Here is a 45624-nt window from a genome sequence, read left to right as displayed (position 1 = left end):
GCGTGGGGGTCGGGGTGGGTGTCGGGCACGGCCACGTCTTCTTGCTGCCCGCGTACGCCACCGCCTCGGTGCCGTGCGGCCCCGTCGAGGCGTACGCGCAGGCGTCGGCCTCCGCGACCCCGGCCGGTGCGCCGACGAGCGCCCAGGTCAGCGTCGCCGCCGCCAAGGCCCGCGTCACAAGGGCGGATTGAGTCGAGAGGGGTCCATACACGACGAAGATCATGAGCCCTGCGCCGGCCCGACGGGCCGGGGTGCACAGGGATTGCCCCGAATGAGGGAATCCCGGGCGTCACCGGTTTGATTCGTGGTCGCCCGCAAGTGGCTCGAAGTGCACTCGCGTGCGACGACTCGCGAGGCTCGGCGCAGGTTCCGGAAAGAAATTTGGCCGACGGTTGAACACAATCGCCGCCCCCATGCGTACTCATGACCGTGCGGCGGCGCAGCAGGGCGCTGCAACACCCTTGCGATAATGGGGAGTTGACGATGAAGACCTCCTGGCGGAGCGCCTCACTCGTGGCGAGCGCCGCGGCGGTCCTGGCGCTGACGACGGCGTGCGGTCAGGACAGCCCACCGGCGGCCAGCCAGAACGTGGGCGCCACGGCCGCGCCCGGGGACTACGGAAACATCGGCTCGGGCACCGCCGGCGCGGCGGGCACCGCGACGGGCCAGCCGGCGGCACCGAGCGCCTCCAGCCCTTCCAACCCCGCCGGCAAGCTGTCCGTCTCCACCGCCGAGAAGGTCGGCAAGGTGGTCACCGACAGTCTCGGCCTCACCCTGTACCGGTTCGACCAGGACACCGAGCAGCCGCCCAAGTCGAACTGCGACGGTGACTGCGCCAAGACCTGGCCGCCGGTTCCGGCCGACGACGCCGAGGCCGGCGAGGGCATCGACAAGGCGCTGCTCGGGTCGGTCACCCGGGCCGACGGCACCAAGCAGCTCACGGTCGGCGGCTGGCCCGCCTACCGCTACGCCAAGGACGTCAACGCCGGTGACGTCAAGGGCCAGGGTGTGGGCGGCAAGTGGTACGCGCTCGCCCCCGACGGCAAGAAGGCGCAGGGGGGTGCCGGGGCCGGTGCGGAGGGCGGCGGCGAAGCGGCCCAGGCCGGGCTGTCCACGCGCAACGACCCCAAGCTCGGCGAGATCGTCGTCGACAAGAACGGCATGACCGTCTACCGGTTCAAGAAGGACGAGGCCTGGCCCAAGCCGGTCTCCAACTGCAGCGGTGCGTGCCTGGAGAAGTGGCCGCTCGTGGAGCCCGTCGACTTCGCCGACACCAAGGGCATCCAGAAGAAGGGCTACATGATCTTCGACCGCACCGACGGCAAGGGCAAGCAGCAGACGATCAACTGCTCGCCCATCTACACCTTCGCCGGTGACAAGGCTCCCGGTGACACCAACGGGCAGGGCGTGGGCGGCACCTGGTACGCCGTCCGGCCCGACGGGAAGCTGGTCGGCGCCTCGGAATAGAAGCGAAACCTCCCCAGGGTCGACCAGCTCGTCCACCCGAAGCGCAGACCCGGTCCACCCCTCCGTGCCCCACGGAGGGGTGGACCGTTGTGCCGTGCTTCACCAGAACTCATCGAATCCCTGACATTCCCCCCTCCTGAACCGGAACTCTCCGGAATGCCCCGGACACTGTTCGTCATGTGTTCGAGAGGCGTGCGCAGGGGTATCAATGCGGCACGTGCCGCAGGCAGTGACCGGGAACGGATGGTCAATTTCCGTTTCGGGTCGCTCCATTGGCGGGCGATCAGTAGCCTCTGCTCGAACACCGGATCGCCTACGCCTTGGAGAGCTAGATGGAGCGTCCCGCCTGGGCCCCACGGAGCATCGACATCTCGGTGCCCAGCGTTTCCCGGATGTACGACTACTACCTGGGCGGATCGCACAACTTCGAGGTCGACCGGGAAGCGGCCCGCAGGGCCATGGAGTTCATGCCGGGACTTCCCAAGGTCATGCAGGCGAACCGTGCGTTCATGCGCCGCGCCGTGCGTCACGCGACCGACGCGGGCATCTCTCAGTTCCTCGACATCGGCTCCGGCATCCCCACCTTCGGCAACGTGCACGAGGAGGCGCAGGCCGCCCGCCCCGGTGCCCGCGTGGTGTACGTCGACCACGACCCGGTGGCCGTGGCGCACAGCCAGGCGGTCCTGGAGGGCAACGAGGAAACGGGCGTGGTCGCCGCGGACCTGCGCAAGCCCCAGGAGATCCTGCGCAGCCCCGAAGTGGAGCGGCTGATCGACCTGAATCAGCCAGTGGCGCTGCTCCTCGTTGCCATACTGCACTTCGTGGAAGACGAGGACGACCCGTACGGAGCGGTGGCCGAACTGGGCGAGGCGCTCGCACCGGGCAGTCTGCTCGTGCTCACCCACGCCTCCTACGAGGGGATCCCGCTGCCGCCGGAGCGGGCCGGGGGTGCGGTGGACGTGTACAGGGACATCCGCAACCCGCTGATCATGCGCTCGCGCGACGAGATCGCGCGGTTCTTCGAGGGGTACGACATGGTGGAACCCGGACTGGTGCCGCCGCCGCTCTGGCGGCCCGACACCGCGCCGGAGGACGAGGATCCGTATGCGTTCTCCGGGTTCGCGGGCGTGGGGCGTACGGCGTGACCGCGGAACCGGACGGGCCGGAGGACAGACTGCGCCGGTTCGCGACGATCTGGAGCCGGGCCGTCTTCCCGGTGACCTCGACGTCGTCGACCCGGCCCGAGTTCGAGGCACAACTGCTGCCCCAGGCGCGGCGGCTGAGCGAGGCACTGGTGGCCCGGACCTTCGACTCCGAGGCGGGCAGGGCGGTCGGAGCAGCCCTGGTGAACGCGCACTGCACCGACCCGGAGGCGCTCAGCCGCACCCTGGACTGCGTCGACGCCTATCTGGTCCTGTACTGCGGGGGCGGCGGCGACCGGGAGGACCTGCGGGCCCGGTGCGCGCGGCTCCAGCACGCCATGGCGGCGGGTTTCGCCCGGGCGCTGCGCGAGCGGACCCTGGCCGAGCAGGAGGCCATCGCGCAGGCCGCCCTCCAGGCGCAGGGCGTGGTGGCACAGGCCCTGCACGCGAGCGAGGCGCGTTTCCGTGCCGTGTTCGAGGGGGCCGCCATAGGAATCGGCATGGCCGACCTCGAAGGCAACATACTGCAGGTCAACGGCGCGCTCCTGCGCATGTTCGGTGTCTCCGAGCAGACGCTGCGCAGCCGTAACGTGCGGGAGTGGACCCATCCCGACGACGCTCCGCAGACCTGGCGGCTCTACGACGAACTCGTACGGGGCGAACGGGAGCACTACCACCTGGAGAAGGCGTTCTACCGCCCCGACGGAACCGTCCTGTGGACCAATCTGACGGTCTCCCTGCTGCGCGACGCCGACGGCGAACCGCAGTACCAGCTCGCCCTCATGGAGGACACCACCGAGCGGCGGCTGCTCAACCTGCGGCTGCGCTACGAGGCCACGCACGACGCGCTGACGGGGCTGCCGAACCGTACGTTCTTCTTCGAACGCCTGGAGAAGGCCCTGGGCGCCGGGGAAGGCCAGCGGTTCGGGCTGTGCTACCTGGACCTCGACGGGTTCAAGACCATCAACGACAGCCTCGGCCACGCGGCCGGCGACCGGCTGCTGGTGGAGGTCGCCGACCGGTTGCAGTCCTGCGCCACGGCACCGGGCGAGATGGTCGCGCGGCTCGGAGGCGACGAGTTCGTGGCGCTGACCACCGGACCCGACACCCAGCACGCGGTCGACGAACTCGCCGGCCGCATCATGAACGCGCTGCTCGCGCCGATCAGCGTCGACGGCCGGGAGCTGACCGTGCGCGGCAGCATCGGCATCGTCGAGGGCCCGGCCGGGGAGCGCAGCCCGGCCGAGGTGCTGCGCAGCGCGGACATCACCATGTACCGGGCCAAGTCGGCGGGCGGCAACCGCTTCGAACTCGCCGACCCGGAGGCCGACGCCCGGGCCATCACGCGGCACGGACTGACCACGGCGCTGCCGACGGCGCTGGAGCGAGGCGAGTTCTTCATCGAGTACCAGCCGCTGGTGCACCTCGGCGACGGCAGTGTCCGGGGCGCCGAGGCCCTGGTGCGCTGGCTGCACCCGCAGCACGGGGTGCTCGGGCCGGACCGGTTCATCCCGCTCGCCGAGCACACCGGCCTGATCGTGCCGCTGGGCCGGTGGGTGCTGGAGCAGTCGGTGCGCCAGGCGCGCGAGTGGCAGGAACTGCAGGGCGGTGCCGAGGCGGTGGGGCCGCTGCGGATCAACGTGAACCTGTCGCCGTGCCAGTTGACGCATCCCGGACTGGTGCAGGACACGGTCGACATCCTGGAGCGCGCGGGCGTCGAGCCGGACGCGCTGTGCCTGGAGGTCACGGAGTCGGCGCTGATCGGGGCGGACGACGATCTGCTCAAGCCGCTGCGGCGGCTGGCGGAGATGGGTGTCGACATCGCCCTGGACGACTTCGGGACGGGTTACTCCAACCTCGCCAACCTGCGCCGGCTTCCGGTCAGCGTCCTGAAGCTGGACCGGTCCTTCACCCAGAGCATGCAGCAGTTCCCGGCGGACCCCGTCGACCTGAAGATCGTCGAGGGGATCGTCTCCCTGGCCCACAGCCTGGACCTGGCGGTGACGGTGGAGGGCGTGGAGACGGGAGCCCAGGCCGACCAGCTGCGCATCCTCGGCTGCGACACGGCCCAGGGCTGGTACTACGCGCGGCCGGGCCCGCCGGAGCGGCTGCACGAACTGGCACTGGTGGACGCCACGGGGTGACGCCCCGGGCCGCTGCGCGGAGCCGGGTCAGGCGCCCAGCCCGCGCAGCAGCAGTGCGAGACCGCCCGTGAACTCCTGGTCGGCGCTGACCTTCCGGGCCTGACGGGCGGTCTCGGCCATGCGGGGGAAAGCGTCGGGCGGCAGTTCGGCGATGGCGACCGTGCCCTGGCCGGACAGCGGCCCGAGGTGCTCCAGCTGGATGGCGCCGATGAGGTACCCGAGCAGGCCCCGCAGCGCGATCACCCGTCGATCGCCGTCGAACCCCGCCTCCGTGAGCACGCCGAGCACGGACTCCGACCAGCGCAGCCCGGCAAGGGACCGGTGCCGGTGGGCGACGGTCAGGGGAACGACCTCCGGGTGGGCGGCCATGGCGTCGCGCAGCCGCCCCATCAGCACCTCGACGCGCTGCTGCCAGGGCGTTTCGGGTCCGGGCGGCTCGGTGTCCACGGCGGTGAGCACGAGGTCGACGATGAGCCTTTCCAGCTCCTCGCGGTCGTCCACGTAGCGGTAGAGCGCCATGGTGCTCATGCCCAGTTCCTTCGCGACGGAGCGCATGGACAGCCCGGCGAGCCCGTCGCGGTCGATCACGGCGAGGGCGGCCGAGGCCAGCCGGGCGTGGCTGAGTGAGCGGGGACGTGGCATGACGACGATCAGCGTACGTCATACGCCTACCTTGTTAGGGCGTACGGCATACGCCTACACTCCGTAAGAGTACGCCGTACTCCTACGAGGGAGCGCCCATGCTCATGCGTATGCCCGCACGGCCGTTACGGCCCGGCTCCGCCGTCGCCGTACATCACATCGCCACGGTCTCCGGGGGTCCCGTCGCCGTCCCCGACCCCGAGCGCCTGGTGCATCTGCAGTTCCGGCGGTTCGCCGGGTGCCCGGTGTGCCATCTGCATCTGCGGTCGGTGGTCCGCCGGCACGCGGAGATCGAGGCCGCCGGGGTGCGCGAGGTCGTGGTCTTCCACTCGCCCGCCGAGGAGTTGCGCCGGCACACCGGCGACCTGCCCTTCGCGGTCGTCGCCGACCCCGAGAAGCGGCTGTACGCCGAGTTCGGTGTGGAGTCGGCTCCTCGCGCGCTGCTCAGCCCGCGTGCCTGGGGGCCGGTGATCGGGGCGGTGCTGCGCGGTGGGTGGGAGGTCGTCCGTGGCCGGGAGCGGCTCCCCGCGGCCGACCAGCCCGGTGGCAGGCTCGGGCTGCCCGCCGACTTCCTGATCGGCACCGACGGCAGAGTCCTCGCGGCCAAGTACGGCGAGCACGCCTACGACCAGTGGCCCGTCGACGAACTCCTGCACCTGGCCTCCTCCCATCGGCCGGCCGGCCGCCCCCCGGTGCGGTAGCCGCGGCCCTACGGCGAGCCGGGCCTCCCGGTGCCGGGAAGCCCGGGGAGGATCACTGCTCCAGCAGCATCCGCTGCAACTCCCGCGCGGCCCTGGGCGGCGCCACGTCGCTGCGGTGGGCCAGCGCGATCGTCCGGTGCAGGCCGGGCCGGGCCAGTGGCGTCACCCGCAGGCCACGCCCCGACCTCGCCGCGACCATCCGGGGCACCACCGCGACGCCCAGCCCGGCCCGCACGAAACCGAGCACCGCGTCCATCTCCCCGCCCTCGACGGCGAAGTCGGGTTCGAACCCCTCGGCCCGGCACGCCGCCACGGTCAGCTCGCGCAGGTCGTAGCCGTGCCGGAACATCACCAGCGGTTCGCTCTCCAGGTCGGAGACGCGGACCGTGCGGCGACCGAGGCCGGGACGCGGGGCGTCCGGCGAGGAGACCACGACCAGATCCTCACGCAGTAGTTCCACCGTCGTGAGCGCGGGCGACGGGGTCGGCAACGGGAGCACCACCAGTGCCAGGTCCAGTGCGCCGCGCGCGAGTTCCCTGACCAGGTCGTGCGAGCCGCCCTCCTCGATCAGCAGCCGGATGCCGGGGTAGCGGTCGTGGAAGGCCCGCAGGACGTCAGGCAGCAACCCCGTACACAGACTCGGTGTCGCCCCCAGCCGCACCCGGCCGCTCCGCAACTGCACCAGCTCCTGCACCTCGTGCCGGGCCGTGTCCGCGTCGGCCAGGATGCGCCGGGCCAGCGGCAGGAGCGCCTCACCGGCGTCCGTGAGCGTGATGTTGCCCCGGGCACGCAGGAACAGATCCGCGCCCAGCTCCCGCTCCAGCGCCTTGATCTGCTGCGACAGCGACGGCTGCGCGACATGGACCAGATCGGCGGCCCGGGTGAAGTGCCGGGTCTCGGCGACGGCCACGAAGTACTGGAGCTGCTGGAACTGCATCCTCGTACGATAGCCGTTCCCTATGGAATCAAGCCGGACCATGTCTTGGACCGATCGCTTGCCCGTCCGTAGCGTGCTGTCCATGGCTCTGGCAACGCGGACGGACCGGCGGCCGTCCTTCGCACGCACCGTGTGGGACTCCACCGTCGGCAAGAAGACCGTGATGGCGGTCAGTGGTCTGATCATGCTGCTGTACCTGATCGTCCACATGATCGGAAACCTGAAGATCTTCTTCGGGGCGGGCGAGTTCAACCACTACGCCCACTGGCTGCGCACCGTCGGCGAGCCGTTCATGCACTACGAGTGGACGCTCTGGCTCGTGCGGATCGTGCTGGTCGTCGCCGTCGTCGCGCACGCCACCTCGGCGTACCAGCTCAGCCGTCGCGACATCAGGGCCCGGCCCGGAAAGTACGTGCACAAGAAGGCACGGTCGAGCTACGCGACGCGCACCATGCGCTGGGGCGGCATCATCCTCGGCCTGTTCATCGTGTGGCACATCCTCGACCTGACGACCGGCACCGTGCACCCCGGCGGCTTCCAGGAGGGCCACCCGTACCAGAACGTGGTGGACACCTTCTCCACCTGGTACGGCAACGTCGTCTACATCGTCGCGATGCTCGCGCTCGGCCTGCACATACGGCACGGCTTCTGGAGCGCGGCGCAGACCCTCGGCGTGGGCAGCCGCACCCGCGACCGCGCCCTGAAGACCATCGCGAACGTCCTCGCACTGCTGCTCACGGCCGGCTTCGTCGCCGTACCCGTGGCCGTCATGACCGGAGTGGTGAGCTGACATGACCTCTTACGCGGACTACGTGACCGGCGAGCCGGTCGTCGACTCCAAGGCACCCTCCGGCCCGGTCCACGAGCGGTGGGACACACGCCGCTTCGAGGCCAAGCTGGTCAACCCCGCCAACCGGCGCAAGCACACGGTGATCGTCGTGGGCACCGGCCTGGCCGGCGGCTCCGCCGGGGCCACCCTCGCCGAACAGGGCTACCACGTCGTCCAGTTCTGCTACCAGGACTCGCCGCGCCGCGCCCACTCCATCGCCGCGCAGGGCGGCATCAACGCCGCGAAGAACTACCGCAACGACGGCGACTCCGTCCACCGGCTGTTCTACGACACCGTCAAGGGCGGCGACTTCCGGGCCCGCGAGTCCAACGTCCACCGGCTCGCGCAGATCTCCGTCGAGATCATCGACCAGTGCGTCGCCCAGGGCGTGCCCTTCGCCCGCGAGTACGGCGGGCTGCTCGACACCCGCTCGTTCGGCGGCGTGCAGGTGTCGCGCACCTTCTACGCCCGGGGCCAGACGGGTCAGCAGCTCCTCCTCGGCGCCTACCAGGCGCTCAGCCGGCAGATCGCCGCCGGGAACGTCGAGATGCACCCGCGCACCGAGATGCTCGACCTGATCGTCGTCGACGGACGGGCGCGCGGGATCGTGGCCCGTGACCTGGTCACGGGGAAGATCGACACGTACTTCGCGGACGCCGTCGTGCTCGCCTCCGGCGGCTACGGCAACGTCTTCTACCTGTCGACGAACGCCATGAACTCCAACGCCACCGCGATCTGGCGGGCCCACCGGCGCGGCGCGTACTTCGCCAACCCGTGCTTCACCCAGATCCACCCCACCTGCATCCCGCGCACCGGCGACCACCAGTCCAAGCTCACGCTGATGAGCGAGTCGCTGCGCAACGACGGGCGCATCTGGGTGCCGAAGGCGAAGGGCGACCGGCGGCCCCCGAACGAGATCCCCGAGGACGAGCGCGACTACTACCTGGAACGCATCTACCCCTCCTTCGGCAACCTCGTCCCGCGCGACATCGCCTCCCGCGCCGCGAAGAACGTCTGCGACGAGGGCAGGGGAGTGGGCCCCGGCGGCCAGGGCGTGTACCTGGACTTCGCCGACGCCATCGCGCGAATGGGGCGCACGGCCGTCGAGGCCAAGTACGGCAACCTCTTCGACATGTACCAGCGGATCACCGACGAGGATCCGTACGAGGTGCCGATGCGGATCTACCCCGCCGTGCACTACACGATGGGCGGCCTGTGGGTCGACTACGACCTCCAGACCACCGTCCCCGGCCTGTTCGCGATCGGCGAGGCCAACTTCTCCGACCACGGCGCCAACCGGCTCGGCGCCTCCGCGCTGATGCAGGGACTCGCCGACGGCTACTTCGTCCTCCCCTCCACCATCAACGACTACCTCGCTCGCCACCCGCACCACGAGGCGGTGACCGACGAACACCCGGTCGTCCAGGAGGTGCTGGCCGAGACCCAGGACCGGCTCAACCTGCTGCTGTCGGTGGACGGCGACCGCACCCCCGACTCCTTCCACCGCGAAGTCGGCGAACTCATGTGGGAGTTCTGCGGCATGGCCCGCACCGACTCGGGGCTGCGCAAGGCGCTGGAGCGCATTCCGCAGATCCGCGAGGAGTTCTGGCGGCGCATCAAGGTGCCCGGTACCGGTGAGGAGTTCAACCAGTCGCTGGAGAAGGCCAACCGCGTCGTCGACTACCTGGAGCTCGCCGAGCTGATGTGCCTCGACGCGCTGCACCGCGAGGAGTCCTGCGGCGGCCACTTCCGCGAGGAGTCCCAGACGCCCGACGGCGAGGCCGCCCGCAAGGACGAGGAGTTCGCCTACGCCGCCGCCTGGGAGTTCACCGGCACCGGCGAGGCCCCCGTCCTGCATCGCGAAGACCTGGTCTTCGAGTACGTCCACCCCACCCAGCGGAGCTACGCATGAAGCTCACCCTGCGCGTCTGGCGGCAGAAGAACGCCGACGCCGACGGCACGATGTCCACGTACGAGGTGGACGGCATCTCGCCCGACATGTCGTTCCTGGAGATGCTCGACACGCTCAACGAGGAGCTCATCGTCAAGGGCGAGGACCCCGTCGCCTTCGACCACGACTGCCGTGAGGGGATCTGCGGTGCGTGTTCGCTCGTGATCAACGGCGACGCGCACGGGCCCGAGCGGACCACCACCTGTCAGTTGCACATGCGCTCGTTCGACGACGGCGACACGATCGACGTGGAGCCGTGGCGGGCGTCGGCGTTCCCGGTGATCAAGGACCTGGTCGTGGACCGGTCGGCGTTCGACCGGATCATCCAGGCCGGCGGGTACATCACCGCGCCGACCGGGGCGGCCCCCGAGGCGCACGCCACGCCGGTGCCGAAGCCGGACGCCGACCTCGCCTTCGAGCACGCCGAGTGCATCGGCTGCGGAGCGTGTGTGGCGGCCTGTCCCAACGGGGCGGCGATGCTGTTCACGTCCGCCAAGATCAACCATCTGAACGTGCTGCCGCAAGGGGCGCCCGAGCGGGAGACGCGGGTGCTGGACATGGTGGAGCAGATGGACGAGGAGGGGTTCGGAGGGTGCACGCTCGCGGGTGAGTGCGCCACCGCCTGTCCGAAGGGCATCCCGTTGATGTCCATCACGAGCATGAACAAGGAGTGGCTCCGGGCGGCGCGGAAGGTGAAGCGGTAGCGCCTTGCGGGGACGGTCGTCGGGCGGCCGCGGTGGGGTGTGGCCGGTCGCGCCGTTCCCCGTGCCCACGTGAGTTGCAGTGAACGTTCGCCGGAAGGTGCGGACGGGCGGGGCCGGGAGTGGTGCTCATCCCGGCCCCGTCTCGCGTTGTGCCGCACGACAGGCGCGAGCCGTTCAACAACCTCACACCCGCTCTCTCTGCACATGACACGCGACGGTCAGGCGGTCTCGGGAGAACAGAGGCGAAGGCCCCGCACGACACCGCTCAGCGCCCCGCCTCACCGCTCCGGCCCGTGACCAGGAGAGAGCCATGACCGGCGTACTGACCGTCGACCGCCCCGCGCAGCCCGCGGCACCCACCCGCTACACCGTCGCCCTCGCCCGGAACGAGGAGGACGTGCGGGCCGCCCAGCGGCTGCGGCACGACGTCTTCGCCGGGGAGCTGGGCGCCCTGCTGGCCGGCCCGCAGCCGGGTCTCGACGCCGACGCCTTCGACGCGTACTGCGACCACCTGCTCGTACGGGAGGAGACGACCGGCCAGGTCGTGGGTACCTACCGGCTGCTGCCGCCGGAGCGCGCGGCGGTGGCCGGGCGGCTGTACTCCGAGGGCGAGTTCGACCTGAGCGCGCTCGACGGGATCCGGCCGCAGCTCGTCGAGGTCGGCCGCTCCTGCGTGCACCCCGACCACCGTGACGGCGCCGTCATCAGCCTCATCTGGGCCGGCATCGCCCGCTACATGGCCGACCGCGGTCACGAGTGGCTGGCCGGCTGCTGCTCCGTTCCGCTCACGGACGGCGGCGCCCTCGCGTCCGCCACCTGGGACCGGGTGAGCGCCCGGCACCTCTCCCCGGAGGAGTTCCGGGTCCGGCCGCTGCTGCCGTGGACGCCGGGCGCCGTGCCCGCGACCCGGGTCGAACTGCCCGCCCTGCTCCGGGGATACCTGCGTCTCGGCGCCTGGGTGTGCGGCGAACCGGCCCACGACCCGGACTTCGGCGTCGCCGACCTGTACGTGCTGCTGCCGATGAGCCGCGTCAACGCGCGCTACCTGCGCCACTTCCTCTCCCTCGTACCGGCCTGATGAGCGCCTGGCTGCCCACCGCGCCCTGCACGCCCGGGGCCTGTGTCCAGGCACCGGCGCCCGTGCGGGCGCGGGACGTACCGCGTGCCGTACTGCGGCTCGGCGCGGTGGTGCTGCTCCTGATCGCGGGGATCGCGCTGACCCCCTTCGGCGCCCGGATACCCGCGTCGCTGGTCCGGCGCTGGTGCCGGTGGATCGTACGGGCCGCCGGCGTCCGGGTCCGGATCTCCGGCGCCGCCGCCCCCACCGGGGGACTGCTGCTGGTCGCCAACCACATCTCCTGGCTGGACATCCCGCTGCTCGCCGCCGTACGCCCCGCCCGGATGCTGGCCAAGACGGAGGTGCGGCACTGGCCCGTCGCCGGTGCGCTCGCCGCGCGCGGCGGAACACTGTTCATCGACCGCGACCGGCTGCGGGCCCTCCCGGACACCGTCGCCCGGATCGCCGCGGTCCTGCGCGAGGGCACCGCGGTCGCGGCCTTCCCCGAGGGCAGCACTTGGTGCGGCCGGGCCCAGGGAACCTTCCGCCGGGCCGTCTTCCAGGCGGCCCTGGACGCGGGCGTGCCGGTCCAGCCGGTGCGCCTCGGCTATCGGCTGGGTGACGGCGGGGCCACCGCCACGGCCCCCGCGTACGTCGGCGATGACACCCTGCTGGCCTCCTTGTGGCGGGTGACGACCGCACGCGGCCTCATCGCGGAGGTCGAGGTACGCGAGGCCCTCGTGCCGGGCAGCAGCCCCGACCGCCGCACGCTCGCCCGAGCGGCACAGCCGCAGGAGACGGCCGCGCCGGCCTGGACGCACACGGTGCTGGTGGCGTAAAGGCACCCATGCCGGCGACATGGGTGGTGCGCGCCGCCGGATCTCGGCGGGCCCCCGGCGTGGGTGCGCGCCGCCGCACCTCAGCCGCCCCCGGACAGCGCACGGGCCAGATACGGTGCCGTCCGGCTGTCCGCCGAGCGGGCGACCTCCGCGGGCGGGCCCGCCGCCACGATCCGGCCCCCTTCGTCACCGCCGCCCGGCCCGAGATCGATCACCCAGTCCGCGCCCGCGACGACCGACATGTCGTGCTCGACGACGACCACCGTGTGCCCGGTGTCGACGAGGCCGTGCAACTGGCGCATCAGGACATCCACGTCCGCCGGGTGCAGCCCGGTCGTGGGCTCGTCGAGGAGGTACAGCGTGTGGCCGCGCCGGCCGCGCTGCAGTTCGCTCGCCAGCTTGATGCGCTGGGCCTCGCCGCCGGAGAGCTCGGTCGCCGGCTGGCCCAGGCGGAGGTATCCCAGGCCGACGTCGAGCAGGGTGCCGAGGCTGCGGGCCACGGCCGGGGTGTCCGCGAAGAACTCCGCCGCGCTCTCCACCGTCAGATCCAGCACCTGCGCGATGTTCCGCCCCCGGTACGTCACCGCCAGCGTCTCCGGGTGGTAGCGCGCCCCGCCGCAGTCCGGGCAGGGCGCGTACGTGCTCGGCAGGAAGAGCAGCTCGACGCTGACGAATCCTTCGCCCTGGCAGGTCTCACAGCGCCCGCCCGCCACGTTGAACGAGAACCGCCCGACGCCGAAACCGCGTTCGCGCGCCCCCTCGGTGGCCGCGAACACCTTGCGTACGACGTCGAAGAGGCCGGTGTAGGTGGCGAGGTTGGAACGCGGGGTGCGGCCGATCGGCTTCTGGTCGACCGACACCAGCCGGCCCACGCCCGCCGAGTCCTCCGTGATCTCGCCGATGAGCGTGGACTTGCCCGAGCCGGACACGCCCGTGACCGCGGTGAACACGCCGAGCGGGAACTGTGCCGTCACGCCGCGCAGGTTGTGGCGGCTGATCGGGCCGGTCGTCAGCCACCCGGTCGCCTCGCGCACCTCGCGGGCCGGGGCGGGGGAGCGGCCGGACAGGTAACGGGCGGTCGCCGACTCCTCGACGCCCGCCAGCCCGGCCACCGGGCCGCTGTGCAGCACGCGCCCGCCGTGCTCACCCGCGTCCGGACCCACGTCGACCAGCCAGTCGGCGGCGCGCACCACGTCCAGGTGGTGTTCCACCACGAACACCGAGTTCCCGGACGCCTTCAGCCGCGCCAGCACCGTGAGCAGCGCCTCGGTGTCCGCCGGGTGCAGTCCGGCCGACGGTTCGTCGAGGACGTAGACGACCCCGAACAGGCCGGAGCGCAGCTGGGTGGCCAGGCGCAGGCGCTGCAGTTCGCCCGCGGAGAGGGTGGGGGTGGGCCGGTTGAGACTGAGGTAGCCGAGCCCCAGCTCCAGGACCGGCGCGATACGGGAGCGCAGGTCGTCGGTGAGCACCCGGGCGGCCTCCGAGGTCCCTTCGAGACTCTCGGCCAGCTCGACCAGCGGCAGTGCCGCCAGCTCGGCGATGGTCCGCCCGCCGAACGTCACCGCCAGGGCCTCGGGACGCAGCCGGCTGCCGCCGCACGCCGGGCAGGGCGCACTGGTGAGGTACCGCTCGGCCTTCGCCCGCAGGGTCGGGCTCTTGGAGTCCGAGAACGTCTTCATCACGTACCGGTGGGCGCTCATGTACGTGCCCTGGTACGGCCGCTGGATGCGGTCGGCGTCCCGCACGGGGTGCACCGTGACGACCGGCTGCTCCTCCGTGAACAGGATCCACTCCCGCTCGTCCGCCGGCAGCTCCCGCCACGGCCGGTCCACGTCGTGGCCCAGCGCGTCGAGAATGTCCCGAAGGTTCTTGCCCTGCCAGGCGCCCGGCCACGCGGCGATCGCCCCGTCGCGGACCGACAGCGACGGGTCGGGGACCAGCAGCTCCTCGCTCGTGCGGTGCACCCGCCCGAGCCCGTGGCACTGCGGGCAGGCCCCCACCGCCGTGTTCGGCGAGAAGGCGTCGCCGCTCGGCGCCGGGCGGGTAGGTGCCGGCCCGGGAGAACAGCATCCGCAGGGAGTTCGAGAGATTGGTGACGGTGCCGACGGAGGAGCGGGAGGTGGGCGCCGCCCGGCGCTGCTGGAGCGAGACCGCCGGGGGCAGACCCGTGATCTCCCCGACCTTCGGCGCGCCGACCTGGTGGATCAGCCGGCGCGCGTACGGCGCCACCGACTCGAAGTAACGCCGCTGCGCCTCCGCGTAGATCGTGCCGAACGCCAGCGACGACTTTCCCGAGCCGGACACGCCGGTGAACACGGCCAGCACGTCCCGGGGGATGTCGACATCGACGCCCCGGAGGTTGTGCTCACGGGCTCCGCGGACACGGACGTACGGGTCATGGGGGTCGCGGTCGTGCATGGGAGACGACTCTAACCGGCTCCGACCGAGGTGATCGCGGCCAGCCGCCGGTAGGAGTCCAGCAGGGCTTCACGGTCGTAGGTGCTGGTCGTGACGAGGACCTCCTGGGCGCCCGTCTCCTTCAGCAGCGTCTCCAGCTCGTGCGCCACCTGCGCCTCGGTGCCGGTGATGTGGCCGGTCAGGCCGGACTCGTAGAAACCGCGCTCCTTGGCGGTCATCGAGCGCGTCTCCACGAGCTCGGCGGGCGGCAGCGGCGGGAAGGTGCCGTGAGTGCGGGAGTGCGCCATGGACCAGGCCTCGGGGATCAGCAGCCGCCGGGCCTCCTCGGGCGTGCCGGCCACGGCGATCGTGCCCGAGACGACGACGTAGGGCTCGGCGGCCCAGACGGAGGGGCGGAAGTGGTCACGGTAGTGGTCGATGCCGCGCCGCATCCTGTCCCGGTTCCTGAGGTCCCCGATGACCATCGGCAGGCCCGCCCGGGCGGCGATGCCGGCACCCTCGCCCATGGCCAGGACGAACGGCGGCACACTCAGGCCCTCGGCGGGACGGGCGTGGACCCCGGTGGGGGAGGTGCCCCGGAACCAGCCGAGCAGCTCCGCGAGCTGGGCCTCGAAGTCGTCGGCGTCGCCCTTGTCACGGCCCAGGGCCCGCCGTACCCCGTCCGTGAAGCCGACGGAGCGGCCGAGGCCCATGTCGATCCGTCCGGGGAACAGCGACTCCAGCACGCCGAACTGCTCGGCCACGACCAGCGGCCGGTGGTTGGGCAGCATCACCCCGCCGGTGCCGACCCGGATCGTCCGGGTCGCGCCCGCGACGGCCGCGGCCAGCACCGTCGGAGCGGAACCGGCGACCCCCGGCACGCCGTGGTGCTCGGAGACCCAGAAGCGGTGGTAACCGAGCCGCTCCAGCTCCCGCGCCAGTCGCACGGTGTCGCGCAGCGCCTCGGGGTGGGTGTGCCCCTCGCGGGTGCGGGAGCGGTCGAGGACGGACAGGCGCACGGGATCCATACCGGGTTCTACGCCGGGTGGCCCCGCCGGTATTCCGCCGGACCGCGCGGACCGTCACCGGAAAACCGGGTGACCGCGTCCGGGCACGCCAGGACAATGTTCCGGTACCTCGTAGCGAAAGGCGGCCGACCATGACCGTCCCCAACGTCCTGCTCTGCGGTGTCGTCGGATCGACCGCCTACGGCCTGGCCCGCCCGGGCTCGGACATCGACCGCCTCGGCCTGTTCGCCGCGCCGACCGAGGAGCTGCACGGTCTGCGCCGGCCGAAGGAGTCCCACGTCAGTACGGCCCCGGACCGGACGCTGCACGAGGCCGCCAAGTGGTGCCGGCTGGCCCTGGGCGGCAACCCGACCGCGATGGAGCTGGTGTGGCTCCCGGACGACCTGTACGAGGTGCGCACCCCGCTCGGCGAGGAACTCATCGGCATCCGTTCGGCGTTCCTGAGCGCCAAGCGCGTCCGGGACGCCTATCTCGGGTACGCCACCCAGCAGTTCCGGCGGCTGGAGACGCGCGGTGACGGTTCGTTCTCCGCCGACACCCGCAAGCGCACGTCCAAGCACGCCCGGCATCTCAAGCGGCTGTGCGCGCAGGGCCTGGAGCTGTACACCACCGGGCGGTTGACGATCCGCGTCGAGGACCCGGAGGAGTACCACGCCTTCGGCGAGCGCGTCGCCGCCGACCCCGCGGCCGCCCTGCCCCTGCTCCGGCACCACGAGGCGGCCTTCGACGAGGGCCCCTCGGCACTGCCGGACGAGCCCGACGAGGCGCCGGTCGAGGCCTGGCTGCGCCGGGTCCGGGCGCACTTCTGGGCCGGGGCGGAGTGCTCAGCCGTCGGGGCGTAGCAGGCCACGCTCGTAGGCCTTGACGAGGTTCTGGGGTACCAGGTGCCGGACGCCGTCCACGGTGACCGGGACCAGGGTGGGTGTGGCCGCCTTCCACTGGGCGCGGCGGTGACGGGTGTTGCTGCGGGACATCTTCCGCTTGGGGACAGCCATGGGATTCCTCCTCGGTGGTCGGGCACCGAGACGCTACATGAAAATGGATCCCATTAACAATGCGCGTTCGGGTCCCGGCCGCGACCCGGGTGGGCCTGGTGAAGGAACCCCTTAGGCTGGGCGGCGTGAGCGACGACCGCAGCGAGACCCCGCTGGCCGTGTTCGACCTGGACAACACCCTCTCCGACGCCTCGCACCGGCAGGGGTTCCTGGAGCGCAGGCCGAAGGACTGGGACGGTTTCTTCGCGGCGGCGCCGCAGGATCCGCCCGTCCCGGAGGGCATCGCGCTGGTCCGGGAGCACGCGCGGGAGTGCGAGATCCTCTACCTCACGGGGCGGCCCGAGCGCTGCCGGCGCGACACGCTCGACTGGCTCGCCGCCCAGGGACTGCCCGAGGGGCGCGTGTACATGCGGCGGGACGCCGACAGGCGGCCCGCCCGGTTCACCAAGCTGGAGATCCTGCGGCGGCTGGCCCGCACCCGCGAGGTCCGCGTCCTCGTCGACGACGACGAACTGGTCTGCGCCGACGCCCGGCGCGCGGGCTTCACCGTCGTCCGGGCCGACTGGGTGACCCGGTCCGCCGAGATGAAGGCGGCTCAGGAGCGCGAAGGGCGCACCTGAGCGTGCCCGCCGGGCAGAGCCCGGGCCCCTGAACTACTCGGACTCGTCCAGCCGGAAGCCCACCTTCAGCCCCACCTGCCAGTGCGCGATCCGCCCGTCCTCGAGCTGGCCGCGCACCTGCGTCACCTCGAACCAGTCCAGGTTGCGCAGCGTCTGCGAGGCCCGGTCGATGCCGTTGCGGATGGCCTGGTCGACGCCGTCCGGTGAGGTGCCGACGATCTCCGTGACCCGGTAGGTGTGGTTCGACATCCGCTGCTCCTCTTCCCTGACGTGCCAGTGACGGGAGTGTCACGCGTCATTCCACCGTGCCCCAGGCGGCGGCGATGCGCGAGACGTCGTCTCCCGCCGTCGCCGCCGCCCGGGCTTCACGGGGTCAGCGCGCCACGCTCAGCGACAGCGCGAACCGGCCCGGGCCGTCCGTCCACCAGTGCGTCAGGTCCAGGTCCGCCGCCGACAGTTCGGCGCGCACGCCCTCCTGCCGGAACTTCGCCGACACCTCGGTCCGCATCTCCTCACCGGCCGCGAAGTCGACGGCGAGGTCGAGCGCCGGCACCTTCACCGTCTGTGCCCTGCGCGAGCGCAGCCGCATCTCGATCCACTCGTGCCCGGCGTCCCACAACGCCACGTGGTCGAACGCGGCGGGCTCGAAGTCGCCGCCCAGCTCGCGGTTGATCACGGACAGGACGTTCTTGTTGAACGCGGCCGTCACCCCGGCTCCGTCGTCGTACGCCCGGACCAGCACCTCCTCGTCCTTGACCAGGTCCGTGCCCAGCAGCAGGGCATCGCCGGGGGTGAGCAGGGCGCGTACGGACGACAGGAACGCGGCGCGTTCGGCGGGCAGCAGATTGCCGACCGTGCCGCCGAGGAACGCCACCAGCCGGGGCCCCGGCGTGTCCGGCAGGGTCAGTTCCGCGGTGAAGTCGGCGATCAGCGCGTGAACGTCCAGGCCCGGCCGTTCGGCGGCGAGCGCCTGGCCGGCCTGGGCGAGGGCACTCTCGCTGACGTCGACCGGCACGTAGGTGTGCAGGTCCGTGAGGGCGTCGAGCAGATGCCGGGTCTTCTCCGAGGAGCCGGAGCCCAGCTCGACGAGGGTGCGCGCCCTGGTGGCCGCGGCGATGTCGCCGGAGCGCGCGAGGAGGATCTCCCGTTCCGCGCGCGTGGGGTAGTACTCCGGGAGTTCCGTGATCTTCTCGAACAGGTCGCTGCCGTGGGCGTCGTAGAACCACTTCGGCGGGAGCGACTTGGGGCGGCCGGTCAGACCACGGTGGACATCGGCGCGCAGTGCGGCGTCCGTGGCGTCCTCGGGCAGGGTGCGGGTGAGACGGAACGGGCTCACGTACGGGGCTCCTTCGCGGGTGCGGGCACGGCGGCGTCGGCCGGCTCCTTCAGCGGCGTGAGCAGCACGTCGGTGCGGCTCGCCACGAGCAGGGTGCGGTCGGGGACCTCCTGCCAGTGCGGATCGTCGTCGTAGGGCTCGGAGGCCACGACGGTGCCGCCGCCGGGCCGGGTGAGGTACCAGAGGGTGTCGCCCCAGGCGGTCGCGGTGATCGTGCCGCCGTTGGTGAGGAGGAGGTTGAGCCGGGAACCGGGGGCCGCGGCGGCGACCTCCAGGACCGTGTCCGCCATCGCCTGGCCCTCCTCGTCGCCGCCGCGCAGCCGGGCCAGCACCAGCGCCCACACGAGCGCCGAGTCGTTGCGGGCCTCCAGGGACAGCAGGTCCTCGTGCGGCAGCGTCCGGGAGACGGCGGCCAGCGAGCCGGGCCAGCCCTTCACCGCCCCGTTGTGGCTGAACAGCCAGGTCCCCGCGGCGAACGGGGCCGCCGCGGCCTCCGCGTCCGCGCCCGACAGCGTCGCGTCCCGCACCGCGGCGAGCAGCCCCGTGGACCGTACGACCCGGGCGAGATCGGCGAAGGAGAGGTCCGCCCAGACCGGCCCCGCCCGGCGGTAGCGGGCCGGCACCGGGTCGCCCTCGGCGTACCAGCCCACGCCGAAACCGTCGGCGTTGACGGTGCCGTACTTCTGGCGCCGGGGCGCCCACGACTGCCGGTACAGCCCGTGCGGGGGCTCCACCAGGAGCCGGCCCAGCCCCTCCGGTGGTCCCACGTACGCCACATGACGGCACATCAGACGTCCTCCGACCGGGCCGTGCGGAACCCGGAGAAGATCTGCCGCCGGATCGGGTAGTCCCAGTTGCGGAAGGTGCCCCGGCAGGCCACCGCGTCCACGGCGAACGAACCGCCGCGCAGCACCTTGTACTCGGGCCCGAAGAAGACCTCCGAGTACTCCTTGTACGGGAACGGCCTGAATCCCGGGTACGGCAGGAAGTCGCTCGCCGTCCACTCCCACACGTCGCCGATCAGCTGCCGCACGCCGAGCGGCGACTCACCCGCCGGGTAGCTCCCGGCGGGCGCCGGACGCAGGTGCCGCTGGCCGAGGTTGGCGTGCTCGGGCCGCGGGTCGGCGTCGCCCCAGGGGTAGCGCATCGTGCGGTCGGCGGCCGGGTCGTGCCGGGCGGCCTTCTCCCACTCGGCCTCGGTGGGCAGCCGGCGTCCGGCCCAGCGGGCGTAGGCGTCGGCCTCGTACCAGGACACGTGCACCACCGGCTCGTCGGCCGGTACGACCTCGGTGACACCGAACCGGCGCCTGAGGAACTGCTTCCCTTCGCGCCGCCAGAACAGTGGCGCGTGGATCCCGTACTCGCGGATGTGCGCCCAGCCGTCGGCCGACCACCACCGCCGGTTGTCGTAGCCGCCGTCCTCGATGAACGCCTGGAAGGCGCCGTTGGTCACCGGGGTGGTGTCGATGTGGAAGGGTGCCACCTCGCGCCGGTGCGCGGGGCGCTCGTTGTCCAGGGCCCACGGCTCACCGGAGGTTCCCATCGTGAACGGGCCGCCGGGCACGAGGACTTCGGACGGGCCGGTGAACAGCGGCGCCGGATCCGGGTCGGGTGCCGTCAGGGCCGGGGGGCCGGTGCGGAGCTGATGGGTGATCAACATGGTCTCGTCGTGCTGCTGTTCGTGCTGCGCGATCATCCCGAAGGCGAACCCGGCCTCCGTCAGCCGCGTCCCGTGGAACGCGGCCTTCTCCAGCACGTCCAGTGCCCGGCCCCGCACGTCGGCCGCGTAGGTGCGGGCCTCGGCCGGTGAGAGCAGGGGCAGCTTCGGCCGCTCGGCGCGGGGGTGCTCGAAGGCGTCGTAGAGGCCGTCGATCTCGGGGCGTATCGCCTCGTGCCCGGCGACGGCCCGCAGCAGCCACTGCTCCTCCTGGTTGCCGATGTGCGCGAGGTCCCACACCAGCGGCGACATCAGCGGCGAGTGCTGCGCGGTCAGATCGGGATCCTCCACACAGCTCGTCAGCAGGGTGGTGCGGTCGCGGGCGACGACGAGGGAGGCGACCGCCCGCTCACGGAGCACCTCGGGGTCGGCGGCCTGGGCGTCGACAGCGGATTCGGTGTCGGTCATGGGCGCGAGTCCTTCCCGTGGGCGCGACCGTCCGCGCCGCGCTGTCGGTCGAGCAGGTCGTCGGCGGGGCAGCGGCCCAGGACGACGTAGCGGTCCAGAAAGGCCGTGACGGCCTCGACGACCTCGGGGCCGGCGCCGAGCCGGGGCAGGGCGTCCAGCGCGGTCGTGAAGCACGTGACGGCCACCTCGCGCAGTTCCGCGTCGGCCAGACCGCCGCGGGCCGCGTCGAGCCACAGCGGGTTGTGCGGCGCGGGCAGCCCCAGGGTCCGCTCGGTCAGCGGCTTCACAGCCCGGTAGGCGGTCTCGGCGGCCTCCGGGTCGTCGAACAGCGCCGCCGTCACGGCCAGCGGCACGATCCAGCCGTCGTCCCCGGGCTGCGCGTCGATCATGCGCAGTTCGAGATGGCCGCGCGGCCTGACCGGCGGGAACAGCGTCGTGACGTGGTAGTCGAGATCCTCCCGGGTGGGCGGCCGGGGCGCGCCGGTGCGGATCCAGTCCCGGAAGGTGAGCCCCTCGGGGACGTCCCAGGGCCCGCCGTCCCGCCGTACGCACATCACGGGGGAGTCCAGCACGTGCTGGGCCCAGGCGCCGCGCGGGTCGGTGTCCAGCCGCGGTCCGCCCGCCCGGCCGGCGCCGATCCGGGTCCACGTCAGCTGCCGGGTGGACAGCCAGCCGGTCGGCCGGTTGGCGGCGAGCGGGGAGTTGGCGAACGCGGCCACCAGGACGGCGCCCAGATGGTGGGCCAGCCACCAGCGCCGCACCAGACCGAGCGGACCGGGTTCCTCGTGGCCGGCGTCCAGGCACACCTGCACCGAGGCGGAGGCGCACATCATGGCGCGGCCGGCGGGGCCCGCGCGGTCCAGACACGCCTCCATGGCGTCGTAGCGCGGTTCGCGCAGGAACCGGCGGGGTTCGTGCCAGGGATCCTGGCCGAGGCCGACGAGGGCGAGGCCGTCCTCGCGCAGCACCGCGCGAACGGCGTCGAGGTCGGCGGAGACGTCGGCGATGACGTCCGTCAGCGAGGCGGCGGGGAGCGAGCTCAGCTCCAGCTGGCCGCCGGGTTCCACCGTGAGTGCCGACTTCAGGGGAACGGTACGCAGTGCGGCGTAGGCGGCTTCGAGCCGTTCGGGTGTGACAGGGAGCTGCGGTGCGCGCAGCTCGTGGACGAGCCATTCCACCTCGACACCGAGGCGGCGCGGCGGGCCGGTCTTGAAACAGATGCCGCGGACGAGAGCCTCGACCTCGGCTTCGGACAACGACGTGCGTGGCCGGGTACAGCCACTTACCGAATCGGACATGTCGGGATCCTCCTGAGATTCCACCATGCCACCGGTCCGGGCTCTTCGGCGGCCCGGGCCGGGATCACCGTCTCACCCAAGACCTTCATGCCGCTCCGCACAAGGGGGCGAAGCGGGGCGTTCCCGGGCGGTCATGCCTCGCGGCCCGGCGTTTCCAGGGACTTTCCCCGGCGTTCTCCCACAGCGAAAACCCCGTTGCGGCCGGGATCGGGCATCACGCACGATGCCTGCGTGAGCACGACAAGACGAACCGCGCGGGGCGCGCTCACGGCGTGCACGGGGGTCACGCCGTGAGCGCGCGTCTGCGCGGTGTCGCGCGGGAGACCGAGCAGATCGTCGCGGCCGGGTCCTACCGCGCGCCGGACGGTCGTGACATCTCGATCGCCGAGGAGTTGCGGGCGGCGCGGGGAGGGACCCGTGTGCACGGACCGGAACCGGTGCCGGTACCCGCCGATCGGGTGACGGGCGGGCGGACGACGCTGATCGAGGTCACGGGCGAGAGCAGCCTGGAGGCGGCCCGCCGGCTGGGCGGCCGTGCGGCCGTGCTGAACTTCGCCTCCGCCCGGAACCCCGGCGGCGGCTACCTGAACGGTGCCCAGGCCCAGGAGGAGGCCCTGTGCCGGGCCTCCGCGCTGTACACCTGCCTCCTTCAGGCCCGCGCCTTCTACGACCACCACCGGGCCCACCGCGACCCGTTCTACACCGACCGCGTCATCCACTCACCGGCCGTGCCCGTCTTCCGCGACGACCGGGGCGGCCTGCTGGCCGAGCCGTACACCGCCGGTTTCCTGACCTCGCCCGCGCCCAACGCGGGCGTGGTGCTCCGCACGGCGCCCGAACGCGCCCACGAGCTGCCGCGGGTGCTCGCGGCCCGGGCGGAACGCGTGCTGGAGACGGCCGCCGCCCACGGCTACCCCAGGCTCGTCCTGGGTGCCTGGGGCTGCGGGGTGTTCCGCAACGACCCCGCGCAGGTGGCGGAGGCCTTCCGGGCCCTGCTGGGATCCGGCGGCCGGTTCGCACAGAGCTTCGAGCACGTGGTGTTCGGGATCCTGGACCGGACGCGGGACCGTACGGTGCTCGGCGCCTTCGAGACGACCTTCAGCTCCAGCCGTAGCGCTCCTGCAGGCGGCGTCTGACCAGGTTGAAGCGCATGCGGTCCAGGGCGCACGCCTCCCGGCGCATGCCGTCCTCGTGCAGGCGCAGCACCCGGTCCACGTCGACCCACGAGTCCCGGCCCGTACGGTCCCACGGCCCGCTGCCGATCGGCACCCACTCCCGGTCGCCGTCGTGCCGCTTGCTGGACAACCGCACGGCGAGGAACGTGCCGCCCGGTTCGCGGGCCACCACCAGCACCGGGCGGTCCTTGCCGCGCCCGTCGTTCTCCTCGTAGGGGACCCACGTCCAGACGATCTCCCCGGGGTCCGGGTCGCCGTCGTGGGCGGGGGAGTACTCCGTGCGGACCCGGCCCACCTCGCGCGGGTCGGCCTGGACGGTGGCGGAGGGGCCGTGACGGCCGGGAACGTTCTCGTCGGCAAACGTGCTCACGGGGGCACCTTAGAGGCTGCCCCCGCGAGTACGGCGTCCGGGTCACTTGCCGTCCATCGGCACCTTCTGGGCGTGCCCGTTGAGGGCGGAGGCGTCCTGTGGCGCCTGCCCGCCCCGGTCCATCGACGCGAGCAGCTGACGGGCCAGGCCCAGCCCGGTGCCGCCCATGGTGAGCGCCTTGGCGAACAGGTCCGCCATACCGTCGGCGCCGTTCAGCAGCACCATGTTGTCGACGTTGCCGAACGCGGACGCGCCCGCCTTCACGATCTCCGGCCAGTTCTCGGCGAGTTGCTGGGCGACGACGGCCTCCTGGTTCTCCGCCAGGGCGGTGGCCCGGGCCTTGATGGCCTCCGCCTCCGCGAGGCCCTTGGCCTTGGCCGCCTCGGCCTCGGCCAGACCCCTGGCCCGGGACGCCGCGGCCTCCGCCTCACCGGTGGCCCGGGTCGCCTGCGCCGCCGCCTCGCCGCGCGCCTTGGTGGCCTCCGCGTCGGCGCCTGCGGCCGTCTTGACCCGGGTGGCCTCGGCGGCGGCCGCCAGTTCCGTCTCCTTCGCCTGCGCCTGGGCCGAGGAGATGCGCGCGTCGCGGTCGGCCTCGGCCCGAGTGCGCGTCTCGTAGGCAGCCGCGTCGGCGGGTTTGCGGACGTCCGCCTGGAGTTGTTGCTCGCGCCGGTGCGCCTCCAGCTCCGCCACCCGCGTCTCCTGGACGACGACCTCCTGCCGGGCGCCGGCCTCCGCGAGCGGTCCCGCCTGCCGGGCCTTGGCGGCCGCCTTGTCCCGCTCGGCCTGATAACCGGCCTGGAGGATCTCGCTGTCCCGGGTCGCCTCCGCCATCCGGGCGAACGACTGCTGCTCGGCCTCGGTGGCCAGCCGGTTCGCCTCCGCCTGCGCGATGCGCGCGTCGCGCTGTACGGCCGCCGCGTGCGGCATGGCGAGGTTCTGGATGTACCCCGTCGGGTCCTCGATCTCGTGGATCTGCAGCGAGTCCACGATCAGGCCCAGCTTCTCCATCTCGGTGCCGCACGCGGCACGCGTCTGCCCGGTGAGCTTCTCCCGGTCGCGGATCATGTCCTCGACCGTCAACCCGCCCACGATGGACCGAAGATGACCGGCGAACACGTTATGCACCCGTTCCGACATCAGCTTCTGCTGGTCGAGGAACCGGCGGGCCGCGTTCGCGATCGACACGAAGTCGTCGCCCACCTTGAAGATGACCACGCCCCGCACCTTCAGCGGGATGCCCTGGTGGGTCACGCAGTCCACCTGCAACTCGGTCTCGTTCAGGTCGAGCGAGAGCTTGCGCACCGCCTGCACCCCGGGCAGCACGAGCGTGCCGCGGCCGGTGACGATGCGGAACCCCAGGCCCTCCTCGATGCCCTCCGTACGGTGCTTGGACCCCGAGATGATCAGTGCCTCGTTGGGTTCGGCGACCCGCCACATGAGCTTGAACAGACCGATCAGAACGAGGACGGCGGCAACCGCCACCCCCGCAACGACGCCGACGACCATCGGCATTCGCCCCCTTGGCATGGTGCCCTCTCGGCACCGAACGAAGGGGAGTGTGCTCCTCGGCGGAGCCCGGGTACAGCCACCGGCGCATCCTTGGCACAAGCTTGACGCGTACGGCTCTCACCTGCGTCGCGTCGGGCTCAACTGTCGTACGCCGCCGTGACGTAGACGGTCCTGGGGGCCAGGTACTCGACCACCATCACGACCGTCCCCGTCTCGATGCGGTCCGTCGCAATGGCCGGGTGGGCGAGGAAGTGCTCGGCGCCGCCGCGCACCCTGACGATCACCTCGCCGACCAGCCCGGGACCGATCGTCCCGGTGACCCGCCCCATGAGCCCGACCATCGACGCGTCCGCCATGACCTCAGCGTACGGTCGCTCAGGCGGCGGCGGAACGCTCCGGGAGCGGCGGCGACGGCCACTTCTCGGCCCAGCGCAGCTCCGCCTCCAACTGCGCGGCCACCTGCACCAGCAGCGGCTCGCTGTTCGCCGGGCCCAGCAGCTGCGCACCGACCGGCAGCCCGTCCGGCGTGAAGCCGGCGGGCACGTTGACGCCCGGCCACCCCAGCACGTTCCACGGCCAGGCGTACGGGCACGCGGCGATCATCGCCCGGTCGGTGGCGAACCCGCTGAGTTCCAGCAGGGCCCCGATCCGGGGCGGGGGAGCGGCGGTCGTGGGCGCGAGGACGACGTCGTACGAGGTGAAGAAGGCGCCGATACGCCGGTGCAGCACGCTCTCCGCGCGCCGGGCCGCCCGCAGCGGGGCGCCGCCCAGCAGCCGGCCCAGCCGGGCCGCGCCCCGGGTGCGCCGGTCCAGCAAGGCAGGGAAGGGCGCCTCGCTCACGCGCTCGGCGATGCCGGCCGTGGCGCGCGGCACGAAGGTCAGCCCGATCTGCCCGTAGGGCGGATCCGCCTCCTCGACGACGTGCCCCAACGCGGCGAGCCGTTCGGCCAGTTCGACCACCCGGGTGCGGACCTCGGGCAGGAGCCGGGCGGGCACGGCGGTGAAGGGCGGTGTGAGGGAGAGCGCGATGCGCAGCCGTCCGGGGTCGCGGCCGACGGCCCGGGCCACCTCCAGGGCCGGGGGCCGGTGCGGGTCCTGCGGGTGGTTGCCGCTCGCCGCGTCGAGCAGCAGGGCCGCGTCGGCGACCGTGCGGGCCAGGGTGCCGTTGACGGTGATGCCCTGGAAGGACTCCCCGCGCGGCCAGGTCGAGATGCGGCCGCGCTGCGGCTTGATCCCCACCAGATGGGTCCAGGCGGCCGGGATCCGCACCGAGCCGGCACCGTCCGAGCCGAGCGCGGCGGGCACCAGACCGGCGGCGACCGCGGCGGCCGACCCGCCCGAGGAACCGCCGGGCGTGTGGTCCGTGCTCCAGGGATTGCGGGTCGCGCCGAAGGCGGGCCCCTCGGTGAACGGCCACTGGCCGAACTCGCAGGTGTTGGTCTTGCCGACGATCACGGCTCCGGCGGCGCGCAGCCGGCGCACCGCCTCACCGTCCTCGGCGACCGGTGGGAACTCGCCGCAGCAGCCGAACGCGGTCGGCTCACCGGCCACGTCCATGTCGTCCTTCACCGCGACCGGCACCCCGAGCAGTGGCTTGTGCGAGCTCTTCGAGGCCAGTTCGCGGTCTGCGGCGTCGGCCTCCGCGAGCGCGGCCTCGGCCCGGACGATCCGGAAGGCGTTCAGGCCTGTCTGGGTCGCCTCGATCCGGGCCAGGGTCCGCTCGACCAGCGCTCGCGCCGTCACCTCGCCCACGGCCAGCGCACGGGCGGATTCCACCAGGCCTTCACAACGGTCGAGCGTCATACGGACACCTCCGGAGGCTGCTCCTCTACCGAACGGTAACGTCCGGCGGCCGGTGGCGTCATGCCGACGGCGGGAGTGGATGTTCACCCACCGGCCGCTTCCGCCGCGCCGGGTGCGTCGGCTCCGGTCCAAACCATTGACCACCCGCCGGGCCACCCCTACCTTCTGAGCCCCCACGTCTGAGTTGCCGAACTGGGTTCGATATCTCGAACGCCAGTCAAGGGAGAGCCGCCCGTGACCCCTCACCCCGCAGTCCCGTCCCGCCGTATACTGCTGCGCGCCCTGACCGCCCTGCCCGCCTCGGCGGTCCTGCTCGGCGAATCACCCGGGCTGCTCGGCAGCGCACTGGCCGCCGCACCCCCGAACGGCTCGGCCACCCGCTACACCATCGTGCCGTTCCTCGACAGCGACGACGGCACGGTCGACGTCTACCAGTCGGACGACGCCACCGACTTCCGGTTGCTGCGCTCCGCCGCGTACACCCCGCCCGCGAACCGGATCCGCGACGCCAGCGTCATCAGACACACCGACGGGTTCTACTACCTCACCTACACGACACACACCTGGCAGGACCCCAGCACGACCATCGGCTTCGCCCGCAGCTCCGACCGCCTCGACTGGACGTTCCTCTACGACTACACCGTGCCGGTCGCGCGCCTTTCCCGCGCCTGGGCGCCGGAGTGGTTCGTCGACGGCGACGGCAGCGTGAGCGTCATCGTGTCCTGCTCCACCACGAACGACGAGTGGATCTTCACGCCGTACCTGCTGAGGGCGACGAACTCGGCGCTCACGGCTTGGAGCGCGCCGGTCGCCCTCTCGGGTATCGGCGCCAACCACATCGACACGTTCATCGTCAGGATCGGCTCGACGTATCACGCCTTCCCGAAGAACGAGACGACGAAGTACATCGAGTACGCCACCGCCGCCAGCCTCGCGGGCCCGTACACGATCCGCCGGACGGGTGACTGGGCGGGCTGGGGCAGCTACCGCGAGGGACCGGCCCTGGTCCGGCTCGACAACGGCGGCTGGCGGATGTTCTTCGACGGCTACGGCGACGGGAACTACTACTACAGCGACAGTTACGACACCTTCGCCACCTGGTCGGCCCCGGCGGCCCTGCCCGCGATCTCCGGTAGGGCACGGCACTTCACGGTGGTCAAGGAGACGGTCACCGGCGGCCCTGCCCTGGCCCGGAACGGCACACGCTCCTTCCGCTCGGTCAACTACCCGGACCGCTACTGGCAGCAGCGGTCCTCGCTGCTCGACCTGCCCGTGGTCGGCTCCTCCAGCACCGCCACGCAGAAGCAGGCGGCCACCTTCACGGTCGTCGCCGGCCTCGCCGACGGCAGCGGCTGCTCCTTCCGGGACGCGAGCGGTGCCTACCTGCGCCACTGGGACTTCCGCGCCCGCTTCGACCCGAACGACGGCACCAGCACCTTCGCCAAGGACGCCACGTTCGTCCTGCGGGCCGGCACGGCCTCGGGCTCCGTGCGCTTCGAGTCGTACAACTACCCGGGCCGCTACCTGCGCCACTACGCCTACGAGCTCCGTGTGGACCGCTCCGACGGATCGGACGGGTTCCGCCAGGACAGCTCTTTCCTGCCCGTGACGGCCTGGGCCTAGGCGGGCACGGAGAAGCCGGGCCCCACGGTCGCCCGTGGAGCCCGGCCGGAGGGGGTCAGCGGGTGAAGGTGACCCGGTGCTCCTTCAGGGAGCCGCAGTTGGAGCCGTACACCTGCACGTACGTGTTGGCGATGCCGCCGCCCCAGTCCACGCAGTGGCCCTTGCCGTAGGCGTAGGTCGGTCCGGCGTAGGACGTGAACAGGCCGTCGTCGTAGTCGCTCTGCTCGGTGTCCGGGACGGAGACCCAGGCGGACATGCTCACCTTCGTGCCCGGGTTGTTGCGGATGGTCGTGACGCAGTTCTTGCCGTTGGAGGCGTTGTAGGTCAGGTAGACGGTCCCCAACGAGCCGACGGTCGCCGAGTTGACCGTCTTGTAGCCACTGCCGCAGACCTTCTGCGGAGTGGTGTTGGGCGCGGCCGAGGCCGGCGACGCCAGGGCGGTCATGGATCCCACGGACAGCGCCGCGACGGCGGACGCAGCCAGGATGGAACGGGTGAATCGCATATTTCCCCCATGCAACTCTTCGAGGTGGTTGCTCCTGCATGGTGTGACCGACCGGGTGTTCAAAGGGTTGTGCCCCGATTGCCGGAAAATTTCGGGGAGTTGAGGGACAGTGCGAGCGGAGGGGCCGGCTCCGTCACGGAGGGGGCTCGAGCTTTCCCATGGTGCGATTCTTTTACTCACGAGTCACTTGGGGCGCACGCGAGATCCAGAGGATCTGTGCAGGGATGTCACACGGACTGCACACCGCCCTTTCAAAGTCTCGTTAGCGTTACGGCTCGATCCCACGTGCGAACGTGACCAGGCAGCGGCCGGCGAGCCGCCGGAACAGCCAGATCGGGAACACCACACATGGACTACTGCTCGTCGTGCCGTCGGCACCTCAACGGCGCCTTGGTCTGCCCGGGGTGCGGCGCCTACGCCCCGGACATCGCCCCCTCCGTCCTCGGCAGCCGCCCCGGACCGGACCGCGGGCCCGCCACGGACCCGGACGGACCGGCTTCCCGGGAGTACCCGGCAGGCCTCGGCACCTGGCACGACGGCACCGTGTGGGACCAGACCCCCGCGCGCGCCCAGGACGGCCCCGGCTCGGCCGCCGCCCACGACTCCGCGGCCGCCCTCGACTTTTCCGACGCCCCCGACGCTTCGGGCGACGAGGTTGCCGAGGGGTACGAAGCCCGGCCGGCGGGGCGGGCGGCCCGGCGGCGCCAGCTGGCCCGCTGGAAGAAGAACCAGCGGCGGGCCGTGGTGGCGACGGCCGTCGCGCTCGTCGGAGGCGGTCTGACCGTCGCGACGATGAACGGCAACGCGAAGCCCGGCGTGCAGGCGTCCGCGACGCCGGAGGACACCACGATGGGCGGCGCCCTGGGAGAGGCGCCGACGGTCACCGAACCGACGTCGAGCCGGCAGGACACCCCGCGTTCCGCCTCCACCGCCCCGTCGCACACCGACCGCGCCTCACGCCACCAGCAGTCCCGGTCCGCCGACCCCCGCACCACGCCGACGGACACGCGGACGGACGCAGCCGCGGCACCCCGCGAACTCCCGCTGACGACCGCACCCGGCAAGACCGTCAGGGACACCGTCGGCGCGGCCACCGGCAGCATCGGTTCATCGGGCTCATCGGGCTCATCGGGGTCGTCCGGCTCTTCCGGTTCCACGGCCACCGAACCGACAGCACCCCCGGCCGCCGCGTCCGGCTCGGACGCACAGCAGCCGGATTCTTCCTCGACACCCCCGCCCGCGGCGACGACTCCGCCCGAGACGTCCCCCTCCGACCCGAAGTCCAAGGAGCTCTGCCTGCTCGTCATCTGCCTCGGCGGCTGAACGGGCACGGGTGGCCGTGCGCGGTCGCCCCTTCGTATCGTCGGGGCCGTGGCCGACGAGTGCTTCCGGCATCCGCGACTCGCCGCGGTGTACGACCCGCTCGACCCCGACCGTCGCGATCTCGACCCCTATCTGCGCATGGCGGCGGACACCGGGGCGCGCCGGGTCCTCGACATCGGCTGCGGCACAGGGGTGTTCGCCCTGCTGCCGGCCGAACGCGGCATCGATGTCGTCGGCGTCGACCCCGCCGAGGCGTCCCTGGAGGTGGCACGCGGCAGGCCGGGCGGCGAGGGGGTGCGATGGATCCACGGCGACGCGACGGCCCTGCCGCCGCTCGCCGCCGACCTCGCGACGACGACGGGCGACGTCGCCCAGGAGATCACCGGCCCGGAGGACTGGCAGCGGACCGGACCCTGCGGGGGATCCGGACCGCGCTGCGACCCGGCGGGCGTTTGATGTTCGAGACGCGGATACCGGCCCCCGCCGCCTGGGAGCGGTGGAACCGCGAGGCCACGTACGGCGTGACAGAGATCGCGGGTCTCGGCGCCGTCGAGTCCTGGGTCGACCTGCTCGACGTGAGCGGACCGCTGGTGACGTTCCGCTGGACCCATGTGTTAGCCGCGGACGGGCAGGTGCTGACGTCGCAGTCGACGCCGCGCTTTCGCGAGCGGCGGGAGATCGAGGCGGAACTCGCCGCGCAGGGCTATGTGGTGGAGGACATACGTGACGCACCGGACCGGCCGGGCCGGGAGTTCGTGTTCCTCGCGCGACGGCCGGAAAGCGTCCGCTGACGCGGCCCCGCCGCCTCCGCGGCACGCGGACACCGCCCGTACAATCCTCGCGACCAAATCGGGGGGCGACATCAGCGGGGGAGTCCGCGTGGAAACGATCATCGTGCAGTTGCCCGGCACCGCCCAGGGGGGCGGGGACGAGACGGGCAGTCCCGAGCTGATCCACCTGGGGCCGGGGGACATCGCGGACTTCGGGCGCGGCGGGGCGGGGGTGCGCATCGTCCTGGCCGACCCCGGTATCTCCCGCCGCGCCGGGCAGCTGGAGGCCGCGGGGGACTACTGGCGGCTGTCCAACTTCAGTCGCAGCGTGTCGTACGTCGTGGAGAACCTGGAGGGGGCCGGCGAGTACCTCACCGTCGCGCCCGGGCGGCTCGGGGCGCCCGTGCCGTTCGAGTTCTCCCGCGTCGTGCTGCCCGCCCTGTCCGGCACCGCCACGTTCAAGGTGTTCGCACCCCAGCACGCCTACCTCGGTGAGCAGTCCGTGCCGGGCGGCGGCGAACAGACCGTCCACCCCTTCGCCCTGGACCCGACGTCGAAGTACTTCCTCGTCCTGGTGGCCCTGTGCGAGCCCCGGCTGCGCGACCCCTCCGACTCGGCGCTGCCCGGTGTCGGCCAGATCGTGGAGCGGCTGCGGCCACTGGAGTCCTGCCGGGACCTGACGCGCTCCGCCGTCAACTACCACATCGACTACCTCGCCTTCGCCAAACTGCGTCTGGAACTCGGCGAGGAGGTCACGGCCGGGGCCGAGGGCGGCCGCACCGGCGCCAAACGCACCCGGCTCGCCTCCGTCGCCCTGCGCTTCGGCCTGGTCCGCGAGGAGCACCTCGGTCTGCTGCCGCCCCGAGGCGCGGCCCGCCTCACCGGTCCGCTGGAGGCAGACGCATGACCAGGCCGGAGCAAGAGGACGACGAGCTGGAGGCGCCCCGCCCGGCCGGCCTCCCGGAGGGCTTCCGCATCGACGGCTGGGAGCTGGGCGCGGTCATCGGTTCCGGTGGCTGGGGAACGGTGTACGAGGCCCGTACGGTCGCGGACGGCACGCCCGTCGCGGTGAAGGTGCTCCCGACCGGTGCCCTCGGCCCCGGGCAGCGTGCGGCACTCGGTGAACTCGTCGCGCGCGAGGTCCGGTTCAGTGCGGAAGCCGACCACCCCCATCTCGTCCGCACCCATGCCGTGCGCACCCTCGAAGCACCGGAACTGCCCGCTCTGGACGGCGCGATCGCGCTGGTCATGGACCGAGCCGAGGCCAGCCTGCGGGACGTCCTGGACGCCGCGGACACCGGCGGGCCGATCGCGGAAGCCTTCCGCGTCCTGCGCGGAGTGGCCGCGGGACTCGCCCACATGCACGACGCCGGCTGGGTGCACGGTGACCTCAAACCCGCCAACGTCCTGCTGGGCCCGGGCGGCCGGGTGTGGCTCGCGGACTTCGGCCTGACCGCCGAACTCGACGGCACCCACGCCCACTTGCCGCCGCTCGGCACCCTCGACCACCTGCCGCCCGAGTGGTGGTCGCAGCGCACCGGCACCCAGGGCGCCGTCGTCCGGCCCACCGCCGACATCTGGGCCTTCGGCGTCCTCGCCCACCAGGTCCTCACCGGCGGACTCCACCCCTTCCCGGGCGCGACGGCCCGCGCCCGCTCGCTCGCGGCCCAGTCCTACGCACGCGGCACCGCACCCCTGCGGCTCGACGCCGGCCTCGACGAGGAGATGCGCCGGCTCATCGCCGACTGCCTCGCCCCGGACCACGCCGCCCGCCTCCCGCACACGGCCGCCGCTGTCGCCTCCCGGATCGAGGCCATCGCGGGCGGTCCCCACCGCCGCCGAAGACGCCGGGCACCCGCCGTCGCGGCGGGGCTCGTCGCTCTGGCCGCCGCCGCGGTCGCCGGAGCGGCCCTGCTCGGGGGAGGCGGCGGCACCCAGGACGACGACCGCGACCGCGACACCCACACCGTCTCCGGAACCCCCGACCCGCCGGCCGGTGAGATACCCGACGACTCCGACGTACCCGAGGCGCTGCGCCCCGTCATCGCCCGCGCGGCCCACCGCTGCACCGACGAGGAGATCACACCCGCCCTGCTCGCCGCGCTGATCAAGGCGGAGAGCAATTTCGACCCGAAGGCCTCCCGCCCGCAAAGCGAGGAGTACGGCATCGCCATGTGGACGCCGTCGGTGTTCCGCGCCTGGGCGGTGGACGGGGACGGCGACGGCGACAAGGACCACATGTCGCCACCGGACGCGATCTCCACCATGAGCCTGTACGTGTGCTGGCTCGACCAGCGCTTCAAGCAGGCGGGTCTGCCGAAGAAGGACCTTCCCGCGCTCGTCGCGGCCGGCTACCGCACCAGTGACCGCACGGTCATCGAGGAGCGCGGCGTACCGGAGCGGGTGAAACCGCACGTCGACAAGGTGATGCGCTACCTCGCCGAGTACGAGCGCTGAGCCGCGTGAACGCGAGCGGTGGGCGAGGCCGCAGCCCCGCCCACCGCTCGTCCCCCGATCCCGTGCCGGCCGCGGTCAGCCGCACTCCGGGACGTTCGGCAGCCGGTTGTCCGGCGAGCTGATGTAGATGCTGGAGATGTAGCCGCCGTACTGGGGCAGATAGGCCCACCAGTCGTTGGTGTAGGGCGGCACACTGACCGTCTCTCCCCGGGTCTGGCAGCCCACCAGCACGTCGACCCCGGCGGGGAGCTGCGTCAACCGGTCCCCGCCCGTGGCCGGACCCCTGCGCACGTTCACGAACTCACCCCATGTGCCGAACCAGGTGCCGGCGGGCCGTACCCCGCCCGGCACGTTCAGCGAACGGGTCAGCCGGCCGATGTCGTTGTACGCCTTGCCGTACGACGTGCCGGCCTGGTGCAGCGTCAGCACGGCCACGATCGTGCGGTCGTCCGCGCCCACCGTGCCGGTGGTGTGCAGCGCGGGCGAGGCGAGGTCGACGGCCGCGGCGGCGCGGGGAGCTGGGGCGGCTGACTCCGCCGGTGTTCCCGAAGCGGTGGCCTGGGGGCCGCAGGTGCCCTTCGCGTACTTCCCGGACCAGCCCTGTTTCACCGCCCAGGGCTTGTCGAACGACCCCGCGATGCCGAAGTGCTGGTCGAAGTGGTCGGTGGCGGAGCAGCGGGTGGAGCGGCGCAGGTTGTCCATGATGAAGTCACGGACGGGCGCGGGGGCCTTCTCCAGGATGTACCGGTAGATCGCAACAGTGTCCCGCGCGGAGATGGCCGTGTAGCCCCAGAAACCCTCGTAGCCGGGGGGCGGTGGCGCCGTGTCGCGCAGGCCGAGCGCCGGCTCGGCGGTCATCCGGTCGATGATCGCCGAACCGCCGTACGTCGACCAGTAGTGGTTCGCGGCGTCGTCGTCGCTGCCGCGCAGCATCGGCTCCAGCCGGGCGCGGTCGGCCGCGGGGATGGTGTAGTCGGGCCCGCGGTCCCAGAGGAAGTCCAGCACCAGCAGCAGCTTGACGACCGAGGCGGAGCGGAACTGCTTGCTCACCTCGACCTGTTCGGTGAAGGTGCCGGTCCGGCGGTCGAAGACGGCCACGCCGGCGGTGACGCCGGGCGGGATCTGCGCGGCTGCCGCGGACCGGACGGTCCCGGCGCCCTCCACCGCCCTGCCCGTCCGGGGCTGTGCCGACGCACCGCTCGTGAGTGAAGCGGCCGTGACGACGGCCGCGAGCGCGGCGGCGCCACGCAGAAGCATGCGCATGGGTGCCCTTCCTGGATCGCCCGGTGGTCCGATGGGACTCGGACCGCGCAGTCACGATAGGAGCGGGGGCGGGACGGGCGGTCCTGACGGATGTCAGGGCTCCGACGGAGCGTGGCGGCCTCGGGCGCCGACCCTGACAAGTGTCAGGTGCCGGTGGTGCGGTGACGCCCCGTACGGTCACGACCAGCGGGCGAGGCGGCCGGGGGCCGGCCGTCGCGCACGACCGTTCCACCCGCCGACACACGAAAGAGGGCTCATGAGCCGCCGATCACTCACGACACTGCTGGCCGCGGGGGGCGCCGCCGCGGTGATGGCGCTCCTTCCGGCGACCGCTCAGGCACAGCCGTACTCGGGCGGCAACTACGGGATCTACGGCCAGGAGGGCCAGTACCCCACCACCACGTTCTGCTCGGGCACGTTCCGGCAGATCGGAGCCACCAAGTACTTCGAGGGCATGGCCCTGAAGTACTTCTACTCCGACAAGTGCGGCTCGTTCGCCCGGATCGAGAACTCCCGGCCCGGCTGCGAGGCCGTACTGCATCGCTCCGACAACGGCACGGGCCGCAACGACGGCTGGGTCTCCGAGACCGTCGACACCGGTATCAACTACGCCTACACGCAGATGGGCAACAACCTCAACGGCCGCGTCTCGCGGGCCCTGCTCGCCTGCGACGGCCACGACCTGATCAACACCGGCTGGTACTGAGCCGCACCGCACGCCGCACGGGGGCGGCCGGCACTCCGGCCCGCCGCCCCTTCGGGCGCACCACCCGCACACGCCGTTCCGCGAGACGTTCACCGGAAGTCCGCCACGGCCGGAAAAACAGCTCGACGCCCCCGGCCGCCGCTGTCTACGATCCAGCGCGCGGCATCGCGTGCCGGTCACCGTCCGGGTGAGGCATGGAGGCGCCGCGGAGATGCCCGTGGAGGCATTCAACCGTGTCAGTCGAGTTCAACCACACCATCGTCCTGTCCCGTGACCGGGAGAAGTCCGCTCGTTTCCTCGCCGGGATCCTGGGGCTGGAGGTCGGGGCACCGACCGGGGTCTTCCTGCCGGTGACCACCGCCAACGGCGTCACGCTGGACTTCGTCACCATCGACGCCGACATCCCCCTGCAGCACTACGCGTTCCTCGTCTCCGAGGAGGAGTTCGACCAGGCTCTGGCCCGCCTGGTCGAGGCCCGCATCCCCATCCAGGCCGATCCGCACGGCAACCACCCCCGCCGCATCAACCGCAACGACGGCGGCCGGGGTGTCTACTTCCCCGACCCGGCGGGCCACGGCCTGGAGATCCTCACCCGCCCCTACGGCACGGCTCCGGCCTCCGAGCTGAACGGCGTCACGGAGGAGGTGCCCGGGGCGGTCTGAGCCGGGCCGACCGGTCCGGGGCGGGGCGCGCCGCCGCGTCCGTCCCGGGCCCACCGGGCGAGCGGGGCACGACGGTCAGCCGCTGTCCGACTCCACCGCGACGGCCGCCCGTTCGGCGCCGGCCCCCGTCCTGTGATCCCGGCGGGGCAGCAGCAGCGGCGTCAGCAGGAGCAGGGCACCGGCCAGTGCGATGGCCGCCCGGGGACCGGTCCAGGCGGCCAGTACGCCCCACAGGGCGGTGACCGTCGCGGTGGCGGCCTTGCCGGTGGCCGACCAGGCGGCGAGGGTGCGGGTGACCCGGCCGGTGGGGGTGCGCTCGAGTCGGTGGGTGGCGAGGACCGGGTTGAACACGGCGCAGCAGGTGATCAGGCCGAACTCGACCAGCATGACCGAGACCAGGCCGGGCGCGCCGGGGCCGGTGAAGGCCAGCCCGACCGGCCAGCAGGCCCGCAGCACCCCGGCGGTGAGCAGCACCCGGCACCGGCCGTGGCGCGCGACCAGCCGCGGGGCCAGGCGGGAACCGAGCAGGCCGCCGGTGCAGGGCACCGCGAAGGCCAGGGCGTACTGCCAGGGGGCGAAGCGCAGGTCGTCCACCATCAGGATCAGCAGCGGCGGGGATGCCGCCATGATCAGCGAGTTCACCGCGAGCGAGTTGAGGAAGAGCGGGCGCAGTACCGGATCGGCCAGGATGTGGCGCCAGCCCTCCAGCAGGCCCCCGGGGCGGCGGCTTTCCGCGGGGTCCGGTCGCACAGGGGGCTTCTCGGCGTCGCCGATCGCCCGCAGGCCGCACGCCGAGAGCAGATAGCTCACCGCGTCGGCCACGACCGTCGTCACGGGCCCGAAGAGGCTGATCGCCGCGCCGCCCAGAGGCGGGCCGACCATGCTGGCGGTCCAGGTCGTCGCCTCGAACCGCCCGTTCGCCACCAGCAGGTCCTGCCGCGGCAACAGGTCCTTCAGGAATGCCCCCGCGGCCGCGTTGAAGGTGATGTCGGCCGCCGCGACGGCCACCGACGCCAGCAGCAACTGGCCGAAGGTGAGCCGGCCGAGCGCGAACGCCACGGGGATGCTCAGCAGGACCGCGCACCGGACCAGGTCCGCCGCCATCATCACCGGCCGCTTGCGGCGGATCTCCACCCACGGCCCGAGAGGCACGGACACCACGGCGCCGACCGCCGGTCCCACCGCGGCCAGCAACGACACCTGCGCCGGTCCGGCATCCAGCGCCAGGACCGCGATCAGGGCGAACGCGTCGAACGCGAGCCATGTCCCGGCCGTGCTGACCGCGTAGGCGCCCCACAGCCACCCGAACCGCCGCCCCAGCGACCGTCTGCCCGCCATACCCGGCGCACTCCCCGCTCCCGTGGACAACCCGGCGTTGTCCGGGAGTCATCCAACCGAGAGAGGGCGGGCCGGGCAAACAACCGACCAGCACCCGCGTCACAACCAACCGTTGTGACGCGGTGCAGGTATGCGGCTCAGCGCTGGTACAGCCCCACCAGCGTCCCGTCCGCCATGCGGCGCTTGTCGACCTCCTCGTGCACCTGGTCCGCGCGCGGCGCGTCGGGCAGGACACACGGCTCGGACAGCGCGTAGAGCCGGAAGACGTAGTGGTGGGCGTCGTCCCCGGGCGGGGGGTGCGGGCCGCCCCAGCCGTGCTGGCCGTAGCCGTTGACCAGCTCCGTGCCGCCCGGTGGGACCTGCCCGGCCTCGACGCCGCCGCTGTGCGGGTCGATACCCACCACGACCCAGTGCGCGAAGGTGCCCGACGGCGCGTCGGGGTCCTCGCACAGCAGGACCAGCTCCGCCGCGTCGTCCGGTACGCCGCTCCAGGACAGCGGCGGAGAGACGTTGGGCCCCTCGTACGCGTACCGGCGCGCGATGAAGGAATGGTCGTTGAACGCGTCGCTGCTCAGTTCGATGCCGGTCATGTGCCCCGGGGTACCCCAGAGGGCTCCGGGGCACACGGTTCGGGGCCGATTCGCCCGGGTACCCGCCAGGGCGAGCCGGAACGAGACGGGAGAGGGAGGAACCCGACGATGTCTCCCCTGGCAGAAGACCCCGCCACGGACGCCCGCGAGGACCGGCGCGGCCCCGCCCGCACCGCCCGGCTGCGCAGCCGCATCCCCGAGCCCGACGAGGAGCCGGACCTCCTCGGCCAGTACCTCGCGCAGATCTCGGCGACGGCGCTGCTCACCGCGGAGGACGAGGTACGCCTGGCCCGGCGGATGGAGACCGGCGTGAAGGCACTGGAGGAGCTGGAACAGGCCGACGCCGGCGAACACGACCTCGCGGCGCGGCGGCGCAGCGAACTGGAGGAGGCCGTCCGCGACGGGCAGGCTGCCAAGGACCACATGGTCCGGGCCAACCTCCGGCTCGTGGTGTCCATGGCCAAACGGCACGCCCACCGCGGCCTGCCTCTGCTGGACGTCATCCAGGAGGGCAACCTGGGGCTGATCCGTGCCGTGGAGAAGTTCGACCACACCAAGGGCTTCAAGTTCTCCACGTACGCCACCTGGTGGATCCGGCAGGCGATCGAGCGGGGCCTGGCCGCGCACGCGCGCTCCGTCCGGCTGCCGATGCACGTCGTGGAGCAGCTGCAGAAGATCGCCAAGATCGAGCGACGGCTGCGGCTCGACCTGGAACGTGAGCCGAGCATCGAGGAGGTGGCCCGGGAGAGCGGCCTCACCGAGGACAGGATCGGCTGGCTGCGCCACGTCGGACGGGACGCGGTCAGCCTGGACACCCCGGTCGACGAGAAGGGCGAGACCGTCGTCGGCGACCTCATCGCCGACACCGAGGTCCTCCAGGCTCCGGAGGTGGCCGAGTTCCGGGCGCTCGCCGAGGAGCTGCGTGAGGCCGTCGGCACGCTCGCGCCCCGCGAGGCCATGATCCTCAGCCTGCGCTACGGACTGCACGACGGGCACACCCGCACGCTGAAGGAGGTCGCCGGACGGGTCGGCCTCACCCGGGAGCGCGTGCGCCAGCTGGAGAAGGAGTCGCTCGCCCGGCTGCGGGAGCCGGAAAGCCGCGAACGGCTGGTGGCGTGGGCGGGCTGACCTCCCACTTCGGCCTCGGACGTGGGCCTGGCACGTCGGCCTCCCTTGTCGACGTCCCTCGTCGACGTTCCTCGTACGTCGAGGTCACGCGGACGGCGCCGCGAGCACCAGCGATCCGTCCGCCGCCTGTCGCACCCCTGCCCCGCCGCTGATCCGGTCCAGTGTGGCGCGCAGCCAGGCACGGTCCTTCCCGGACGCGGGCTCCAGCCGCATCCGCCGGACCCGCAGCGGCACCATGCGCAGCCCCGCCAGCCGCCCGCTGTCCGCCTCGACCGACACGAGGAAGGCCAGACGCAGATCGTCGCGGTACTCCTCGTGGCCGGAGATGCCCTCGTAGTCGTCGACGAAGTCGCCGCAGCCGTAGAGGATCAGCCGGTCCCGGTACACCTCCAGCGGGCGGGGATGGTGCGAGGAGTGCCCGTGGACGACGTCGGCTCCGCCGTCGATCAGCGCGTGCGCGAAGCGGACCTGTTCCCGGGGGACGCGATACCCCCAGTTCGAGCCCCAGTGCACGGACACCACGGTGAGGTCACCGGACCGGACCGGCCGCCGCACCACGGCCTCGGCCGCGGCCGGCGAGAGATCGGGCAGATACGCGACGCCCGGCCGGTCCGCCGTCGCCGCCCAGCCGGACGGGATGCCGCTGGAGTGCGCCCCGAGGGCGAACACCCGCAGGCGGCGGCCGCCGGCGAGCGGAACGACGGCGGGCGTGTACGCCTCGCCGGCGTCGCGTCCCGCTCCCGCCGTCCGCAGGCCCGCCCCGGCCAGGGCGTCCAAGGTCTCCAGCAGTCCCCGCCGGCCGAAGTCGAGGACGTGGTTGTTGGCGAGAACGGTCACGTCCGGCCGGACCACCGCCAGGGCCGGCAGGTTCGCCGGGTGCATGCGGTAGTGGATCTCCTTGTCGGCCGCGAACGTACCGGCGCGCGTCACCGAGGTCTCCAGATTCACGATCCGGGCGTCCGGGGCGGCCTCGTCGAGCACCCGCAGCGCCGCGCCCCACGGCCACGACGCGGCCACCGGCACGGGCACCGGGCCGTGCGCCGACTCCGCCAGCCGGACGTAGGACCGGGCGTCCTCGACGTACGCCTCCCGCAGTGCCGGGTCACCGGGGTGCGCGAGGATCTGGTCGACGCCGCGCCCGAGCATCACGTCACCGCACAGGAACAGCGTCACGACTGCGCCGCCCACCCCTCCACGGTAGGCGCACCCCGGCCGCCGGGGTCAGGCGTCGACCCTCACCGCACACGACCACCCGTACGGATCCGGCCCGATCCGCAGCGTGTTCCACGCCACCGCCGTCGGGATCGCGCCCGTGATCTCCACGTCGGCCAGGCCAGTGACCGCCAGCCGTACGTCCAGGCCGCCGTCGGCCTCGTCTGCCTCGACGTCCACGGGCACCCGGCCGTACTCCTCCAGCCGGAAGATGACCTCGTCCAGCAGCGCGGCGAGCAGGTCGTCGTCGCTGGCCTCGGGCAGACGGACCCGGTCCACGGCGGTGGGCCGCACCCGGGAGACGTCCGCGAAGCACTCCACCATCGCCAGGACGGCCTCCGCCAGACAGTGCTCTCTGCACGCCGCCCACGCCTCGATCCGGATGTCGCCGGGATGCGGCACCGCCCGGTGCCCGCACTCGCCGGGCTGCCGCCCTTGTCCTCCGTCGCCCGTGTCACCGCCCATGAACATCACCTGCCCGAGGCTCGCCCACCCATGCGGCCCCACACCGCGCGGGTGGATCAGACCGGCTCGTCCGCGAGGTACGGCGGCGCCGGGTCGTACTGGATGTACCGCCGCACGGCCCGCGCGTGCTCCCGCCCGTGCAACCGCCCGACCAGCCACAACGCGCTGTCGATACCGGCCGAGACACCCTGGCTGGTGACCAGGTTGCCGTCGACGACGTAGCGGGCGTCCCGGACGACGGTCACGTCGCCCCGCGCCTGAAGGGTGTCCTCCCGGCTCCAGTGCGTGGCCACCCGGCGTCCCCGGGCGGGTCCGGCGGCGTGCAGCAGGAACGCGCCGGTGCACACGCCGTGCACCCACGCGGCCCGCCTCGCGGTCCTGGCGATCCAGTCGGTGACCACCGGGTTGTGCAGCTGGGTCTCCCGGGCGCCCAGCCCACCCGGCACGTGCAGCACGTCCAGCGGCGGATGGTCGTCGAGCGTGTGGTCGGGCATGACACGCAGTCCCTTGTTGCAGCGCACGGGCCCGGCATGCTCGCAGACCAGTACGGCCGTGTCGGCGCCGTCCCGGAGCCGGGCGGAGACGGTGAAGACCTCCCAGGGCCCCACGAAGTCGAGTTCCTCCGCGTCCTCGAAGACCAGCAGGCCGTAGGTGGTCATGCGGTACGTCCTTCCTCTGCGGAATCTGCCCGGGGCCCCGAAGGTCCTGTGGTGGAGCGGAACCGGGCGCGGTAGTCCGACGGCGCGACACCGAGCCGGCGGTGGAACGTGCGGCGCAGGGTCTCGGCGGTCACGAAGCCGCAGCGGCGGGCGATGGCGTCCACCGGCTCGTCCCCGTCCGTGAGCGCCCGCTGGGCCGCCTCGACGCGCACCCGCTCGACGTACGCCGCCGGAGGCACACCGAGTTCGGCGGTGAAGCGGCGCTGCAGGTGACGGGGACTCAGCCCGGCGTGCGCGGCGAGGGCGGCGATGTCGTGCCGGGCGCCGGGGTCGGCGTGGATCGCGGTGACGGCGGCCCGCACCGGGTCCGTCGCCGGCTGCCGCGACCACAGCGCCACGCTGAACTGCGACTGGCCGCCCGGACGGCGCAGGAACAGCACCAGCCGCCGGGCCACCTCGTGCGCGGCGTCCCGGCCGAGGTCGTCCTCCACCAGGGCGAGCGCCAGATCCATCCCCGCCGTCACTCCCGCCGAGGTCCACACCCGCCCGTCCCGGACGAAGATCGGGTCGCAGTCCACCCGCACCTCCGGATGCTCCCGGGTCAGCTGCTCCTCGCGCGCCCAGTGCGTGGTGACCCGTCGTGCGTCCAGCAGCCCCGCCGCAGCCAGCAGGAAGACCCCGCTGCACACCGAGGCCACTCGCCGGGCACCGGCCGCGGCGGCGGCGATCCAGGCGACCAGCTCCGCGTCCCGCCGGGCCCGGTCGACGCCGTGGCCGCCGACCACCACCAGGGTGTCCGTGCCGGCCGGATCGCGGGCGTCCACGCCGTGCGCGGCCTCCATGACCAGCCCGCTGGCCGACCGGACCGGCCCCGCCCTCGGCCCCACGACCTCGCAGGCGTACCCGCCCGCGCTGTGGAACACCTCGTGCGGTCCGGTGAGGTCGAGCGGCTGGAACCCGTCGAAGACGACGAAGACGATGCGGCGATCGGTCACCCCTTCACGCTCCACCGGGGCGGGCGACGGCGTCAACGACACGCATCCCACGGATCGCGCCATGGGACATCCGGCCGGGTGTGGGTACCACGGGGAGCGGGGGAGAGGAGGCTGACGATGATCTCCCGGACGGTCACCCTGCCCGCCGGCGGTGCCGGTCTCACCGGCGACCTGACCGTGCCGCCGGACGCCCGCGGGGTCGTGCTCTTCGCGCACGGCAGCGGCAGTTCCCGGCACAGCCCCCGCAACCGTGAGGTCGCCGCCGGCCTGCGCACCGCCGGGCTTGCCACTCTGCTCGTCGACCTGCTGACCGAGGACGAGGAACGCCGGGACGCCGTCACCGCCGAACTCCGCTTCGACATCCCCCTGCTGGGCCGCCGGCTGGTGGCCGCCCTCGACTGGCTGGCGAGGGATCCGGGCACCTCGGGCCTGCCCGTCGTCCTGTTCGGCGCCAGCACCGGCGCGGGCGCGGCCCTGGTCGCGGCCGCGCAACGTCCCGACCGGGTGAGGGCGGTCGTCTCACGCGGTGGGCGGCCCGACCTGGCCGGCGATGCTCTGGACGCCGTGCACGTTCCGGTGCTGCTCATCGTGGGCGGCCGGGACACCCACGTGCTGCGGCTCAACGAGGGGGCGGCGCGGCGGCTGCCCGCCCCGCACACCCTCCACGTGGTGCCCGGCGCGACGCACCTGTTCGAGGAGCCCGGCGCACTCGACCAGGTCACCGGCGCCGCCCGGCAGTGGTGCGACGAGCAGCTGAGGACGGCCACGGGCCGATGACCGCCGGGCGCGGAGGAAGCGCATCGTCCGGCGGGCACGGGGGTACGCGGGAGCCGGACAGGCAGCGGGCAGCCGGACCGGCCGGGGAGAGGTGACCGTCATGAGGTTCCGTGATCGCCGGCAGGCCGGTGGGGAACTGGCCGCGACGCTGCGCACCCGGCAGCGCGCGGGAGACCTGCCCGACCCCCTCGTCCTCGCCCTGCCCCGCGGCGGGGTCGCCGTGGCGCGCGAGGTGGCCGCCGCGCTGGACGCCCCGCTCGACGTGCTCGTCGTACGGAAGATCGGGGCGCCCCACCAGGAGGAACTCGGCGTCGGCGCGATGGCCGGGGACGAGGTGCCGCTCCTCGACGAGGACGCGCTGCGGTATCTCGGTATCGGCGAGGCCGCCCTCGCCCCCGTCATCGAGCGGGAGCGCGCCGAACTGCGGCGCCGCGAACGGCTGTACCGGCAGGGCCGGCCGGCCCCGGACCTGCGCGGACGGACGGTGATCGTCGTCGACGACGGCCTGGCGACCGGTTCCACGGCCCGCGCCGCGCTGCGCTTCGTACGCTGCCAGGCGCCCGCGCGGGTGCTGCTGGCCGCGCCCGTCTGCTCCCCGGAAGGCGCCGAGGCGATGCGCACCGAGGCCGACGAGGTGATCTGCCTGCACCGGCCGGCCGCGTTCATGGCCGTGGGTCTCTGGTACGAGGACTTCGACCAGCTGACGGACGAGGACGTGATGGAAGCGCTGCACGTGCAGCTTTGACCCGTTGTTCACCTGACAGGGGTGGCGGAAACCAGCCACAGCGGACCAGGATGTCCGCTCCCCACACCTGCATCAGGAGTGACAAGTGAACGTCTCGCCGGCCGTGTGGCTGCTGACCGTGGCCGCCCTGTGCGTACTCGTCGCCGTCGACTTCTTCATCGGACGCAAACCGCACGACGTGTCCCTCAGGGAAGCCGGGACGTGGACGGTGGTGTGGATCCTCCTGGCCGTGCTGTTCGGCGCGGGGCTGTGGTTCGCCGGTGGGAGCGGGCCCGCGGGCGAGTTCTTCGCCGGGTACATCACCGAGAAGTCGCTCAGCGTCGACAACCTCTTCGTGTTCGTCCTGATCATGGGGAAGTTCGCGGTGCCGTCGCAGTACCAGCAGCGGGTGCTGATGATCGGCGTGCTGGTGGCCCTGGTGCTGCGGGCGGTGTTCATCGCGGCCGGGGCGGCGATCATCTCGGCCTTCTCCTGGGTGTTCTACCTCTTCGGTGCCTTCCTGATCTGGACCGCCTGGAAGCTGGTCCAGGACGCCCGCAAGCAGGACCACGACGAGGAGTACCAGGAGAACAAGCTGCTGAAGCTGGCCGAACAGCGCTTCGGCGTGGCCGACCGCTATCACGGCACGAAGCTGTTCATCACCGAGAACGGCAAGCGGATCATGACCCCCATGCTGGTCGTGATGCTCGCGATCGGCTCCACCGACGTGCTGTTCGCCCTGGACTCCATCCCGGCGATCTACGGCCTGACGCAGGACCCGTACATCGTGTTCACCGCGAACGCCTTCGCCCTGATGGGACTGCGCCAGCTGTACTTCCTCATCGGCGGCCTGCTGAAGAGGCTGGTCCACCTCTCCTACGGCCTGTCGATCATCCTCGGCTTCATCGGCGTGAAGCTGCTGCTGCACGCGCTGCACGAGTCCGGCGTCCACGTACCCGAGATCGGCATCCCCTTCTCGCTGGGCTTCATCGTGCTGGTCCTGGCGGTCACGACGTTCACCAGCCTGCGCGCGTCGAGGCGGCAGGAGGCCGAGGCGGCGGCAGACCCTGCCGCGGAGCCGCGCTAGGCGGCGGGGAAGGATCCGCCGTCAGACGACCCCGTCCGCGCGCAGGGCCGCCACCTCCTCCTCGGTGCGGTGCAGTTCGGCGAGGATCGCCGCGGTGTGCTCGCCCACCTCCGGCACGGGGTCCATGCGTGTGTGCAGACCCGCCAGGTCGGCGGGCGGGAGCAGCGCCTCCACGGTGGCGCCCGGCACCTCGACCTCGCTCCAGCGGCCCCGGGCGGCCAGCACGGGGTGGTCCAGGAACGCGGCCACGTCGTTGACCCCGGCGCAGGCG

The 45624-nt window shown here is 72.5% G+C and carries 45 protein-coding genes and 2 pseudogenes (1 of these 47 only partly in view); 24 read left to right on the top strand and 23 right to left on the bottom strand.

Annotated elements, in window-relative coordinates; all coding sequences use genetic code 11:
• From ADK65_RS28085 to ADK65_RS28070, 4 genes are all read left to right on the top strand, one after another.
• Positions 1-191: hypothetical protein (locus tag ADK65_RS28085; RefSeq protein WP_199825713.1), on the top strand; the 191-nt coding region annotated here is incomplete at its 5' end.
• Between the two features lie 292 nt (positions 192-483).
• The gene (locus tag ADK65_RS28080; RefSeq protein WP_053673745.1) at positions 484-1467 is read left to right on the top strand and encodes an SCO0930 family lipoprotein; all 984 of its coding nucleotides are present in this window, start codon (positions 484-486) and stop codon (positions 1465-1467) included.
• Positions 1468-1799: 332 nt separating this feature from the next.
• The gene (locus ADK65_RS28075; RefSeq protein ID WP_053673744.1) at positions 1800-2612 is read left to right on the top strand and encodes an SAM-dependent methyltransferase; all 813 of its coding nucleotides are present in this window, start codon (positions 1800-1802) and stop codon (positions 2610-2612) included.
• Positions 2609-4753, top strand: coding sequence for a putative bifunctional diguanylate cyclase/phosphodiesterase (locus ADK65_RS28070; protein WP_053673743.1), 2145 nt, complete (start codon positions 2609-2611; stop codon positions 4751-4753). Before ADK65_RS28075 ends, ADK65_RS28070 begins: the two co-directional genes overlap by 4 nt.
• Positions 4754-4780: 27 nt before the next feature.
• On the opposite strand, the gene ADK65_RS28065 is transcribed toward ADK65_RS28070, so the two are convergent.
• Complete coding sequence (locus ADK65_RS28065; RefSeq protein WP_053673742.1) at positions 4781-5395, bottom strand: TetR/AcrR family transcriptional regulator; 615 nt, start codon at positions 5393-5395, stop codon at positions 4781-4783.
• 104 nt (positions 5396-5499) lie between these two features.
• Between ADK65_RS28065 and ADK65_RS28060 the strand changes: the two genes are divergently transcribed.
• Positions 5500-6096, top strand: a complete 597-nt coding sequence (locus ADK65_RS28060; protein WP_053673785.1) for a peroxiredoxin-like family protein — start codon at positions 5500-5502, stop codon at positions 6094-6096.
• 52 nt (positions 6097-6148) lie between these two features.
• Here the strand turns inward: ADK65_RS28060 and ADK65_RS28055 are convergent, their stop codons facing one another.
• Positions 6149-7033: a LysR family transcriptional regulator gene (locus ADK65_RS28055; protein WP_053673741.1), complete on the bottom strand. Its 885-nt coding sequence runs from the start codon at positions 7031-7033 to the stop codon at positions 6149-6151.
• Positions 7034-7115: 82 nt separating this feature from the next.
• Between ADK65_RS28055 and ADK65_RS28050 the strand changes: the two genes are divergently transcribed.
• From ADK65_RS28050 to ADK65_RS28030, 5 genes are all read left to right on the top strand, one after another.
• Positions 7116-7823, top strand: a complete 708-nt coding sequence (locus tag ADK65_RS28050; protein WP_053673784.1) for a succinate dehydrogenase — start codon at positions 7116-7118, stop codon at positions 7821-7823.
• A gap of 1 nt (position 7824) precedes the next feature.
• Positions 7825-9774 (top strand): fumarate reductase/succinate dehydrogenase flavoprotein subunit, encoded by a 1950-nt coding sequence (locus tag ADK65_RS28045; protein WP_053673740.1) that lies wholly within the window; start codon positions 7825-7827, stop codon positions 9772-9774.
• Positions 9771-10517 carry a succinate dehydrogenase/fumarate reductase iron-sulfur subunit gene (locus ADK65_RS28040; protein WP_053673739.1) on the top strand — a complete coding sequence of 249 codons (747 nt, stop codon included), beginning with the start codon at positions 9771-9773 and terminating at the stop codon, positions 10515-10517. The genes ADK65_RS28045 and ADK65_RS28040 overlap by 4 nt, the downstream gene beginning before the upstream one ends.
• A gap of 310 nt (positions 10518-10827) precedes the next feature.
• Entirely contained in the window at positions 10828-11595 is a 768-nt protein-coding gene (locus ADK65_RS28035; protein WP_053673738.1) for a GNAT family N-acetyltransferase, read from the top strand.
• Positions 11595-12413 carry a lysophospholipid acyltransferase family protein gene (locus ADK65_RS28030; protein WP_053673737.1) on the top strand — a complete coding sequence of 273 codons (819 nt, stop codon included), beginning with the start codon at positions 11595-11597 and terminating at the stop codon, positions 12411-12413. The genes ADK65_RS28035 and ADK65_RS28030 overlap by 1 nt, the downstream gene beginning before the upstream one ends.
• Positions 12414-12493: 80 nt before the next feature.
• On the opposite strand, the pseudogene ADK65_RS28025 reads toward ADK65_RS28030, so the two are convergent.
• Both ADK65_RS28025 and ADK65_RS28020 read right to left on the bottom strand, forming a co-directional pair.
• Positions 12494-14831, bottom strand: a pseudogene (locus ADK65_RS28025) (ATP-binding cassette domain-containing protein).
• Between the two features lie 11 nt (positions 14832-14842).
• Positions 14843-15838 (bottom strand): LLM class flavin-dependent oxidoreductase, encoded by a 996-nt coding sequence (locus ADK65_RS28020; RefSeq protein ID WP_053673736.1) that lies wholly within the window; start codon positions 15836-15838, stop codon positions 14843-14845.
• Between the two features lie 131 nt (positions 15839-15969).
• On the opposite strand from ADK65_RS28020, the gene ADK65_RS28015 reads away from it, so the two are divergent.
• Positions 15970-16680 (top strand): DNA polymerase beta superfamily protein, encoded by a 711-nt coding sequence (locus ADK65_RS28015; protein ID WP_053673735.1) that lies wholly within the window; start codon positions 15970-15972, stop codon positions 16678-16680.
• Here the strand turns inward: ADK65_RS28015 and rpmF are convergent.
• Positions 16663-16833: a 50S ribosomal protein L32 gene (gene rpmF / locus ADK65_RS28010; protein ID WP_053673734.1), complete on the bottom strand. Its 171-nt coding sequence runs from the start codon at positions 16831-16833 to the stop codon at positions 16663-16665. The two genes, ADK65_RS28015 and rpmF, sit on opposite strands and share 18 nt — an antisense overlap.
• 125 nt (positions 16834-16958) lie before the next feature.
• Here rpmF and ADK65_RS28005 point away from each other — a divergent pair, with 125 nt between their 5' ends.
• Positions 16959-17453 carry a nucleotidase gene (locus ADK65_RS28005; RefSeq protein WP_053673733.1) on the top strand — a complete coding sequence of 165 codons (495 nt, stop codon included), beginning with the start codon at positions 16959-16961 and terminating at the stop codon, positions 17451-17453.
• Positions 17454-17486: 33 nt separating this feature from the next.
• On the opposite strand, the gene ADK65_RS28000 is transcribed toward ADK65_RS28005, so the two are convergent.
• The 5 genes from ADK65_RS28000 to egtA form a co-directional block, all read right to left on the bottom strand.
• Positions 17487-17702: a dodecin gene (locus ADK65_RS28000; RefSeq protein WP_053673732.1), complete on the bottom strand. Its 216-nt coding sequence runs from the start codon at positions 17700-17702 to the stop codon at positions 17487-17489.
• Between the two features lie 124 nt (positions 17703-17826).
• A complete protein-coding gene (egtD, locus tag ADK65_RS27995; protein ID WP_053673731.1) occupies positions 17827-18789 on the bottom strand; it encodes an L-histidine N(alpha)-methyltransferase in 963 nt (320 codons plus the stop codon).
• Complete coding sequence (egtC, locus tag ADK65_RS27990) at positions 18786-19577, bottom strand: ergothioneine biosynthesis protein EgtC (RefSeq protein WP_053673730.1); 792 nt, start codon at positions 19575-19577, stop codon at positions 18786-18788. The genes egtD and egtC overlap by 4 nt, the downstream gene beginning before the upstream one ends.
• Positions 19577-20914 (bottom strand): ergothioneine biosynthesis protein EgtB, encoded by a 1338-nt coding sequence (egtB, locus tag ADK65_RS27985; protein WP_053673729.1) that lies wholly within the window; start codon positions 20912-20914, stop codon positions 19577-19579. The genes egtC and egtB overlap by 1 nt, the downstream gene beginning before the upstream one ends.
• Positions 20911-22212, bottom strand: coding sequence for an ergothioneine biosynthesis glutamate--cysteine ligase EgtA (gene egtA, locus ADK65_RS27980; RefSeq protein ID WP_053673728.1), 1302 nt, complete (start codon positions 22210-22212; stop codon positions 20911-20913). The genes egtB and egtA overlap by 4 nt, the downstream gene beginning before the upstream one ends.
• A 290-nt stretch (positions 22213-22502) precedes the next feature.
• Between egtA and ADK65_RS27975 the strand changes: the two genes are divergently transcribed.
• Entirely contained in the window at positions 22503-23348 is an 846-nt protein-coding gene (locus tag ADK65_RS27975; RefSeq protein ID WP_053673783.1) for a TIGR02452 family protein, read from the top strand.
• On the opposite strand, the gene ADK65_RS27970 is transcribed toward ADK65_RS27975, so the two are convergent.
• From ADK65_RS27970 to ADK65_RS27955, 4 genes are all read right to left on the bottom strand, one after another.
• Positions 23311-23757, bottom strand: coding sequence for a type II toxin-antitoxin system PemK/MazF family toxin (locus ADK65_RS27970; RefSeq protein ID WP_053673727.1), 447 nt, complete (start codon positions 23755-23757; stop codon positions 23311-23313). The two genes, ADK65_RS27975 and ADK65_RS27970, sit on opposite strands and share 38 nt — an antisense overlap.
• A 42-nt stretch (positions 23758-23799) precedes the next feature.
• The gene (locus ADK65_RS27965; RefSeq protein ID WP_053673726.1) at positions 23800-25269 is read right to left on the bottom strand and encodes a flotillin family protein; all 1470 of its coding nucleotides are present in this window, start codon (positions 25267-25269) and stop codon (positions 23800-23802) included.
• A gap of 134 nt (positions 25270-25403) precedes the next feature.
• Positions 25404-25622: a hypothetical protein gene (locus ADK65_RS27960; RefSeq protein WP_234352977.1), complete on the bottom strand. Its 219-nt coding sequence runs from the start codon at positions 25620-25622 to the stop codon at positions 25404-25406.
• Positions 25623-25641: 19 nt separating this feature from the next.
• A complete protein-coding gene (locus ADK65_RS27955; RefSeq protein ID WP_053673725.1) occupies positions 25642-27069 on the bottom strand; it encodes an amidase in 1428 nt (475 codons plus the stop codon).
• 234 nt (positions 27070-27303) lie between these two features.
• On the opposite strand from ADK65_RS27955, the gene ADK65_RS27950 reads away from it, so the two are divergent.
• Positions 27304-28692, top strand: coding sequence for a glycoside hydrolase family 43 protein (locus ADK65_RS27950; RefSeq protein ID WP_053673724.1), 1389 nt, complete (start codon positions 27304-27306; stop codon positions 28690-28692).
• Positions 28693-28747: 55 nt separating this feature from the next.
• Here the strand turns inward: ADK65_RS27950 and ADK65_RS27945 are convergent, their stop codons facing one another.
• Positions 28748-29197 (bottom strand): hypothetical protein, encoded by a 450-nt coding sequence (locus ADK65_RS27945; RefSeq protein WP_053673723.1) that lies wholly within the window; start codon positions 29195-29197, stop codon positions 28748-28750.
• Positions 29198-29545: 348 nt separating this feature from the next.
• Here ADK65_RS27945 and ADK65_RS27940 point away from each other — a divergent pair, with 348 nt between their 5' ends.
• The 4 genes and pseudogenes from ADK65_RS27940 to ADK65_RS27925 all read left to right on the top strand — a co-directional run bounded on the left by ADK65_RS27940 (position 29546) and on the right by ADK65_RS27925 (position 33747).
• Positions 29546-30520 (top strand): SCO2400 family protein, encoded by a 975-nt coding sequence (locus ADK65_RS27940; RefSeq protein WP_053673722.1) that lies wholly within the window; start codon positions 29546-29548, stop codon positions 30518-30520.
• Positions 30521-30568: 48 nt separating this feature from the next.
• Positions 30569-31311 (top strand): annotated as a pseudogene (locus ADK65_RS27935) (class I SAM-dependent methyltransferase).
• An 88-nt stretch (positions 31312-31399) separates the two neighbouring features.
• A complete protein-coding gene (locus ADK65_RS27930; RefSeq protein WP_053673721.1) occupies positions 31400-32197 on the top strand; it encodes a hypothetical protein in 798 nt (265 codons plus the stop codon).
• Positions 32194-33747, top strand: a complete 1554-nt coding sequence (locus tag ADK65_RS27925) for a serine/threonine-protein kinase (protein ID WP_053673720.1) — start codon at positions 32194-32196, stop codon at positions 33745-33747. Before ADK65_RS27930 ends, ADK65_RS27925 begins: the two co-directional genes overlap by 4 nt.
• Positions 33748-33822: 75 nt before the next feature.
• On the opposite strand, the gene ADK65_RS27920 is transcribed toward ADK65_RS27925, so the two are convergent.
• Positions 33823-35010 (bottom strand): SH3 domain-containing protein, encoded by a 1188-nt coding sequence (locus ADK65_RS27920; RefSeq protein WP_053673719.1) that lies wholly within the window; start codon positions 35008-35010, stop codon positions 33823-33825.
• A gap of 256 nt (positions 35011-35266) precedes the next feature.
• On the opposite strand from ADK65_RS27920, the gene ADK65_RS27915 reads away from it, so the two are divergent.
• Positions 35267-35716 carry a hypothetical protein gene (locus tag ADK65_RS27915; RefSeq protein WP_053673718.1) on the top strand — a complete coding sequence of 150 codons (450 nt, stop codon included), beginning with the start codon at positions 35267-35269 and terminating at the stop codon, positions 35714-35716.
• A 233-nt stretch (positions 35717-35949) separates the two neighbouring features.
• Entirely contained in the window at positions 35950-36378 is a 429-nt protein-coding gene (locus tag ADK65_RS27910; protein ID WP_053673717.1) for a VOC family protein, read from the top strand.
• Between the two features lie 75 nt (positions 36379-36453).
• On the opposite strand, the gene ADK65_RS27905 is transcribed toward ADK65_RS27910, so the two are convergent.
• Positions 36454-37716 carry an MFS transporter gene (locus tag ADK65_RS27905; protein WP_053673716.1) on the bottom strand — a complete coding sequence of 421 codons (1263 nt, stop codon included), beginning with the start codon at positions 37714-37716 and terminating at the stop codon, positions 36454-36456.
• Positions 37717-37853: 137 nt separating this feature from the next.
• Positions 37854-38306 carry a YbhB/YbcL family Raf kinase inhibitor-like protein gene (locus tag ADK65_RS27900; protein WP_053673715.1) on the bottom strand — a complete coding sequence of 151 codons (453 nt, stop codon included), beginning with the start codon at positions 38304-38306 and terminating at the stop codon, positions 37854-37856.
• A 108-nt stretch (positions 38307-38414) separates the two neighbouring features.
• Here ADK65_RS27900 and ADK65_RS27895 point away from each other — a divergent pair, with 108 nt between their 5' ends.
• A complete protein-coding gene (locus ADK65_RS27895; RefSeq protein ID WP_053673714.1) occupies positions 38415-39434 on the top strand; it encodes a sigma-70 family RNA polymerase sigma factor in 1020 nt (339 codons plus the stop codon).
• A gap of 84 nt (positions 39435-39518) precedes the next feature.
• Here the strand turns inward: ADK65_RS27895 and ADK65_RS27890 are convergent, their stop codons facing one another.
• From ADK65_RS27890 to ADK65_RS27875, 4 genes are read right to left on the bottom strand one after another with little or no spacing between them, the layout of a single operon-like run.
• Positions 39519-40622: a CapA family protein gene (locus ADK65_RS27890; RefSeq protein ID WP_053673713.1), complete on the bottom strand. Its 1104-nt coding sequence runs from the start codon at positions 40620-40622 to the stop codon at positions 39519-39521.
• 33 nt (positions 40623-40655) lie between these two features.
• Positions 40656-41111, bottom strand: a complete 456-nt coding sequence (locus ADK65_RS27885; protein WP_053673712.1) for an archease — start codon at positions 41109-41111, stop codon at positions 40656-40658.
• A gap of 56 nt (positions 41112-41167) precedes the next feature.
• A complete protein-coding gene (locus tag ADK65_RS27880; protein ID WP_053673711.1) occupies positions 41168-41770 on the bottom strand; it encodes a DJ-1/PfpI family protein in 603 nt (200 codons plus the stop codon).
• Positions 41767-42765 (bottom strand): GlxA family transcriptional regulator, encoded by a 999-nt coding sequence (locus ADK65_RS27875; RefSeq protein WP_053673710.1) that lies wholly within the window; start codon positions 42763-42765, stop codon positions 41767-41769. Before ADK65_RS27875 ends, ADK65_RS27880 begins: the two co-directional genes overlap by 4 nt.
• A gap of 117 nt (positions 42766-42882) precedes the next feature.
• On the opposite strand from ADK65_RS27875, the gene ADK65_RS27870 reads away from it, so the two are divergent.
• From ADK65_RS27870 to ADK65_RS27860, 3 genes are all read left to right on the top strand, one after another.
• On the top strand, positions 42883-43542 hold the full coding sequence (locus ADK65_RS27870) for a dienelactone hydrolase family protein (protein WP_053673709.1): 660 nt from the start codon (positions 42883-42885) through the stop codon (positions 43540-43542).
• A gap of 100 nt (positions 43543-43642) precedes the next feature.
• Complete coding sequence (locus tag ADK65_RS27865; protein ID WP_053673708.1) at positions 43643-44287, top strand: phosphoribosyltransferase; 645 nt, start codon at positions 43643-43645, stop codon at positions 44285-44287.
• A gap of 85 nt (positions 44288-44372) precedes the next feature.
• Complete coding sequence (locus tag ADK65_RS27860) at positions 44373-45353, top strand: TerC family protein (protein WP_053673707.1); 981 nt, start codon at positions 44373-44375, stop codon at positions 45351-45353.
• Positions 45354-45374: 21 nt separating this feature from the next.
• On the opposite strand, the gene ADK65_RS27855 is transcribed toward ADK65_RS27860, so the two are convergent.
• On the bottom strand, positions 45375-45624 hold the 3' end of the coding sequence (locus tag ADK65_RS27855; protein WP_053673706.1) for a CaiB/BaiF CoA transferase family protein. Its footprint extends 941 nt past the window's final position; 250 of the gene's 1191 nt are visible here — the last part of the coding sequence; the start codon falls outside the window, past its right edge — the gene reads right to left on this strand; it ends in the stop codon at positions 45375-45377.

It is taken from the genome of Streptomyces sp. NRRL B-1140 (genome assembly GCF_001280065.1).
GTDB lineage: Bacteria > Actinomycetota > Actinomycetes > Streptomycetales > Streptomycetaceae > Streptomyces.
The sequence above is the reverse complement of the archived record's forward strand: the minus strand, read 5'-3'. Positions and strand labels throughout refer to the sequence as shown.

Bases quoted from the DNA above. Each gene is read 5' to 3' on its own strand.
- ADK65_RS28050 (WP_053673784.1), top strand. From the start codon at position 7,116: ATGGCTCTGGCAACGCGGACGGACCGGCGGCCGTCCTTCGCACGCACC.
- ADK65_RS27915 (WP_053673718.1), top strand. From the start codon at position 35,267: ATGAGCCGCCGATCACTCACGACACTGCTGGCCGCGGGGGGCGCCGCC.
- ADK65_RS27885 (WP_053673712.1), bottom strand. From the start codon at position 41,111: ATGGGCGGTGACACGGGCGACGGAGGACAAGGGCGGCAGCCCGGCGAG.
- ADK65_RS28075 (WP_053673744.1), top strand. From the start codon at position 1,800: ATGGAGCGTCCCGCCTGGGCCCCACGGAGCATCGACATCTCGGTGCCC.
- ADK65_RS28020 (WP_053673736.1), bottom strand. From the start codon at position 15,838: ATGGATCCCGTGCGCCTGTCCGTCCTCGACCGCTCCCGCACCCGCGAG.
- ADK65_RS28015 (WP_053673735.1), top strand. From the start codon at position 15,970: ATGACCGTCCCCAACGTCCTGCTCTGCGGTGTCGTCGGATCGACCGCC.
- ADK65_RS27920 (WP_053673719.1), bottom strand. From the start codon at position 35,010: ATGCGCATGCTTCTGCGTGGCGCCGCCGCGCTCGCGGCCGTCGTCACG.
- ADK65_RS28060 (WP_053673785.1), top strand. From the start codon at position 5,500: ATGCGTATGCCCGCACGGCCGTTACGGCCCGGCTCCGCCGTCGCCGTA.
- ADK65_RS27905 (WP_053673716.1), bottom strand. From the start codon at position 37,716: ATGGCGGGCAGACGGTCGCTGGGGCGGCGGTTCGGGTGGCTGTGGGGC.
- ADK65_RS27880 (WP_053673711.1), bottom strand. From the start codon at position 41,770: ATGACCACCTACGGCCTGCTGGTCTTCGAGGACGCGGAGGAACTCGAC.
- ADK65_RS28045 (WP_053673740.1), top strand. From the start codon at position 7,825: ATGACCTCTTACGCGGACTACGTGACCGGCGAGCCGGTCGTCGACTCC.
- ADK65_RS27900 (WP_053673715.1), bottom strand. From the start codon at position 38,306: ATGACCGGCATCGAACTGAGCAGCGACGCGTTCAACGACCATTCCTTC.
- ADK65_RS27865 (WP_053673708.1), top strand. From the start codon at position 43,643: ATGAGGTTCCGTGATCGCCGGCAGGCCGGTGGGGAACTGGCCGCGACG.
- ADK65_RS28030 (WP_053673737.1), top strand. From the start codon at position 11,595: ATGAGCGCCTGGCTGCCCACCGCGCCCTGCACGCCCGGGGCCTGTGTC.
- ADK65_RS27940 (WP_053673722.1), top strand. From the start codon at position 29,546: ATGGACTACTGCTCGTCGTGCCGTCGGCACCTCAACGGCGCCTTGGTC.
- ADK65_RS28040 (WP_053673739.1), top strand. From the start codon at position 9,771: ATGAAGCTCACCCTGCGCGTCTGGCGGCAGAAGAACGCCGACGCCGAC.
- ADK65_RS27870 (WP_053673709.1), top strand. From the start codon at position 42,883: ATGATCTCCCGGACGGTCACCCTGCCCGCCGGCGGTGCCGGTCTCACC.
- egtC (WP_053673730.1), bottom strand. From the start codon at position 19,577: ATGTGCCGTCATGTGGCGTACGTGGGACCACCGGAGGGGCTGGGCCGG.
- ADK65_RS27895 (WP_053673714.1), top strand. From the start codon at position 38,415: ATGTCTCCCCTGGCAGAAGACCCCGCCACGGACGCCCGCGAGGACCGG.
- ADK65_RS27955 (WP_053673725.1), bottom strand. From the start codon at position 27,069: ATGACGCTCGACCGTTGTGAAGGCCTGGTGGAATCCGCCCGTGCGCTG.
- egtA (WP_053673728.1), bottom strand. From the start codon at position 22,212: ATGTCCGATTCGGTAAGTGGCTGTACCCGGCCACGCACGTCGTTGTCC.
- ADK65_RS28080 (WP_053673745.1), top strand. From the start codon at position 484: ATGAAGACCTCCTGGCGGAGCGCCTCACTCGTGGCGAGCGCCGCGGCG.
- ADK65_RS28065 (WP_053673742.1), bottom strand. From the start codon at position 5,395: ATGCCACGTCCCCGCTCACTCAGCCACGCCCGGCTGGCCTCGGCCGCC.
- ADK65_RS27925 (WP_053673720.1), top strand. From the start codon at position 32,194: ATGACCAGGCCGGAGCAAGAGGACGACGAGCTGGAGGCGCCCCGCCCG.
- ADK65_RS28000 (WP_053673732.1), bottom strand. From the start codon at position 17,702: ATGTCGAACCACACCTACCGGGTCACGGAGATCGTCGGCACCTCACCG.
- ADK65_RS28055 (WP_053673741.1), bottom strand. From the start codon at position 7,033: ATGCAGTTCCAGCAGCTCCAGTACTTCGTGGCCGTCGCCGAGACCCGG.
- ADK65_RS27945 (WP_053673723.1), bottom strand. From the start codon at position 29,197: ATGCGATTCACCCGTTCCATCCTGGCTGCGTCCGCCGTCGCGGCGCTG.
- ADK65_RS28035 (WP_053673738.1), top strand. From the start codon at position 10,828: ATGACCGGCGTACTGACCGTCGACCGCCCCGCGCAGCCCGCGGCACCC.
- ADK65_RS27960 (WP_234352977.1), bottom strand. From the start codon at position 25,622: ATGGCGGACGCGTCGATGGTCGGGCTCATGGGGCGGGTCACCGGGACG.
- rpmF (WP_053673734.1), bottom strand. From the start codon at position 16,833: ATGGCTGTCCCCAAGCGGAAGATGTCCCGCAGCAACACCCGTCACCGC.
- ADK65_RS27965 (WP_053673726.1), bottom strand. From the start codon at position 25,269: ATGCCGATGGTCGTCGGCGTCGTTGCGGGGGTGGCGGTTGCCGCCGTC.
- egtB (WP_053673729.1), bottom strand. From the start codon at position 20,914: ATGACCGACACCGAATCCGCTGTCGACGCCCAGGCCGCCGACCCCGAG.